This is a genomic window from Roseovarius sp. YIN77, from assembly GCF_057219155.1.
This window is the reverse complement of record NZ_JBXVVI010000004.1, coordinates 57420-114498: the sequence shown is the minus strand read 5'-3', so window position 1 is coordinate 114498 and position 57079 is coordinate 57420. Positions and strand designations below refer to the sequence as shown.

56 protein-coding genes (1 of these 56 running past the window's edge) are annotated in these 57079 nt (G+C 55.9%); 30 read left to right on the top strand and 26 right to left on the bottom strand.

All coding sequences use genetic code 11. The features are described from left to right. Nucleotides 1-1030 carry the beginning of a methylmalonyl-CoA mutase gene (gene scpA, locus AC2D8P_RS06680; protein ID WP_484701497.1) on the bottom strand. Its footprint begins 1103 nt before the window's first position, so only the first 1030 of its 2133 coding nucleotides appear in the window; its start codon is at nt 1028-1030; the stop codon falls past the left edge of the window. Between the two features lie 120 nt (nt 1031-1150). Between scpA and AC2D8P_RS06675 the strand changes: the two genes are divergently transcribed. Continuing rightward, entirely contained in the window at nt 1151-1579 is a 429-nt protein-coding gene (locus AC2D8P_RS06675) for a DUF4174 domain-containing protein (protein ID WP_484701496.1), read from the top strand. 28 nt (nt 1580-1607) lie between these two features. Here the strand turns inward: AC2D8P_RS06675 and AC2D8P_RS06670 are convergent, their stop codons facing one another. From AC2D8P_RS06670 to AC2D8P_RS06645, 6 genes are all read right to left on the bottom strand, one after another. Then, the gene (locus AC2D8P_RS06670; RefSeq protein WP_484701495.1) at nt 1608-3608 is read right to left on the bottom strand and encodes an acetyl-CoA carboxylase biotin carboxylase subunit; all 2001 of its coding nucleotides are present in this window, start codon (nt 3606-3608) and stop codon (nt 1608-1610) included. A 230-nt stretch (nt 3609-3838) separates the two neighbouring features. Further along, nucleotides 3839-4039: a hypothetical protein gene (locus AC2D8P_RS06665; RefSeq protein ID WP_484701494.1), complete on the bottom strand. Its 201-nt coding sequence runs from the start codon at nt 4037-4039 to the stop codon at nt 3839-3841. Nucleotides 4040-4372: 333 nt separating this feature from the next. Further along, nucleotides 4373-4720 carry a hypothetical protein gene (locus AC2D8P_RS06660; RefSeq protein ID WP_484701493.1) on the bottom strand — a complete coding sequence of 116 codons (348 nt, stop codon included), beginning with the start codon at nt 4718-4720 and terminating at the stop codon, nt 4373-4375. Between the two features lie 123 nt (nt 4721-4843). Further along, complete coding sequence (locus AC2D8P_RS06655; protein WP_484701492.1) at nt 4844-4972, bottom strand: hypothetical protein; 129 nt, start codon at nt 4970-4972, stop codon at nt 4844-4846. A gap of 199 nt (nt 4973-5171) precedes the next feature. Then, entirely contained in the window at nt 5172-5618 is a 447-nt protein-coding gene (locus tag AC2D8P_RS06650) for a DUF6497 family protein (protein ID WP_484701491.1), read from the bottom strand. Between the two features lie 7 nt (nt 5619-5625). Beyond that, nucleotides 5626-7158: an acyl-CoA carboxylase subunit beta gene (locus tag AC2D8P_RS06645; RefSeq protein ID WP_484701490.1), complete on the bottom strand. Its 1533-nt coding sequence runs from the start codon at nt 7156-7158 to the stop codon at nt 5626-5628. A gap of 172 nt (nt 7159-7330) precedes the next feature. Here AC2D8P_RS06645 and AC2D8P_RS06640 point away from each other — a divergent pair, with 172 nt between their 5' ends. Both AC2D8P_RS06640 and AC2D8P_RS06635 read left to right on the top strand, forming a co-directional pair. Beyond that, the gene (locus AC2D8P_RS06640; protein ID WP_484701489.1) at nt 7331-8548 is read left to right on the top strand and encodes a multidrug effflux MFS transporter; all 1218 of its coding nucleotides are present in this window, start codon (nt 7331-7333) and stop codon (nt 8546-8548) included. A gap of 72 nt (nt 8549-8620) precedes the next feature. Further along, nucleotides 8621-10021 carry a helix-turn-helix domain-containing protein gene (locus AC2D8P_RS06635; RefSeq protein ID WP_484701488.1) on the top strand — a complete coding sequence of 467 codons (1401 nt, stop codon included), beginning with the start codon at nt 8621-8623 and terminating at the stop codon, nt 10019-10021. A gap of 4 nt (nt 10022-10025) precedes the next feature. Here AC2D8P_RS06635 and AC2D8P_RS06630 read toward each other — a convergent pair whose 3' ends face one another. The 3 genes from AC2D8P_RS06630 to AC2D8P_RS06620 all read right to left on the bottom strand — a co-directional run bounded on the left by AC2D8P_RS06630 (nt 10026) and on the right by AC2D8P_RS06620 (nt 12937). After that, nucleotides 10026-10265, bottom strand: coding sequence for an HP1242/YdcH family protein (locus AC2D8P_RS06630; RefSeq protein ID WP_484701487.1), 240 nt, complete (start codon nt 10263-10265; stop codon nt 10026-10028). A 98-nt stretch (nt 10266-10363) separates the two neighbouring features. Next, nucleotides 10364-11872: a choline-sulfatase gene (gene betC / locus AC2D8P_RS06625; RefSeq protein ID WP_484701486.1), complete on the bottom strand. Its 1509-nt coding sequence runs from the start codon at nt 11870-11872 to the stop codon at nt 10364-10366. 294 nt (nt 11873-12166) lie between these two features. Then, entirely contained in the window at nt 12167-12937 is a 771-nt protein-coding gene (locus tag AC2D8P_RS06620) for an alpha/beta fold hydrolase (RefSeq protein ID WP_484701485.1), read from the bottom strand. A 250-nt stretch (nt 12938-13187) separates the two neighbouring features. Here AC2D8P_RS06620 and AC2D8P_RS06615 point away from each other — a divergent pair, with 250 nt between their 5' ends. Beyond that, nucleotides 13188-14126 carry a DMT family transporter gene (locus AC2D8P_RS06615; protein ID WP_484701484.1) on the top strand — a complete coding sequence of 313 codons (939 nt, stop codon included), beginning with the start codon at nt 13188-13190 and terminating at the stop codon, nt 14124-14126. A 29-nt stretch (nt 14127-14155) separates the two neighbouring features. Here the strand turns inward: AC2D8P_RS06615 and AC2D8P_RS06610 are convergent, their stop codons facing one another. Further along, nucleotides 14156-16165: a hydantoinase/oxoprolinase N-terminal domain-containing protein gene (locus AC2D8P_RS06610; protein WP_484701483.1), complete on the bottom strand. Its 2010-nt coding sequence runs from the start codon at nt 16163-16165 to the stop codon at nt 14156-14158. Nucleotides 16166-16258: 93 nt separating this feature from the next. Further along, the gene (locus AC2D8P_RS06605) at nt 16259-17179 is read right to left on the bottom strand and encodes a LysR family transcriptional regulator (RefSeq protein ID WP_484701482.1); all 921 of its coding nucleotides are present in this window, start codon (nt 17177-17179) and stop codon (nt 16259-16261) included. Between the two features lie 159 nt (nt 17180-17338). Here AC2D8P_RS06605 and AC2D8P_RS06600 point away from each other — a divergent pair, with 159 nt between their 5' ends. The 4 genes from AC2D8P_RS06600 to AC2D8P_RS06585 are packed head-to-tail and all read left to right on the top strand — an operon-like array spanning nt 17339 to nt 20892. Beyond that, entirely contained in the window at nt 17339-18355 is a 1017-nt protein-coding gene (locus tag AC2D8P_RS06600; protein ID WP_484701481.1) for a TRAP transporter substrate-binding protein, read from the top strand. Between the two features lie 60 nt (nt 18356-18415). Continuing rightward, nucleotides 18416-19039, top strand: a complete 624-nt coding sequence (locus AC2D8P_RS06595) for a TRAP transporter small permease (RefSeq protein WP_484701480.1) — start codon at nt 18416-18418, stop codon at nt 19037-19039. Continuing rightward, nucleotides 19039-20379: a TRAP transporter large permease gene (locus AC2D8P_RS06590; protein ID WP_484701479.1), complete on the top strand. Its 1341-nt coding sequence runs from the start codon at nt 19039-19041 to the stop codon at nt 20377-20379. Before AC2D8P_RS06595 ends, AC2D8P_RS06590 begins: the two co-directional genes overlap by 1 nt. A 24-nt stretch (nt 20380-20403) precedes the next feature. After that, complete coding sequence (locus tag AC2D8P_RS06585; RefSeq protein ID WP_484701478.1) at nt 20404-20892, top strand: universal stress protein; 489 nt, start codon at nt 20404-20406, stop codon at nt 20890-20892. A gap of 129 nt (nt 20893-21021) precedes the next feature. Here the strand turns inward: AC2D8P_RS06585 and AC2D8P_RS06580 are convergent, their stop codons facing one another. Then, nucleotides 21022-21435, bottom strand: a complete 414-nt coding sequence (locus tag AC2D8P_RS06580) for a nuclear transport factor 2 family protein (protein WP_484701477.1) — start codon at nt 21433-21435, stop codon at nt 21022-21024. Between the two features lie 281 nt (nt 21436-21716). Between AC2D8P_RS06580 and AC2D8P_RS06575 the strand changes: the two genes are divergently transcribed. Next, the gene (locus tag AC2D8P_RS06575) at nt 21717-22613 is read left to right on the top strand and encodes a DMT family transporter (protein WP_484701476.1); all 897 of its coding nucleotides are present in this window, start codon (nt 21717-21719) and stop codon (nt 22611-22613) included. 127 nt (nt 22614-22740) lie between these two features. Here the strand turns inward: AC2D8P_RS06575 and AC2D8P_RS06570 are convergent, their stop codons facing one another. Both AC2D8P_RS06570 and AC2D8P_RS06565 read right to left on the bottom strand, forming a co-directional pair. Further along, nucleotides 22741-23730, bottom strand: a complete 990-nt coding sequence (locus tag AC2D8P_RS06570; protein ID WP_484701475.1) for an NAD(P)H-quinone oxidoreductase — start codon at nt 23728-23730, stop codon at nt 22741-22743. Then, a complete protein-coding gene (locus AC2D8P_RS06565) occupies nt 23727-24440 on the bottom strand; it encodes a COQ9 family protein (protein ID WP_484701474.1) in 714 nt (237 codons plus the stop codon). Before AC2D8P_RS06565 ends, AC2D8P_RS06570 begins: the two co-directional genes overlap by 4 nt. A gap of 104 nt (nt 24441-24544) precedes the next feature. On the opposite strand from AC2D8P_RS06565, the gene rpsU reads away from it, so the two are divergent. From rpsU to AC2D8P_RS06550, 3 genes are all read left to right on the top strand, one after another. After that, nucleotides 24545-24751: a 30S ribosomal protein S21 gene (gene rpsU / locus AC2D8P_RS06560; RefSeq protein ID WP_484701473.1), complete on the top strand. Its 207-nt coding sequence runs from the start codon at nt 24545-24547 to the stop codon at nt 24749-24751. A gap of 385 nt (nt 24752-25136) precedes the next feature. Continuing rightward, nucleotides 25137-25316 carry a hypothetical protein gene (locus AC2D8P_RS06555; protein WP_484701472.1) on the top strand — a complete coding sequence of 60 codons (180 nt, stop codon included), beginning with the start codon at nt 25137-25139 and terminating at the stop codon, nt 25314-25316. A 353-nt stretch (nt 25317-25669) separates the two neighbouring features. Beyond that, nucleotides 25670-25870, top strand: coding sequence for a hypothetical protein (locus AC2D8P_RS06550; protein ID WP_484701471.1), 201 nt, complete (start codon nt 25670-25672; stop codon nt 25868-25870). A 106-nt stretch (nt 25871-25976) separates the two neighbouring features. Here AC2D8P_RS06550 and AC2D8P_RS06545 read toward each other — a convergent pair whose 3' ends face one another. Together AC2D8P_RS06545 and AC2D8P_RS06540 are read right to left on the bottom strand one after the other, a co-directional pair. Further along, nucleotides 25977-26318 carry a tetratricopeptide repeat protein gene (locus AC2D8P_RS06545; RefSeq protein WP_484701470.1) on the bottom strand — a complete coding sequence of 114 codons (342 nt, stop codon included), beginning with the start codon at nt 26316-26318 and terminating at the stop codon, nt 25977-25979. 237 nt (nt 26319-26555) lie between these two features. Next, nucleotides 26556-27023, bottom strand: coding sequence for an Lrp/AsnC family transcriptional regulator (locus AC2D8P_RS06540; RefSeq protein ID WP_484701469.1), 468 nt, complete (start codon nt 27021-27023; stop codon nt 26556-26558). A 127-nt stretch (nt 27024-27150) separates the two neighbouring features. Here AC2D8P_RS06540 and putA point away from each other — a divergent pair, with 127 nt between their 5' ends. From putA to AC2D8P_RS06525, 3 genes are read left to right on the top strand one after another with little or no spacing between them, the layout of a single operon-like run. Continuing rightward, on the top strand, nt 27151-30612 hold the full coding sequence (gene putA / locus AC2D8P_RS06535) for a bifunctional proline dehydrogenase/L-glutamate gamma-semialdehyde dehydrogenase PutA (protein WP_484701468.1): 3462 nt from the start codon (nt 27151-27153) through the stop codon (nt 30610-30612). Nucleotides 30613-30651: 39 nt separating this feature from the next. Beyond that, entirely contained in the window at nt 30652-31398 is a 747-nt protein-coding gene (locus AC2D8P_RS06530) for a rhomboid family intramembrane serine protease (RefSeq protein ID WP_484701467.1), read from the top strand. Beyond that, complete coding sequence (locus tag AC2D8P_RS06525; protein WP_484701466.1) at nt 31395-31754, top strand: GFA family protein; 360 nt, start codon at nt 31395-31397, stop codon at nt 31752-31754. Before AC2D8P_RS06530 ends, AC2D8P_RS06525 begins: the two co-directional genes overlap by 4 nt. On the opposite strand, the gene AC2D8P_RS06520 is transcribed toward AC2D8P_RS06525, so the two are convergent. Further along, nucleotides 31755-32543 carry an inositol monophosphatase family protein gene (locus AC2D8P_RS06520; RefSeq protein ID WP_484701465.1) on the bottom strand — a complete coding sequence of 263 codons (789 nt, stop codon included), beginning with the start codon at nt 32541-32543 and terminating at the stop codon, nt 31755-31757. Nucleotides 32544-32678: 135 nt separating this feature from the next. Here AC2D8P_RS06520 and AC2D8P_RS06515 point away from each other — a divergent pair, with 135 nt between their 5' ends. Then, entirely contained in the window at nt 32679-33833 is a 1155-nt protein-coding gene (locus AC2D8P_RS06515) for an amidohydrolase/deacetylase family metallohydrolase (protein ID WP_484701464.1), read from the top strand. Then, the gene (locus AC2D8P_RS06510) at nt 33830-34690 is read left to right on the top strand and encodes a D-amino acid aminotransferase (protein ID WP_484701463.1); all 861 of its coding nucleotides are present in this window, start codon (nt 33830-33832) and stop codon (nt 34688-34690) included. The genes AC2D8P_RS06515 and AC2D8P_RS06510 overlap by 4 nt, the downstream gene beginning before the upstream one ends. Here AC2D8P_RS06510 and AC2D8P_RS06505 read toward each other — a convergent pair. After that, nucleotides 34687-35598: a LysR family transcriptional regulator gene (locus AC2D8P_RS06505; RefSeq protein ID WP_484701462.1), complete on the bottom strand. Its 912-nt coding sequence runs from the start codon at nt 35596-35598 to the stop codon at nt 34687-34689. The two genes, AC2D8P_RS06510 and AC2D8P_RS06505, sit on opposite strands and share 4 nt — an antisense overlap. A 98-nt stretch (nt 35599-35696) precedes the next feature. Here AC2D8P_RS06505 and metF point away from each other — a divergent pair, with 98 nt between their 5' ends. Next, a complete protein-coding gene (gene metF, locus AC2D8P_RS06500) occupies nt 35697-36563 on the top strand; it encodes a methylenetetrahydrofolate reductase [NAD(P)H] (protein ID WP_484701461.1) in 867 nt (288 codons plus the stop codon). A 15-nt stretch (nt 36564-36578) separates the two neighbouring features. Here the strand turns inward: metF and AC2D8P_RS06495 are convergent, their stop codons facing one another. Continuing rightward, nucleotides 36579-37685 carry a DUF2235 domain-containing protein gene (locus AC2D8P_RS06495; RefSeq protein ID WP_484701460.1) on the bottom strand — a complete coding sequence of 369 codons (1107 nt, stop codon included), beginning with the start codon at nt 37683-37685 and terminating at the stop codon, nt 36579-36581. Nucleotides 37686-37920: 235 nt separating this feature from the next. Here AC2D8P_RS06495 and AC2D8P_RS06490 point away from each other — a divergent pair, with 235 nt between their 5' ends. The 10 genes from AC2D8P_RS06490 (at nt 37921) to AC2D8P_RS06445 (ending at nt 46463) form a co-directional block, all read left to right on the top strand. After that, on the top strand, nt 37921-38481 hold the full coding sequence (locus tag AC2D8P_RS06490) for a NifU family protein (RefSeq protein ID WP_484701459.1): 561 nt from the start codon (nt 37921-37923) through the stop codon (nt 38479-38481). Next, the gene (tsaB, locus tag AC2D8P_RS06485) at nt 38471-39127 is read left to right on the top strand and encodes a tRNA (adenosine(37)-N6)-threonylcarbamoyltransferase complex dimerization subunit type 1 TsaB (RefSeq protein WP_484701458.1); all 657 of its coding nucleotides are present in this window, start codon (nt 38471-38473) and stop codon (nt 39125-39127) included. The genes AC2D8P_RS06490 and tsaB overlap by 11 nt, the downstream gene beginning before the upstream one ends. A gap of 4 nt (nt 39128-39131) precedes the next feature. Beyond that, nucleotides 39132-39548, top strand: coding sequence for a ribosomal protein S18-alanine N-acetyltransferase (rimI, locus tag AC2D8P_RS06480; RefSeq protein WP_484701457.1), 417 nt, complete (start codon nt 39132-39134; stop codon nt 39546-39548). Between the two features lie 141 nt (nt 39549-39689). Continuing rightward, complete coding sequence (locus AC2D8P_RS06475) at nt 39690-40685, top strand: BMP family lipoprotein (RefSeq protein WP_484701456.1); 996 nt, start codon at nt 39690-39692, stop codon at nt 40683-40685. Nucleotides 40686-40713: 28 nt separating this feature from the next. Continuing rightward, a complete protein-coding gene (locus AC2D8P_RS06470; protein ID WP_484701455.1) occupies nt 40714-41076 on the top strand; it encodes a nuclear transport factor 2 family protein in 363 nt (120 codons plus the stop codon). Next, on the top strand, nt 41073-42608 hold the full coding sequence (locus tag AC2D8P_RS06465; protein WP_484701454.1) for an ABC transporter ATP-binding protein: 1536 nt from the start codon (nt 41073-41075) through the stop codon (nt 42606-42608). Before AC2D8P_RS06470 ends, AC2D8P_RS06465 begins: the two co-directional genes overlap by 4 nt. Next, complete coding sequence (locus AC2D8P_RS06460; protein ID WP_484701453.1) at nt 42608-43702, top strand: ABC transporter permease; 1095 nt, start codon at nt 42608-42610, stop codon at nt 43700-43702. Before AC2D8P_RS06465 ends, AC2D8P_RS06460 begins: the two co-directional genes overlap by 1 nt. Beyond that, nucleotides 43702-44667 carry an ABC transporter permease gene (locus tag AC2D8P_RS06455; RefSeq protein ID WP_484701452.1) on the top strand — a complete coding sequence of 322 codons (966 nt, stop codon included), beginning with the start codon at nt 43702-43704 and terminating at the stop codon, nt 44665-44667. The genes AC2D8P_RS06460 and AC2D8P_RS06455 overlap by 1 nt, the downstream gene beginning before the upstream one ends. Nucleotides 44668-44775: 108 nt before the next feature. Further along, on the top strand, nt 44776-45693 hold the full coding sequence (locus AC2D8P_RS06450) for a sulfite exporter TauE/SafE family protein (protein ID WP_484701451.1): 918 nt from the start codon (nt 44776-44778) through the stop codon (nt 45691-45693). Continuing rightward, nucleotides 45693-46463 carry a TIGR02186 family protein gene (locus tag AC2D8P_RS06445; protein ID WP_484701450.1) on the top strand — a complete coding sequence of 257 codons (771 nt, stop codon included), beginning with the start codon at nt 45693-45695 and terminating at the stop codon, nt 46461-46463. Before AC2D8P_RS06450 ends, AC2D8P_RS06445 begins: the two co-directional genes overlap by 1 nt. Here the strand turns inward: AC2D8P_RS06445 and AC2D8P_RS06440 are convergent. From AC2D8P_RS06440 to AC2D8P_RS06420, 5 genes are all read right to left on the bottom strand, one after another. Continuing rightward, nucleotides 46453-47091 (bottom strand): YrbL family protein, encoded by a 639-nt coding sequence (locus tag AC2D8P_RS06440; RefSeq protein ID WP_484701449.1) that lies wholly within the window; start codon nt 47089-47091, stop codon nt 46453-46455. The genes AC2D8P_RS06445 and AC2D8P_RS06440 overlap by 11 nt on opposite strands. Nucleotides 47092-47162: 71 nt before the next feature. Then, a complete protein-coding gene (locus tag AC2D8P_RS06435; protein WP_484701448.1) occupies nt 47163-47897 on the bottom strand; it encodes an SDR family oxidoreductase in 735 nt (244 codons plus the stop codon). Beyond that, nucleotides 47894-49417 (bottom strand): ATP-dependent DNA helicase, encoded by a 1524-nt coding sequence (locus AC2D8P_RS06430; protein ID WP_484701447.1) that lies wholly within the window; start codon nt 49415-49417, stop codon nt 47894-47896. The genes AC2D8P_RS06435 and AC2D8P_RS06430 overlap by 4 nt, the downstream gene beginning before the upstream one ends. 173 nt (nt 49418-49590) lie before the next feature. Next, a complete protein-coding gene (ccrA, locus tag AC2D8P_RS06425) occupies nt 49591-50883 on the bottom strand; it encodes a crotonyl-CoA carboxylase/reductase (RefSeq protein WP_484701446.1) in 1293 nt (430 codons plus the stop codon). Nucleotides 50884-51017: 134 nt separating this feature from the next. Then, the gene (locus tag AC2D8P_RS06420; protein ID WP_484701445.1) at nt 51018-52436 is read right to left on the bottom strand and encodes a 1-acyl-sn-glycerol-3-phosphate acyltransferase; all 1419 of its coding nucleotides are present in this window, start codon (nt 52434-52436) and stop codon (nt 51018-51020) included. A 95-nt stretch (nt 52437-52531) separates the two neighbouring features. Here AC2D8P_RS06420 and AC2D8P_RS06415 point away from each other — a divergent pair, with 95 nt between their 5' ends. Beyond that, nucleotides 52532-54499: a protein meaA gene (locus tag AC2D8P_RS06415; RefSeq protein ID WP_484701444.1), complete on the top strand. Its 1968-nt coding sequence runs from the start codon at nt 52532-52534 to the stop codon at nt 54497-54499. On the opposite strand, the gene AC2D8P_RS06410 is transcribed toward AC2D8P_RS06415, so the two are convergent. Then, nucleotides 54500-56179 (bottom strand): hypothetical protein, encoded by a 1680-nt coding sequence (locus tag AC2D8P_RS06410; RefSeq protein ID WP_484701443.1) that lies wholly within the window; start codon nt 56177-56179, stop codon nt 54500-54502. Between the two features lie 169 nt (nt 56180-56348). On the opposite strand from AC2D8P_RS06410, the gene deoD reads away from it, so the two are divergent. Then, a complete protein-coding gene (gene deoD, locus AC2D8P_RS06405; RefSeq protein WP_484701442.1) occupies nt 56349-57053 on the top strand; it encodes a purine-nucleoside phosphorylase in 705 nt (234 codons plus the stop codon). Nucleotides 57054-57079: the final 26 nt, after the last annotated feature.

The window sequence follows — 57079 nt, the reverse complement described above, 5'->3', positions numbered from 1 at the left end:
CCGCGCTCATCGCCTCATAGGCCGTGCGGATCACGTTGTTGTAAGGGTCCTGTTCCTGCAATGAAACGCCCGAGGTCTGGCAGTGGGTGCGCAACATGGAGGAGCGCGGGTTCTTCGGTTCAAACTCGCTCATCACCCGGTGCCACAACAGACGCGCGGCGCGCAGCTTAGCGGCCTCCATGAAGAAATTCATGCCGATAGCGAAAAAGAAGCTCAGGCGGCCTGCGAATTTATCCACATCCATACCCCGCGCCAGCGCCGAACGTACATATTCGCGCCCATCGGCCAGCGTATAGGCCAGCTCCTGCACCAGGTTCGCGCCCGCCTCTTGCATGTGATAGCCAGATATTGAGATGGAGTTGAACTTCGGCATCTCATTGGCCGTGTATTCGATGATATCGGCCACGATCCGCATCGAAGGTTCAGGCGGATAGACATAAGTGTTGCGGACCATGAACTCTTTCAAAATGTCGTTCTGAATGGTGCCCGACAGCAGACCGCGATCAACGCCCTGCTCTTCGCCCGCCACAATGAAACTGGCCAGGACCGGGATCACCGCGCCGTTCATGGTCATCGACACCGACACCTTATCCAACGGGATACCGTCAAAGAGGATTTTCATATCCTCGACGCTATCAATCGCCACACCGGCCTTGCCCACATCACCCACCACACGCGGATGGTCGCTGTCATACCCCCGATGCGTGGCCAGATCGAAGGCGACAGATACGCCCTGCTGCCCGGCAGCGAGGTTCTTGCGGTAAAAGTTGTTGGATTCCTCAGCTGTCGAGAACCCCGCATACTGGCGGATGGTCCAGGGACGGCCCGCATACATCGTGGCCTTCACCCCACGGGTAAAGGGCGCCTGTCCCGGCACACCGCCCATATGCGGCAGATCGGCGGCATCTTCTGCCGTGTATAGCGGCTTGACCTTGATGCCTTCCAGCGTGTCCCAGGTCAGGTCTGCAAGTTCGCGGTTACGCAATTCCTTTTCGGCGATTGCCGCCCAGGTTTCATTGGTCTTGGTCATCCCATCATCCTTTGATCGTCGCGGGCAAACCTGTCCTTTGACGGGTCTGCACTGAATATTTTCCCAAACCCCGTAGAACCGCGTGAAAAACAGCTTATATTCCATAGGATAGGAGGTCCGATGACTCGCATCATTTCGACGCTAGCCCTTATATTTCTGGGGTTCGGGGCATGGGCCACTGAACCGCCTGTTCTGGATATCCGTCCGGCGGAGGACGCCACGACAGATGATTTTCTGTGGCAATCCCGGCTGATCATCGTGTTTGCCGATTCCGACAACGATCCCCGGTTCATTGAACAGATCGACCTGTTGATTGATCGCCCGGATGAGCTGATCGAACGCGATGTCATCGTCCTGACCGATACCGACCCAAAGGCCCGCACCGACATCCGGCAAGAGTTTCGCCCGCGCGGGTTCATGATGGTGCTGGTCGGAAAAGACGGATCAATCCTGCTGCGCAAACCCTTCCCGTGGCACGCCCGCGAAATCACACGCTCCATCGACAAAACGCCGCTCAGACAGCAGGAACTGTCATCGGGGGGGGGATGATCCCGCCCTTGATATGTGGGCTTGTGGCTCACTCGAACTCCATGATCACTTCGTCAACGGCCAGATTGTCACCGGCGGCCGCGTTGATTTTGGCAACGACGCCAGTTCTTTCGGCGCGCAGGATGTTTTCCATCTTCATCGCCTCGACCGTGCACAGCGCCTGACCTTCCTGCACTTCATCACCCTCTTCGACGTTGAGTTTCACAATCAGGCCCGGCATCGGGCAGAGCAGCATTTTAGAGGTATCGGGCGCGACTTTTTCCAACATATGGCCGGCCAGTTCGACCTGACGCGGGGTACGCACTTGAACTCGCAGATCAGCGCCACGGGACCGCATCCGGAAACCACCGGTGACTTTACCGACCTTCAAGACCAATGGCGCCCCGTCCACCAACAATGCGGCCAGTTGGTCGCCCGGCGTCCAATTTGATGTCACACGATGGGTGCGGCCATCATCGAAATAGACAGTCGATCCATCATGATCGGCCTCGACCGTGACGGCAAAGTTTTCGCCCTGCAGGCTGACGACCCAATCATCGCCAACCTTGCGTTCGTGATTGTCCATCCGGCCCGACACACGAGTGCGTCGGATTTCTGCCACCCGGTGCATGGCCGCGGCAGAGGCCGCAATCCGTTGCAACGCATCCCGGTCCAGTTCGACACCGTTGAATCCTTCGGGATATTCCTCTTCGATAAAGGCTGTGGTCATGTCGCCCGAACAGAACTTTGGATGATCCATTACGGCGGACAGGAAAGGCAGGTTGTGACCGATGCCTTCCACCTCGAACCCGTCCAGCGCGTTGCGCATGCCCTCAATCGCGTCTGCGCGGGTCGGGGCCCAGGTACACAGCTTGGCGATCATCGGGTCGTAATACATGCTGATCTCGCCGCCCTCAAAAACACCGGTGTCGTTGCGCACGACGGAAGTGTCCATCGCCACCTCTGCCGGGGGGCGATAACGGGTCAAGCGCCCGATAGAGGGCAAGAAGTTGCGATAGGGATCTTCGGCGTAAAGGCGGCTTTCCATCGCCCAGCCGTTCAGGGTCACGTCATCCTGCGCGATGGTCAGTTTTTCGCCATTCGCAACCCGGATCATCTGTTCGACCAGATCGACGCCGGTGATCAGTTCCGTCACAGGGTGTTCCACCTGCAGGCGGGTGTTCATTTCCAGGAAATAGAAGTTTTTGTCGCCATCGACGATGAATTCCACTGTTCCGGCGCTGGAATAATCCACCGCCTGCGCCAGCGCGACAGCCTGTTCGCCCATCGCCTTGCGGGTGGCCTCATCCAGAAACGGGCTGGGGGCCTCTTCGATTACCTTTTGGTTTCGGCGCTGGATCGAGCATTCCCGTTCACCCAGATAGATCGCATTGCCGTGCTGGTCGGCCAAAACCTGAATTTCAATATGGCGTGGCTGAGTCACAAATTTTTCGATGAAGATACGGTCATCACCAAAGGAACTGGCGGCCTCGTTCTTTGACGATTGAAACCCTTCGCGTGCCTCATCGTCGTTCCAGGCGATGCGCATCCCTTTGCCGCCACCGCCGGCAGAGGCCTTGATCATCACCGGATAGCCGATCTCGTTGGAAATCTTCACCGCCTCTTCGGCATCCTCGATCAGGCCCATGTAGCCGGGCACGGTCGAGACATCAGCCTCCTGTGCGATTTTCTTTGACGTGATCTTGTCGCCCATCGCCTCAATAGCAGAGGCTGACGGGCCGATAAACGCAACGCCCTCTTTGGCCAACGCCTCAGCAAAGAGCTTGTTTTCACTTAGAAAGCCATATCCGGGATGCACGGCCTCGGCCCCGGTTTCGCGGATCGCCGTCATCACGTTTTCAATGACGATATAGCTTTGATTGGCAGGGGGCGGGCCGACATGCACAGCCTCATCAGCCATTTTCACATGCAGTGCATTGCGGTCTGCATCAGAATAGATGGCCACCGTCTGAATGCCCATCTTGCGCGCCGACTTGATGACCCGGCATGCGATTTCCCCGCGGTTGGCGATCAGGATTTTCTTGAACATCTTTTTTCCTCGATATGCAGGATCAGGCGAGCTGACCAAATTGTGGGCTGGCAGAAAACATGCGGAAACGGCGGGTCAGACATTTGTCTGCACCGTTATGCCGGAAACCGGTCTCTGTTTTTGGGATTAGGGGATTGCGGCTCGGTTTCAGGGCAAACCTAGGCGCAGGATAGCCAAGGCACAACATGACGCGCCCTGGCTTACAAGTATAGGTGTTTAGGCCGCGATAATTATTCGCAGACGCCCGCGTCGTCGCACAGGACGCCCGCTGCACCACCGACAATGGCGCCGGTAAGAACGCTGCCACCGGTAACATCGGCAACGACCGCGCCCGCTGCAGCACCCGCCGCGCCGCGTTCCAAGTCGTTGTCCAGACAGGCCGAGAGCGACATGGTCGCGGCGGCAAGAATGGCGATTGTTCTGATCTGCATGATAAAAATCCCTCAATGTTCAGGTGTGTATGCCCGTTGTTCAAGGATAGCGCACCACACGGCAAAAGGGAATCAGCATCCCGACCAGATCGGCACAGCTTTGCCGATGGGCCGGAACCAAGATATTCCGGTTCAGCGGCAAAGCCACCGAACCGGCAGTGAGGGGAAGGAATAGGGTAACGTGTCTGACGTTTCTCGGCGACTTGTTGTATCGTCGCCCTGATACCAACTTGGTGATTATGGGGCGGGTAAACAATAGGCTGCATCACAGCGCGGGGCTCCCCGGCTGTTTTCTGCCCATTCCCTTGAAAGATGGGCAAAATTTTGCCGACCTCAGTCATTTAACAGCTCCGGGAAGGTGCGTTGGATGCATTCCAGATCCAGCTGCAGCAATGCCTCATAACTTTGTGGATCAAACGGATCTTCGGCGGCCACAACCTCGCGGCCGAAAAACCAGGACAACCGCCCGGCATCCAGATTGCCACGCTCAAAAGGTTGATCGCCGAAGTAATCAATCAGGCAGTCCAGAAACCCCACATCGGCACGGCGATCTGCCGGGCGGCGATCGGCATAGCGTTCACGTGCGGTCAGCGGAACGGCCCCGGATTTGTTCGGTCTACGAATTGTAAATTGATAGTCTGTTCCGGGCAGACGGCCGGGAAATCCTCGATGCTTCAACATGACAGAGCCCCTTTATGATAAGGGCTTTCAAAGCATTCAACGATGTCGGAGGGATGACTTAGGCGCCAATTCTGAAAAAGGCGGAGTATCGGGACGGACCAAGCCCGCCCCGATGAGTACTGATTAGTACTTTGTGCTCGGCTCTTCAACCATAACCGGCTCTTCAACCATGACTGGCTCTTCTTGTTGTGCGCATGCGGCAACCAGAACAACCAGACCCAGTGCAACAACTGCTTTGATGCTGTTAGACATGTATAGCTCCTACTTCTACTGTCGCGAGGACTGAACCCCTTACGTTCCATAAAATCGGCTGCGTTTCCGCAACCTATAGCAAAGATAACGAGTTTTTTTGGGAATGAACACACTTCTTGTGCAGAATCAGCAAATTGCGGCCTGCGTGGCATTGCCACAACAGAAAATGCTTTTGTTTCAGCACCAAAACACGCAGGCATCAGAACATCTCCCACTGGCAGGTGCCGTCATCGACCGTGTAGGCCTCGAAATACTGGATGACTTCCGGTTCGGTCGCACCATAGGCCATGGGCCGATCCGATAATGAAACCACGATCTGCGATGGCTTTGGACCCAGCGATGAAATTCGCGGGACAGCGTATGTTTCACACAAATGTTTCATATCACCTTCAACATCTTCAAACTTCAGCGCCTTATCACTTGCCCCAATCGCCGGGGCCACAAACCTGAACCGTACCGTCAAACCGTCGACCCCTTGTTGTCCGTGGATGACGTCCAACAATGTGATCACCTGCCCCGAAGGAACGGCAAGCACTTCATCGCCAACCTCGCCTTCCGCTTCGGGTCCCCCGCCAAACTGCAGGGCCACCAACAAAGCTGCCATCAATCCAATCACCCCAGATAGGTAAAGCCATCTTTGGCGCATTCAGACCTCACAGCGGGATGTTATCGTGCTTCTTCCACGGGTTTTTCAGGCTCTTGTTTCTGAGCGAGGCAAAGGCCCGCGCCACCCGACGGCGGGTGGATTGCGGCATGATCACCTCGTCAATAAATCCCTTCTCGGCAGCAACAAACGGATTGGCAAAGCGATCCTCGTAGTCCTTCGTGCGCTGCGCGATCTTGTCCGGATCGCCCAGTTCAGAACGATACAGAATTTCTGTCGCCCCCTTGGCCCCCATCACAGCAATTTCCGCTGTTGGCCAGGCATAGTTGAAATCACCGCGCAGATGCTTGGACGCCATCACGTCATAGGCACCACCATAGGCCTTGCGGGTGATGACCGTGACCTTGGGCACCGTCGCCTCGCCATAGGCAAACAAAAGCTTCGCGCCATGTTTGATCACGCCGCCATATTCCTGGCTGGTACCGGGCAGGAAACCGGGCACATCAACAAAGGTCAGAATCGGAATTTCAAATGCATCGCAGAAGCGCACGAACCGTGCGGCCTTGCGGCTGCTATCAATATCCAGACAGCCCGCCAGCACCATCGGCTGGTTGGTCACCACACCCACGGTGCGCCCTTCCAGACGGATGAACCCGGTGATGATGTTTTTGGCGTAATCTTCCTGAATTTCGTAAAAATCACCCTCATCCGCGACCTTCAGGATCAACTCCTTCATGTCATAGGGCGTGTTCGGGTTGTCGGGGATCAACGTGTCCAGGCTGCTTTCCACCCGTGCCGGATCATCAAAGAACGGGCGCGTGGGCACCTTGTCGCGGTTGTTCAGGGGCAGGAAATCAACCAGACGACGCACCTCTGCCAAGGCTTCGACATCGTTTTCAAACGCACCATCCGCCACAGAGGATTTCTTGGTATGGGTTGACGCCCCACCCAATTCCTCTGCCGTGACGACCTCATTGGTCACGGTTTTCACCACATCGGGGCCGGTGACAAACATGTAAGAGCTGTCTTTGACCATGAAGATAAAATCGGTCATCGCAGGCGAATAGACCGCCCCACCTGCGCAGGGGCCCATGATCACGCTGATCTGTGGGACAACACCAGAGGCCATGATGTTGCGCTGGAACACTTCCGCATATCCCGCCAGCGATGCGACCCCTTCCTGAATGCGCGCGCCACCGGAATCGTTGATCCCAATGACCGGCGCGCCATTCTTCATGGCCATGTCCATGATCTTGCAAATCTTTTCGGCGTGGGTTTCGCTAAGCGACCCGCCAAAGACAGTAAAATCCTGGCTGAACACATAAACCATCCGGCCGTTGATGGTGCCCCAACCGGTGACAACCCCATCCCCCGCCGGGCGGTCCTGCTGCATCGCGAATTCGGTGCAGCGATGCGCGACGAACATGTCAAATTCTTCAAAGGACCCTTCGTCCAACAGCAATTCAATCCGCTCGCGCGCTGTCAGCTTGCCCTTGCCGTGCTGGGCATCAATCCGACGTTGACCACCGCCCATGCGGGCGATTTTGCGGCGGGTTTCCAGTTCCTCGGTAATCGTAGTCATAAACGTCCCCTGCGTGATTGTCTGGCGTCATAGCAATCAAAGTGCCCTGTGACCAGCAAAGTTGCGAATATTTGCAAACTGTTAGCAACAAACAATCTGCGAATTGTAAATCTGCAAATACTAGCCATTGTTTTCACTGGCGCAGGCCAAAACAAGCCGCTACAGGTTGACCATGACAACCAAACCCACGGCAAAGCTGCTCGATTCCTCAACACCGCCACATATTCTAACGCTGATCTTGTTGGCGGGGATGGGGGCCTTGTCCATGAATATGTTCCTGCCCTCCTTGCCGGGCATGACCGCCTATTTCCAAACCGACTATCGATTAATGCAGCTGTCGGTGGCGCTGTATCTTGGCCTGAATGCCGTCCTGCAACTGTTCATCGGTCCATTGTCAGATCGTTACGGGCGCAGGCCTATTATTTTATGGGGCAATTCCCTGTTCATTTTGGCAACGCTGGGCTGCATCTATTCCCCCACCGCCGAGGTTTTTTTGCTGTTTCGCATGGGACAGGCCGTGATCGTGACGGGAATGGTTCTTAGCCGCGCCATCGTGCGCGACATGGTGCCTGATGAACAGGCGGCCTCCATGATCGGCTATGTCACCATGGGCATGGCGCTGGTTCCGATGGTGGCCCCCGCTGTGGGTGGGGTTCTGGATGGTATGTGGGGGTGGAAATCCGTGTTCTGGACATTCATCCTGTGCGGCGTGCTGTTGCAATGGCTGTGCTGGCGGGATGTCGGTGAAACGGCCCCGGTGAAAACTGGTGGGTTTGCACAGCAGTTTCACGAGATTCCACAGCTGCTACGCTCCCCTCGGTTCTGGGGATATTCGGCCACGGCGGCTTTTGCCTCCGGGTCTTTCTTTGCCTACCTGGGTGGCGGGCCTTTTGTCGGCGCCGAAGTGTTTCAGCTGTCCCCCGAATGGGTCGGTTTTTTGTTTGGCGCCCCGGCGATCGGTTATCTGGTCGGCAATTTCCTGTCTGGCCGGTTTTCGCGCGTATTTGGCATCAACCGGATGGTTCTGCTCGGTGCCATCATGAACATGTCAGGCATCGCGATATCCCTGATTATCTTCTTGGTCGGCGCCGGAAATGTCTGGAGCTTTTTCGGTTTCATGATTTTCGTGGGCCTGGGCAACGGTATGGTTATTCCCAACGCCACGGCGGGCGCTTTGTCCGTCCGCCCACATCTTGCCGGAACCGCCTCTGGCCTGTCGGGTGCGATCATGATCGGGGGTGGCGCGGCACTGTCAGCCATTGCCGGTGCCATGCTGACCGTCGAAACAGGGACCTTTCCGCTGCTGTGGATCATGCTTTTAACCGCCTTTATGGGCCTTGTTTCCATCCTTATGGTGATCCGACGAGAGACACGTCTGGCCAGCGCCTGATCGCATAGCCCTTGCGCCATGGCGGTAAGTTTGCAAACCTTACCCAGATAACCAGCAAAGTCGCAAACACCGATGGCCACACAGAAACTCTATGCAGGCGCAAAATTGCGCGAAGTGCGCACCCGACTGGAGCTGACGCAAAAGGCGTTTGCCGAAAAGCTGGGGGTCAGCCTGCCCTATCTGAACCAGATGGAAAACAATAATCGCCCGGTTTCGACCGCTGTGGTTTTAGCCCTGGCGCAGGAATTTGGCTTTGACGTGACAGAATTGTCCACCGGGGACACCGAACGCCTGGTCAGCGATATGCGCGAGGCATTGGCCGATCCGGCCATCACGGAAACCCCGCCACTGGCCGATCTGCGGCTGGCCGCGTCAAACGCGCCAACGCTGGCGCGGGCCTTTTTGGAATTACACCGATCTTACCGTCAGGTTCATGAACGCCTTGCCTCTCTGGACGAGGCTCTGGGGCGCAGCGATAGCTTGTCCAGTGTCAGCCCGTGGGAAGAGGTGCGTGATTTCTTTCACTATTGCGACAATTACATTGATGCCGTGGATCACGCCGCTGAACATTTTGCCTCTGACACAAGCTCTGTCGAGGCGCTAGAACGAAAAGCGATCGAACGGCTAGAGGCAAGCGGCATCACCTGCAACATTGCCGATCTGCCCGATCTGCGCGGGTTTGACCCGGACCAGAAACGTCTGACACTGTCCTCACGGGCACCGGGACCAACCCGACGCTTTCAGCTTTTGCACCATCTGGCCCTGATCACACAGAATGATCTGCTGGAGGCCACGTTGGATTTCGCCCGCTTTCAGACCGACAGCGCCCGCGCCATTGCCAAGGTCGGACTGGCCAATTACTTCGCCGGATCCGCCCTGTTGCCCTATGGCAAGTTTCTGGCGGCCGCAAACGAGGAACGCCATGATCTGGAACGCCTGTCAGATCGGTTCGGTGCCTCGATCGAACAGATCGCCCATCGCCTGTCGACCCTGCAGCGGCCCGGGGCCAAAGGCGTCCCCTTCTTTTTTGTCCGGGTGGATCAGGCCGGCACCATCACCAAACGCCATTCGGCCACGCGGCTGCAATTTGCCCGTTTTGGCGGGGCTTGTCCGCTGTGGAACGTCCACCGTGCCTTTGAAACGCCGGGGCATTTCCTGCGCCAACTGGCTGAAACACCCGACGGGGTACGCTATTTCTGCCTGGCCCGTGACGTGTCGAAATCCGGCCGGTCGTTCAAATCCCCGGTCCAGCGCTTTGCCATCGGGTTGGGATGCGAGGTCAAACACGCGGGATCCTTGGTTTATGCCGACGACATGGATGTTGGCAACAGTTCGGCCTATGAACCGATCGGGATTTCCTGCCGTATCTGCGAACGCCCCAACTGCCATCAACGATCGGTGCCACCGCTGGAACGGCGACTGACGATAGACCCCAACAGCCGGGGCACCCTGCCCTACAGCGTGGTTGAATAGCGCCCTAGGCTGCAGCCAGAATCCGCGCCAGTTCATCCTTCAGATGCAGCCGCAGCTTGCGCATCTCCATCATGTGTAAATCATCGGTCGGCTCAATATCCGTTTCGGCCCGATGCACCGCCCTGTTAATCTCGTGATACTCGTCAAACAAGCGCACAAAATGTGCGTCCTTTTGCTTTAACACGCTGATTTTCTGCGCATATTCTGGAAATTCTTCTGCCAATTCGTGGGGAGTGTGTGACATGATCTGCCTTTCTGATTAATCTCAGCCCAAGGCTATTGGCAAAGCGGATTGCCCACCTTGACACGTATCAAATCAGATCACTTCTTTTGCGGCAGAATTTACTCTCCCCGCGGGAAACGCTGATTGTCCTCGACCACATTCAAATCCATATGGTTGCGCATGTATCGTTCCGATGCCTTTTGCAGGGGCTGATAATCCCACGGGTAATAATCGCCATTGCGCAGCGCCTCATAAACCACCCAACGCCGCGCCTGGCTTTCGCGCACTTCAGCATCGTAACGATCCAAATCCCAGCGCGTTTCGGCCTTTGCCCGCAGGCTGTTCAGCGTACCTTGATGGGCCGGATCATCCGCCAGATTGGTCAGCTCATGCGGGTCATCCTCCAGATCGAACAACTGATCTGGATCCAGCGCACAGCGATTGTATTTCCACCTGCCGTAGCGCAGCGACACCAACGGCGCATAGGACGCCTCTGCCGCATATTCCATGGCCACAGGCGCAGTACGTTCCGCCCCCTGCGCTGTAGGAAGCAGACTTTCGCCATCGGTCCAGGGCATCACCTCTTCTATCGAAATCCCCGCCAAATCACAAAGCGTGGGCGTCACATCCACTGTCGATACCGACGCATCGATGCGGCCTGCGGGCAGATCAGGGGCAGCGATCATCAGGGGTACACGGGCGGAGCCGTCATAGAAGTTCATCTTGAACCAAAGCCCCCGTTCCCCCAACATATCGCCGTGGTCCGACACGAACAGGATCACCGCCTCCTGCCGTGTCGCCTCCAACGCCTCCATCACCTCGCCGATCTTGTCATCAAGGTAAGAGATATTGGCGAAATAGGCGCGGCGTGATTTGCGGATGTCGTCCTCAGAAATGTCGAATTTCCGCCAGTCATTGGCATCGAAAATCCGCTGCGCATGGGGATCGTGATCGGCGTAGGCCATGGCCGGAACCTCCGGCAACAGATGTTCGCAATCGGCGTACAGATCCCAGTATTTCTTGCGCGCCACATAGGGGTCATGGGGGTGGGTAAAACTGACAGTCAGGCACCACGGGCGATCATCCTTGCCGCGCGCCAGATCATAAACCTTGCGGGTGGCGTGATAGGCGACCTCGTCATCATATTCCATCTGGTTAGAGATTTCCGCGACCCCTGCCCCAGTGACCGACCCCATATTGTGATACCACCAATCAATGCGTTCGCCGGGCTTGCGGTAATCGGGCGTCCAGCCAAAATCGGCAGGGTAAATGTCGGTGGTCAGACGCTCCTCAAACCCGTGCATCTGGTCGGGGCCAACAAAATGCATCTTGCCCGACAGGCAGGTCTGATAGCCCGCCCGGCGCAAGTGGTGCGCGTAGGTCGGAATGTCCGACGCGAACTCCGCCGCATTGTCATAGACCCGGGTCCGGCGCGGCAACTGCCCAGACATGAAACTGGCCCGCCCCGGCGCACACAGAGGCGAGGCCGTATAGGTATTGGTAAAACGGGTGGAGCGTGCGGCAAGCCGCTTCAGGTTGGGCACATGCAGCCAATCCGCCGGCCCATCGGGGAAAAGCGTTCCGTTCAACTGGTCCACCATGAAGATCAGAATGTTTGGTTTGCTCATATCTGTGCCTTTGCCGTCAGAACAGGGCTTGGTGTCATCATTATCAGGATACTTCTGCTGCATTATTGAAAACCGTCAAAATACGAACCAGATTAGTCGGTTACGTCCAGAACGCACCGCGCGTATATCCGATGATATGTGCGCTGCTTATCATTGGTTGACTGATCAATCAATCGACATTGATAACCCTATAGCCCACACCCGTTTGGTTCAGAAAGCTGCGCCTATTGCACTGTGATGCGGGAGCATGGCAATTGGAAATTTCAAGCCAGCTTTGCGGGACGGAGCGGCCATTCACCTACGCGCGTTGAGTGATCGCTTTTCGATGGAACTCAAGGCCAGTGCTATTTTGTCAGCGAGCATGTCGGGCTGATCGACACTCGCCCAATGGGTGGCGTTTTCGAGAACGATCCGATCCATCGGGTTTTCACTAAGCCATTCGAGAGTGGTTTTCGGGCAGTTTTCGGGATTGTAGAGATAGATCACCTTTGCTGCATTTTGCAAAACCATTCCGGGCAAATGTTTTGCGGAGAACCCTCGCGCATCTGCTCCAAGCTGCCAGAGTGCCACCGGATCAGCTTCCGATACAGCCTGTCGATATCGTGTTATGATCGGTGCTGTCGTAGACATTTCGTCCAGCCGGTCGAGAAATGCTCTTCGAAATGAAGCTGGGTCATCATAGTCGGCCGCTGTCCCTGAGAAATATGCGTCTTCAGCCGTTATATTCCCTTCCAAGGAAAGGATTGACGTGATGGAGCAGCCGGGTTTCTCAGCCGCGAGCGATGCGATGATCGAAGCCACCGAATGAGCTAGGACGATTTCAGCCCCACATTCGTTCGCCCGATCCGCAACAAACTGGGCAAGAGCATTGAGGGTGGTTTTACCTGATAACGGTGGCGCTCCAAATCCCGGAAGATTGAAGGGCAGCAATCGATAGTTTTTGGCGATGCGGGTTTCAGCCAAACCTTCGAACATGCTCGCATTGTCGCCGAAGCCTCCAATGCAGAGAATTACAGGGCATTTGCCCACAGTGTGCTCAGGTCGTTCCGATGCTGTTTCAACCATCCAGCTCTCCTAGCGTCCCATTTAGCGAACTTTAGTGCTAGGCCGCAACGTCATGCAACTTGGGCACACGCTTTCGATTGGCTGTTAGTTGTTAAGTGAACAAAAACTGCTATCGAACCCATGTCAGCTTCGAAATTCTACCTTTTTAAGCCGTTGTCGTGTTTTCCAACCCTATCCGCATGAAACGGGTCGCCCGACCTGGATCAATCTGGGTATCTGAAAGTATCGACAAAGTGACCGAGATACTTGGATGCCCCTTACCCCCACACCAAGCCTGGATATCAAATCCACCATCATGCTGCTGATGCTGGCAGCCGTTTGGGGCGGATCGTTCTTTTTCGGCGAAGTGGCTTTGCAAGAGGTTCCACCACTGACAATTACCTTGCACCGGGTCATCTGGGCCGTGCCGATATTGGCGGTGATTGTCATATCACAAGGAATTGCCATTCCTCGATCGGTTCGAATTTGGCGGGCATACATTGTGATGGGGGCGCTTAACAACGCCATCCCCTTTTCGCTGATTTTTTGGGGGCAGACACAGATCGAAAGCGGGCTTGCCTCCATCCTGAACGGAACAACTGCCATGTTCGGGGCGGTGGTTGCTGGCCTATTGTTGCCTGATGAGCCGTTGACCATAAAAAAGATGCTCGGCGCCGCGCTGGGTGTTTCCGGCGTGGCCTTCATCATGGGGCCTAGTGCGTTGACCGACTTTAATCCCACCAACTTGGCCCAAATCGCTATCCTTGGAGCAACACTGTCTTACGCTTTTGCCAGTGTTTGGGGCAAAACGGCACTGACGGGACAGCCGCCGCTTGTGAACGCATTGGGCATGTTAACAGGCAGTACGGTGCTGATGATCCCAATGGTGCTTTTCTTTGACAGCCCACCACAACTGTCGCTTTCCATTGGCGTATGGGGCGCCTTGATCGGCATGGCCGCGTTATCAACCGCGCTTGCCTATGTTCTCTATTTCGCCATTCTGACGCGCGCGGGTGCCGCAAATCTGATGCTGGTGACTTTGCTGATCCCACCCTTTGCAATCGGGCTTGGCGTGGCGTTTCTGGGCGAAGAGATGGGGATCACCGCTTGGATCGGTTTTGCCATCATCGCCTTGGGGTTTGCTGTGACGGACGGGCGGCTGTTTTCACGCTATTCCCCAAGACCTACATCAAAGGCCGAACGTGGCTGAATAACGGGCAGATCGCGATTTCGCAGTCCTCACTCCGCCGCGATCCTTGGCCTACCCGATACGGTCACCACAAATTCGCCCTCTAGGAAGTCATCCTCCCCGCCCTCGCCCGTGCGTTTTATGTCGCGTGATATGCTGGTGCGCAGGTTTTCGGCACCGGCGTCGCGGGCGGCCTCGGTGGCGGCGTCTGTCAAGATCGCCTCCACGGCGGCCGTCGCCTGAGCCTCCGACGTGAAATCCTGAACGGTACCCGGCAAATGCGCGCGGTACAGCCCTGGGGATGGCAGAGTTATTGTCGCCTGCCGTGACATGGAGATCTGCCCGACCACCGCGCCCAGCGCATTGGCGATCTCGGCATGTTCTGGCACATTCATCGGGCAGCGCAGCCGGTCGCCCACTGCCGGGTAATAGGCATGGGCAGAGGCCCCCAACCCGACCACCGGCACGTTCAGCCGGATATCAGCGGCAATCAGCCCCGCATGCCGTTCCAACCCACGCAACATCAATTCGTGCCGGGACAGATTTGTGGGATCACCGGCAAAACCCGGATCCTCGTCAAAGGCGGCCTCCAGCAGCACCATCGCAGTTTGTTCGGTCAATTGGTCCAGCACCTGCTGCGCCAATACCTCTGGCGCTTGGGCCACGCGGTCCCCGGTGCCGATCCGGCGGCGGATAAACAACATCATAGCCTTTTCCGCAGCAGCCCGATCCCACATATCGGCGACGCCCAAAACGTGGCTCGCATCTGACGGGGTCAATGCCGACATCAAAACCAACCCGCGCTCTACCAATCGGTTCAGCGCGGCCAGTTCCATCCGGGTTTTCAATAGGCCGGTCAATGGATGGGCGTCTTCGCCAATCCGGGCAAACAGGGCCGCCTCGCGTTCATTCAGCCCGGCCAGCGCGGCGGCATCCCGGCGCACCGGCACCACGAACCGACCATCGGTTTCCAGATTGGTGGTGGCGTTCAACTGCGCGTCCAGCGTCTTGTGCACCAGCTCTGGCCAGTCCGTGGCCAACAAGGATACCGGGACCACCCGGCGCGGGCCCAGATGCAGACCACCGTGCAGGCCTTCGTCCTTCAGATGAACCTCTGAATCACCACCCAGCCCGGTGGTGCGCATAGCGACGGCCTCTACCATGGTGCGATGCCCGCCCACACGCGCGCCCGCCGGGTCAATCATCGGCTTGCCATCGCGCAAAAGCGCCACATCTGTGGTGGTGCCGCCAATGTCAGAGACCAGCGCCTCTGCCTCCCCGGTCAGCCAACTGGCCCCGACGATTGACGCCGCAGGCCCCGACAGGATGGTTTCAATCGGCTTTTGCCGGGCCATGGCGGCGGAAATCAGGGCCCCGTCGCCCCGCACCACCATCAATGGCGCGTCAATTCCATGCCGCGTCATCAACCCCTCCGCCGCCGTGATCAGGCTACCGATCATGCCAATCAAGCGCGCGTTCAGCACCGCGGTCATGGCGCGTTTGGGGCCATTCAGCTTGGCCGACAGATCGTGAGAACACGACACCGGCTTGCCCGTCGCCTCTGCAATCAGCTCTTGCGCGGCGATCTCATGCGCCGGATTGCGGGTGGCAAAGGCCCCGGCCACGGCAAAGCCGCTGATCCCGCCACCGTAATGGCCCAGCCAGTCACGCAATGCGGCGGCGTCAAACTGCGTCACCTCACCGCCCGCGTGATTGTGCCCGCCGTTGATGCGCACCACCGGGTCACCCTTCAGGGCCTCCGCTAGGCCCTGGCGTTCCAGATCTCGTTCTTCAAACCCCAAAGAGACCAGCGCCACGCGCCCGCCCTGCCCCTCAACCAGAGCGTTGGTGGCCAGCGTGGTCGACAGCGACACCATCACCACGTCGCCCGCATCGGCCCCGCTATCGGCAAGCACCTTGGCGATGACATTACCGACCCCGATCGACAGATCATGCCGCGTGGTCAGGGACTTCGCCTTGGCGATGACCTCTTTTTCATCCTTCAGCAGCACCGCATCCGTGTAGGTGCCCCCGGTATCGATCCCCAGCATCAAAGACATTGCGCGCGTCCTTCTCCCGTTACCCCGCCATTAACGAGATGGCCGAATTTCGCAAGAGGGAAGTGAGGTCAAATGCGCTGATACCGACGATGATCAGCTATGCGCGGAAATCAAACAGTCCAGAAACGCCGTTATTCGCCGGCCGGTAGAGGTGCTTTTGCGCACGATCGCGGCCATGGTGGACGTATAAGTGGCCGAGGTATTCTTCAGCTCACACATCAATCCGGCCTCGACAAACTGGCGCGCGGAATGGGTTGGCAAGAACCCAAGGTAACGCCCCGATAAAATAAGCAGGGCCAGCGCCTCTTCGTTTTGGACAAATGCCGATCTTTGCAAGCGCAGCTTTTGATGAACGGCCATGTTTGGTGAATTGAAATTCAGACCGGCATAGGCATAGGACCTCAGCTCGCTCAACTTGTACGACGCTCCGGCCTCGTCGAACAATTCATGTTCCCGCCCGCAATACAGTCGCATATCCTCTGTATAAAGTTCGCTGTAGTTCAGCATCGGTGATCGCCGGTGCAACGGCACGATCCCCAAATTGAACTTGCCATTGATAACGCCCTCTTCGATGACATTTGGCGGCTCCATCGAAATATCCAGGGTCACCCCCGGCGCCACATCCCGAAACATGCGTATGGCCTCGAATACCTTGGCGGATGCATTGGTGGACGAATGGTCCAGACAGGCAAGGCGCAGTTTGCCGGTCAAATCCTTGTGTGCGTCATCCAGTTTTTCCTGAAATTGATCAATGGCAAAAAACAGGTCCTCTGCGGCTTCCAGCACATATTCCCCGTCAGATGTCAGCGAAAACCCCGCAGGGCCGCGATGGCACAGCTTCATCCCAACGCGCGTTTCCAGATCAGAAATGTGTTTGCTAATCGTCGAACGACCAATGTTCAGTTCAAACTCGGCGGCGGTAAATCCCCCACAGGCCACCACGGTTTTAAAGACATCAAGCAATCGGATATCCACATCACTGACACGGCGCTTGATTTTTTTGGTTTTTGCCAACAGTATGTTTCCTAGTTGTCGAACTTTACGTTGCTAAGTTTGTATTAACTGCAAGGTAATCGCAATCTATAAGCACGCCATTGGCCGGAATTTTTAGCTGATCTATTCACTGTAAATGCCGGTTGGTGATCAAAAATTAACAAATAGGGAGAAGCTTTCATGAAGATGTTCAAGAAGCTTTCTGCAGCCACAGCCGTTGCAACCGTCGCAGCCATGTCGCTTGCGGCGCCGGCATATGCCAAAAACTTCAAAATCGCAGTTGGTGACAGCGGCGGGTCCAGCCAGGAGGCAACCGGTCTGGCCTTTGTTGAGCAACTGGAAGAATTGTCCGGCGGCAAGCACACAGCAACCTTGTTCCTGAACGGTCAGCTGGGGTCGGAACAAGACACGGTCAACGATGCTGCAATCGGCACGCTGGACATGTCACTTCTGGCAATCAACAACGTGACACCGTTTTCGCCCAGCGTTGGTGTCTTTACACTGCCTTACGTCATCCTCAGCCTGGAAGATGCCGAAACCCTGACCCAGGGACCAATCGGCCAGGAACTGACTGAAAACACCATCAACGACGCTGGTGTGCGTATCATCGCCTGGACTTATACCGGTTTCCGTCGTCTGACGAACTCCAAACATCCGGTGCGTTCGGTTGCTGATCTGCAGGGCCTCGTGATCCGCGTTCCCAAAAACGAGATCATGATCGATACTTACCAATCATGGGGCATCAGCCCAACCCCGATGGCTTGGTCCGAAACCTTCGCTGGTCTGCAAACCAAAGTTGTTGACGGTCAGGACAACCCCTACACCACCATCAACGCGATGAAGTTCTACGAAGTGCAGAAATATGTAACCAACATCCGTTACATCTTCTCGATCGAACCGCTGATCATCTCTGAACAGATCTTCCAGGATCTGTCCGCCGAAGATCAGGCCATCGTGCTGGAAGCGGGCAAAGCCGCAACCGCTGCATCAGCTCAGTTCCTGCGTGACAAAGAAGCAGAGATCAAACAGATCCTGCTCGATGAAGGCATGGAAATCGTTGATCCGGAAAATGACGAGAAAGAGTTCATCGATCTGGCAACTGCTGCCGTTTGGCCAAAGTTCTACGAGAGCATTGGTGGCATCGAAAAGATGAACGAAGTTCTGGCCGCAATCGGCCGCGACCCAGTCTCTGAATAATCTGGCACATGAATAAGAAGGCGCCCACCGGGCGCCTTCTGATCGCTTCGGGAGGGACGCATGAAAACCTTTTGGTCAATCGCTAACAATATAGAAAGCTACCTGTGCCGCACCTTGCTGGCGGTGTTCGTATGCTTGCTGTTCTTGCAAGTCATCGTAAGAACGCTCTTCAACTTTTCATTTTCCTGGATTGAAGAACTATCCGTCTACATGTTTGTTTGGTTCGTTTTCTTTGGCGCAAGTTACGCCGCGAAAATGGGTGCCCACAATCGGGTGACGTTTCAGTTCAAGTTTCTTCCGCCACGCGCCATCAAATATATCGAGGCCTTCGCGGATCTGTTCTGGATCTTCTTCAACGTCTATTTCGTCTATCTTGCGATTGACTTCATCTTCAATCGGATGAACCGTTTCCAATCCTCCCAAACTCTGGGCTTCCATCTCAGCTGGGTCTACATCGTGTTGCCCATCGCCTTTACCCTGATGACAATTCGCGTTTTGCAGGTGAACTATAAAAAGATCATCCTGGACGAGGATCTGCGTGATCCGGACAAGATCGATCTCGAAGAGGTGCGGGCAGAGACTGAGGCCGGCGAACAGATGCACAAAGAGGCCATTCGCGTCGAAATGGATGAAATCCACACCGATGCCGATACCACAGAAGAAACACGCCCGGAGGATAAATAATGGGTACTGAAATCATCTTTATCCTCTTCGGAGGCTTTCTATTCCTGCTCTTCATCGGTGCACCGATCACGGTTGCATTGGGGGTCTCGACCCTCATCTCCTTCCTCTATCTGGGTGAAAACCCGATCAAGTTCGTGCAGATCGCCTTTACCTCTGTGGGGTCCTTCCCGCTGATGGCGCTTCCGGCATTTATTCTTGCAGGCGCCTTGATGGAGGCCTCAGGCCTATCGCGAAGGCTGATCAATGTTGCCGAAAGTTTCGCCGGACCATTTACTGGCGGCATGTCCGCAGCTGCGGTATTCGCCTGCCTGTTTTTCGGCGCGATCTCTGGGTCGGGTCCGGCCACTACGGCCGCTGTCGGGATGTTGATGATCCCGGCCATGATCGATCGGGGCTACAGCCGTAGCTATGCCTCTGCCATCACCGCATCATCCGGTGGATTGGGCATTGTTATCCCACCCTCCATCCCGCTGATCATCTTTGGTATCGCAGCCTTGGGTATGCCGGCCCCACCCGAAGCGGTGGCCGAGCACGGTGCCTTCCAGACCGTATCGATCCCGAAACTCTTTATCGCGGGCTTCATGCCGGCCTTCCTGATCGCGGGCAGCCTTTTGATCATGAACTATATCCTGGCCAAAAAGCACGGCTACAAAGGCTCCAGCGAAGGTTGGTCCGCCCGCCAAATCTGGTGCGAGCTGTATCGCGGATTCTGGGCGCTGATGGCCCCTGTTGTAATCCTGGGCGGAATTTATTCCGGCTTCTTCACACCGACAGAGGCCGCAATTGTGGCGATCTTCTACACCTTGATCGTCGGGACATTCATCTATCGCGAACTGTCCTGGCAAAAGCTGTTTACCTCGCTCGAAACCACCACATGGCTGACCGGTCGGGTGCTGTTGATCATGTTCACCGCCACCGTGTTTGGCCGACTTCTTGTGGAAAACCAGATCCCTGCCGTCATTGCAGAGGGCATGCTGTCCGTCACCGACAATATCTATGTGATCTGGACACTGGTGATTTTCTTCCTGCTCTTTGTGGGCATGTTCATGGAAACGCTGGCCACGATCCTGATCCTGGTTCCGGTGATGCTGCCAGTGGCCTATAGCATGGGCATTGATCCGATCCATTTCGGTGTGGTCATGGTCTGTACACTTGGTGTCGGCTTTCAAACACCACCGCTGGGGGAAAACCTGTTTATCGCCTCGGGTATCTCGAACATCTCGATCGAACGTATCTCTGTGGCGGCCCTGCCCTTTGCGGCCATCAATACCGTGGCAATCTTTATCATCGCGTTCTTCCCAGAGATCGCTTTGTGGCTGCCAAGGGTGTTTGGCTATTGACCCTGCGAACGAAAGGAAACTGATATGCTACCTCAAGTCACTGATATCCTGTTCGCAACGGATATGTCCCAAAACGCCGACAACGCCTTGCGTCATGCTCTGAGCATGGCGCAAGCCCACAACGCCAAGGTTCATGTCCTGCATGTGACAGAGCCTCTATCGCAAGATGCGATCGTGACTCTGAACATGTTCATGCAGGATGATGCCTCGCGTAAAAAGGCGATCAACGATCGGCACAACTCGGTCAAGAAAATGCTGAAATCCAACCAATCAGCGTTTCTGAAAACCCTGTCGGCAGAGGAAAAAGACGCCTACAAAGCGGTCAGCAGTGTTGAGCTGATCGATGGGCACCCGGCAGAGGCGATCATGCAAAGGGCCAAGGAATTGGGCTGCGGGCTGATCGTCATGGGCACCCATGAACAAGGCACGGCGCACACTTTCATCGGAACCGTCGTCAAGCGCGTCTTGCGCCGGTCCTCTATTCCGACATTGGTCGTCCCTCATACCGCATAACAATAATCCTCCCATGTAATAAACTGGCGGCTCCGGCCGCCATTTTTTTGGGGGCCGCACATGAATAGGCGCGGCCCCAACGTCTCTTTGGCACCGATCCTGATCCCGTCGATCTGTCGTCGCGCGCTGTTACTTCGGGGTGATTTTCGCTGCGGTGGTCAGCAAGACGATCTCGTCATCCTCGACCACATATGTATCCACGCCGAATTCATATACCGCCTTGGGGCTTTCTGCCGACCAAGTCAGCATCACAACATTGCCATCAGCGGCCATACCGTGCGTATCGTTGGAAATGCCGGGTTGTGAAAACTCTGCAATCAGCGCTTCCATAAACTCGTGAATTTCGGCCTTGCCGCTATACACCCGGTCAATCGAAACAACCCTCGCATCATCCGCAAAAGGCGCCGTCATGGCATCCGCATCAAGCGCCCCATAGCCACGCAGATGTTGCATCACCACATCCCGCGCCCCGTCGGCCGCTGCCGGGATTGCAGAGATGGCGGTTAAAACTACGGATAAACTGATGGTTTTCAGATCAAACATCAAACTGTCCCCCTAGGTTTTAATGGCCAAACTGTAACACAGGGGCTTTCAAACCATGAACAGATTCCCCTTTACTCTCTGAATTGTGAAACTCTCGGGCCTTTCTATAAGCCCTCCACAATGCCGGGGTTTTTCGGGTTTCAGCTTTCAAACATGGCCAATTGACCAGTGCCCCAATCCCAAATTCCAAGGCCCGGCCCATCAAAGAACTGCTTTCATTTTCATCACCTGCGCAGTACACGCGGAATGACCTTTAACACCTGAAAATTTGGCTATCTTTCATGTCACTCTCCACACCGGGATATCGCACCGGGCGCGCCATTGCTGCCATTGTCGTTGCGGTCTTCGCGCTGTCGCTGGGGGATACCTTGATCAAAGCGGCGGGCCTGTCGCTGCCGATCTGGCAGATGTTTGCCTTGCGGTCTTTGATTGCAGTGCCCGTGATGTGGTGGATTGCCCAGCGGCACGGCCCGATTACACCGCAGGGGTTCCATTGGGTGGCGCTGCGCAGCATCTTCATGGTGACAATGTGGGTGGTCTATTATGTCTCCCTGTCACTGATCCCGCTGTCTGTGGCTGCGGCGGCCTATTACACCGGGCCCCTCTTCATCGTGGCTCTTGCTGCTGTGGTCGAACGGCGCTGGCCAAGACCCCGGGCGTTGATCGCCATTCTGGCAGGCTTCGTTGGCGTCCTGTTGGTGATCCGGCCCGACGCGTCCGGGTTTCATATCGCCGCATTGCTGCCGCTGATTTCTGCGGTTCTTTATGCCTGCGCCATGGTTCTGACCTTTGCAAAATGCCGGGCGGAAAACCCCTATGTCCTGGCGCTTGGGTTAAACATCGCCTTTGCCGCCGCCGGATTGCTGATGGGCTTGTTTTCCGGGCAAGAGGGCTCTGTTCTGTTTGGGCCCTGGCAACCAATCACTGCAAACACGTTGATGACAATCCTGGCGCTGGCTGTCATCATTTTGATCGCCAGCGCAGGCGCAGCAATCGCCTATCAGGACGGTCCGCCTGCAACCATCGCCGCCTTTGACTATGGCTATCTGGTTTTCGCGATCCTTTGGGGGGTGGTGATTTTCGACGAACTTCTGGGGCCAGTGACGTTGATCGGTAGCCTCTTGATCCTCGGCGCAGGATTATTGGCCCTGCCATCCCGCAGACGCAGATCAGTGTGATCCCAATTCATCCACCTGTGTCGCCGCCTTCGCGTGCCACGGCGTGATATTGCGCACAACCTGTGTACAATCCGCACCGTCGCAATACAGACGTAATACCGACGTCGCACCGACAGCCGATTTTGGCTCAAATCACCTTTAGAACGATCTTGCCAATATGGCCGGAACTTTCCATCCGGGCATGGGCCTTGGCTGCGTCTTCCAGATCAAATTCGGAATCAATCACCGGCGCGATACGGCCTGATGACAACAGCGGCCAAACTTGTTCACGCAACTCGCGGGCCATCCCGGCCTTGGCCAGATCGGACTGCGGACGCAGGGTGGATCCCGTCACGGTCAGGCGGCGCAGCATGATCTGGGCAAAGTTCAGCTCGACCTTGGGGCCCGACAGAAAGGCGATCTGCACCAGTCGCCCTTCATCGGCCATTGCCTTGATATTGCGGGGAATATAATCGCCGCCAACCATATCCAGGATCAGGTTCGCGCCGCCCTCGGCCTTCAGAATGGGGACGAAATCCTCGTTCTTGTAATTGATTGCGCGCTCGGCCCCGAGCGCCACACAGGCCGCGCATTTCTCATCCGATCCGGCGGTCGTGAACACCCGTGCGCCCAAGGCGGAGGCCAGTTGGATCGCTGTGGTGCCGATACCGGATGAGCCGCCATGAACCAAAAACCGCTCACCCGCCTTCAACCCGCCGCGCTGAAAGACGTTGGACCAGACCGTGAAAAACGTCTCTGGCAAGCACGCCGCCTGCCGCAAATCCATCCCCGCCGGCACCGGCAAAACATGCACCGCCGGCACCACCACATATTCGGCATACCCCCCGCCCGGCAGCAAGGCACAGACCTGATCGCCAAGTTGAATATTGGACACGCCCGCACCCAGATCCACCACTTCACCAGCGCCTTCCAGGCCAGGCAAGTCACTAGCGGTGGGCGGCGCCTTATACAGACCCGCGCGTTGCAGGGCATCCGGGCGATTGATCCCCACCCAATGCAGACGGATCAAAATCTCCCCGGGTCCCGGGTTGGGCAGTGACCGTTTGGCGGGGACCAACACCTCTGGCCCGCCGGGTTGAGAAATTTCGACCACACGCATCTGATCTGGTAACGTCATGCTTTGCCTGCCTTTTTATCTGTCTCATCTTGCGGTGTGTTCTGCCATGTCCCCGGAACATCCCGCAACGGAGTGGCCTTTGGGCGGCGGATAGACGATTGCAGATGATCGAGCGCCGCCCCGAGCATCGGGATTTTTCGGGCGCTTGCCTTCAGCTTTTCAAACTGCATGACATTGTCGATACGCCGATCCAGAAAGGCCCAGCTGTCGGCCTGCCCAGTGCTGTCATCTCCTAACCAGAACAACACGGTTGAACCATAGACCGCAGACAACGTGGCGCGTTTACTGTACCAGTTGGCATCATCAGATGTATCCCCCAGCGCCGTCCAGATCGCATCTGCGGTTCCCCAAATCAGTTGCGCCCCATCGCCGGTGTTCTGCGGAAGCGCAAATAGGACAGATCCGCGCCGGACCAGTTCCTTATCTGCCCCCTCCAACCGCAGGCGCACAGCCAGCGTGACCCGGTCGCGAAACCGCATCTCGCCAAGATTGCGCTCTGCTAACGCCGCCACCATCGCCTGATCGCCATGACGGTGATAATCACAGGCCAGATCTATCGCACCACGCGGACAGCATGCCATGCCTTGTTCGGCTGATAATCCGATATCCTGACAGGCAGCGGAAAAGGCCTCTGCCCCCCAGCCATCAAAGGCGACATGGGGGATCATAGCCTCTAGCAGGCGCGCGCGCATATTATCGGATCGAGTCATTAAGGTTCCTTCTTGCATGGTTCTAGACAAAGCTTGGACGCTTTGCTATAGGCCAGCTTCCTGCAATTTTTGCAAATCTAACTTAGGAAGGTGGTGACAACCACATGCAGGTTAGCGTACGTGATAACAATGTCGATCAGGCGCTTCGTGCTCTGAAGAAAAAGCTTCAGCGCGAAGGTGTTTTTCGTGAAATGAAGCTTCGTCAGGCTTACGAAAAACCGTCTGAGAAGAAAGCACGTGAGAAGGCCGAAGCGATTCGTCGCTCGCGCAAGCTCGCCCGTAAAAAGGCCCAGCGCGAAGGTCAGCTGTAATCGCCCAGCGACACAGCTAAACTGATATTCAACCCAGGCATCATGTGCCTGGGTTTTTCTTTTCTTATGTCTCGCATCAACAGACTAGACGCAGTCGCCCAAAAGAGCAGGGAATCGGTTGCGTGGTCCTTGTGTCCAAACGACGCCAATTGTTGCCAAATTAAATTCAATAGATATTTGCAGCCATAATTGTTGCCCAATACCGGCAGAATCCCGGCTCCCGAATCAGCGATTCATGCGCAGGCGTTCAAATCAATAATTCTTTAACCCGTTGTTTTAAAGTTGAATTTCCGAATCCGAACGCCAGACCTGTACGAAAAGACTAGTTCGGGGATTTCGTTCCTCACCGCAACCTGAGGCTGTTCGTACAAGATGGAGCAAAGCCATGCGGAAGATTACCATCGGCCCAGAGGCCCACAGCCTGCAAGGAACATATCGCCTAACTGCTGGTGATCTGGTGCTTGCTTTGACGGCCACAACCTTGCTGATGATCGCCGCGACTGTGCTTTTGACCGGATTGTTGGATGACCGTACTGCGCAGGACATTTTGGCCGCCGCTGGTTGAATGCCCTTCGTTGAACCCGTTCTGTTTCGGACATTTTTTAACGCGGTTGAAAGAATCCGCATCACATTGTGTGTGAGTTTCGAGTTCGCCCAATAGGGCATGTTAACGTGGTGCACCCCTGTCGAACGTGTTTCATCATTGATCGGCAGGGGATTTTATGATCCGCAATATCGCCGAAATTGCCTTCGAAACCGCCAGTTTTCGGAGAAACGAGAAGGAAATATCGAAGTAACTAAAGGACAGGTTGTCCGTGTTTGGAACCAATGTGATGATAACACTACCATAAACATATCATTGCACACTCCAATTGTTGCCACATTCAGCTGCCAACTCTGCGGCAAAGGAGTTTTAAAATGTCTGCTAAGAAATTGGATGATTTCAGCCCGCTGCCCGGAGTACTTCCTGCTGGTCGCTTGGTTTTGTCGGGTGTTCGTACAGAAACTGCATTTGTTGACGCACTACGCGAAGAGTTTGATTACTTGATAAAAGAAAAAGAAGACTTGAATGCAGCGTCAACATCAGAAGTGCCGGAGTTTCACTTCGATCGGCATTAATGGCGCTGACGCGACCCTGAAATGACCGAAACCAATTGATGCGCCCAACCTCATTGGACGGGCGCCTTTTTTTTGTGGCTGGCACGGTTTCAATGTAGGGCCGCCGCTATAGCTCTTGGCCTAGCGGCTCAACCAGATATCTGCGTTCCGGCAACCAGGGGTTCATATCCAGCGCGGTGCGCAGCTCGCTCTGTGCCAGTTCAGGCCGCCCCATTCCGACCAGAGTCAGAAACCGGCCTGATCGGGCCGCAGTATGGCCCGGGGATAACGCGATTGCCTGGTCCAAATCGGGAAGCGCACTGGCAAAATCATTTTGCAGATAATAGGCAAAGGCCCGTTGGTTGTATCCTTCTGCATAGTCCGGGCAGTAGGCCACAAGCTCGTTCAATATTTCGATCGCACCAGCATAGTCAGCCACGCGGATTCGGCTGACCCCAATATCCAGCATGTCTTGCGCCTTCGCATCTGGGGCATCTTTCCAAAGACTCCAAAGCGCGCCCATCAATGGGCGGGCGGATAGCTCATTTTTGGCTTGTCTGAGCTGATCGTAAATATGATCCTGCAGCTCACGATGATCCGGCGCGGGCGGGCATTTAGCCCACACAGGCCCACAACCAAAAGCCAATACCACCAATGTCAATATACTGTGTCGCATACCCCATGGTGGGACAGCAAAGCCCTCAGGTCAATTCACGTTCTCAATACCGCCCTCTTTCACGGCCTGCATGGCCACAAAGGTTGATGTGCCCGAAACATAAGGCAGGGTTGATATCTTTTCGGCCAGCACCGCCCGATAGCTGCGCATGTCTTGCGCCCGTACTTTCAGCAGATAATCAAAATTCGCCGCCAACATGTGGCATTCCTCGACCTCGGGGATTTGCACGACCGCAGCGTTAAATTTGGCCAATGCCGCTTCTCGGGTGTCGTTCAGGCGCACCTCGACAAAGGCCACATGATCCCGCCCCATTTTGATGTTATCGACAATGGCCTGATAGCCTTTGATGACACCGCTATCTTCCAACCGGCGCAGACGGGCCTGTGTTGGCGATTTTGAAAGGCCGATAATCTGCGCCAGATCGGTCACGCTGATCCGTCCGTCAACGGCCAATGCGGCCAGAATTGCGTGATCAAACCTATCCAATTCCATATCCATTTTTCCCGGCTGATCGACATACAAAAGTCGATTTCACTGCATTTTAATTACAATAAGAGATTTTTCCCTTCTCACAAATGTTATTCTGGTCGAAAGGCCCCCCAAAACTTCCCCATGAGGACGCAAGATGACTGCCGACCAACTGCGTGACCTGCACGACAAGCTCGACCTAAACACATACGCCGACGAAGGTGCGGTGCTGACCGAATTGCTACAGCAATCCGGTCTGTCACCCGAGGATCGGACCCGCATATCTGCCAGCGCCGCTGATCTGGTGCGCCAGATTCGCAGTTCCTCCAATCCCGGTTTGATGGAGGTATTCCTGGCCGAATACGGTCTGTCCACCGACGAAGGCGTCGCGCTAATGTGTTTGGCAGAGGCATTGCTGCGCGTTCCAGACGAAGACACGATCGATGCACTGATCGAAGACAAGATCGCGCCCTCTGATTGGGGCAAACATTTGGGCCATTCGACCTCTTCACTGGTCAACGCCTCCACCTGGGCGCTGATGCTGACCGGCAAGGTTCTGGACGAACAGGAACCCGGCATTGTCGGCACCCTGCGGGGGGCCATCAAACGGCTGGGGGAACCGGTGATCCGCACCGCTGTTGGCCGCGCGATGAAAGAGATGGGGCGCCAGTTTGTTCTGGGCGAAAACATCCAATCCGCGATGAAACGCGCCAAGGGGATGGAAGCCAAAGGTTACACCTATTCCTATGACATGCTTGGGGAGGCCGCACGCACAGAGGCCGACGCCAAACGCTATCACCTTTCATATTCCCGCGCGATTTCAGCAATTTCCGAGGCCTGCACGTCAAAAGACACCCGGCAAAACCCGGGCATCTCGGTCAAGCTGTCTGCCCTGCATCCGCGCTATGAAATCGCACAACGCGACCGGGTGATGGCCGAACTGGTGCCGCGAGTGCGGTCCTTGGCGCTGCTGGCGAAATCTGCAGGCATGGGTTTTAACATCGACGCCGAAGAGGCGGATCGCCTGTCGCTGTCTCTGAATGTGATCGAGGCTGTTTTGGCCGATGGCGCCCTGAAGGGCTGGGATGGTTTTGGTGTGGTTGTGCAGGCATTTGGGCAACGCGCAGGCACCGCCATCGATTGGCTTTATGCGTTGGCGGAAAAGCTGGATCAACGCTTCATGGTGCGGCTGGTCAAAGGCGCCTATTGGGACACCGAAGTCAAACGCGCGCAGGAAAAGGGCATCGATGGCTTCCCGGTCTTTACGCGCAAGGCGTCAACCGATGTCAGCTATCTGGCCAATGCCCGCAAGCTGTTGGGCATGACCGATCGCATTTATCCCCAGTTCGCCACCCATAACGCACACACCGTTGCCGCCATTCTGGATATGGCGGGTGACAAAGAAGCCTTTGAATTTCAGCGCCTGCATGGCATGGGCGAACGTCTGCATGACATTGTCCTGTCAGAAAACCAGACCCGCTGCCGCATCTATGCCCCGGTCGGGGAGCATCGCGACCTCTTGGCCTATCTTGTGCGTCGCTTGTTGGAAAACGGGGCGAACAGCTCTTTCGTGAACCAGATTGTCGACGAAAGCGTCACCCCGGAAGAGGTCGCCTCTGATCCGATTGCCGAGGTCGAGTCATATATCGACACCCCGTTGAGCCCGGCATTAAAAACCGGCCCGGCCCTTTTTGGTAGCGCTCGTGTAAACTCCCGCGGGTGGGACATTCAGGATGTCCCAGCGATTGCAGAAATCGAAGAGGCGCGTGGTGTGTTCAAGGGTCAAAGCTTTGCCGCCGCTCCTCTGATCGCTGTGGAAGCGAAGCAGGGCAAAACTATTCCGGTGTTCAGCCCTACCAATCCTGACGACCATGTAGGAACAGTCGAAGAAGCCAGCGCGGAACAGATCGAAGCTGCTCTTTCGGCTGCCAGACCATGGCAAACCGATGCGAAAACGCGTGCAGATGTGTTACGCAAAGCGGCTGATCTTTATGAAGCCAACTTTGGCAAACTGTTTGCACTTCTCAGCCGCGAAGCCGGGAAAATCCAGCTCGATTGCGTGGGTGAACTGCGCGAGGCCGTCGATTTTCTGCGCTATTACGCGTCAGAGGCGGAAACCCAAACCAATCCGGCGGCAGGCGTCTTTACCTGCATTTCGCCCTGGAACTTCCCATTGGCGATTTTCAGCGGGCAAATCTCGGCCGCTCTTGCGGCTGGCAACGCTGTTCTTGCAAAACCAGCCGGTCAAACCGCACTGATTGCCCATGCCGCAGTAAGCCTGATGCACGAGGCCGGCGTCCCCCGCGACGCTCTGCAGCTTCTGCCCGGCGATGGCGTAACCGTAGGGGCTGCTTTGACATCAGACGCGCGGATATCCGGCGTGGCCTTCACCGGGTCCACGGCCACTGCGCTGCGCATTCGACGTGCGATGGCTGAACACATGTCTCCTTCGGCGCCACTGATCGCAGAAACCGGCGGGTTGAATGCGATGATTGTGGATTCCACCGCCCTGCCCGAACAAGCGGTTCAAGCGATCGTGGAATCAGCCTTCCAATCTGCCGGGCAACGCTGTTCGGCCCTGCGCTGTCTCTACGTGCAAGAGGATATCGCAGACCATCTGCAAGAGATGCTGTTTGGCGCGATGGATGAGTTGGAGATCGGCGATCCGTGGAGCTTTGCAACCGATGTTGGGCCCGTGATTGATGATTTGGCGCATGGACAGATCAGCGCCTATGTCGACGCCGCCCGCGCCGAAGGCCGGGTATTGAAAGAACTTACCTGTCCTGAAACCGGGCATTTCGTCGCCCCAGTCGCGATCAAAGTGGACAGCATCGCCCAGATGGAGCGGGAGGTTTTTGGCCCTGTTCTGCATATCGCCACGTTCAAATCGGACGAAATCGACGACGTGATCGCCAAGATCAACGCCACAGGTTATGGCCTGACTTTCGGTCTGCACACGCGGATTGACGACCGGGTGCAGCATGTGGTCGAGCGCCTGCATGCAGGCAACATATATGTGAACCGTAACCAGATCGGCGCGATTGTCGGCAGCCAACCCTTTGGCGGCGAAGGGCTGTCCGGTACCGGACCAAAGGCGGGCGGTCCGAACTATCTGCCGCGTTTCACGCTGAACCGGACCACACCAAGTGATGCCGCAAATAGAAGTGCCGCCAATGCACAATCTGTTCAGGCCGAACTCAACGCATCGCAGCCGTCGGTCAATTCAAGCCGCACGCTGGTGATGCCTGGGCCGACTGGGGAATCCAACACCTTGACCCTGATCCCGCGCGCGCCGCTTTTGTGTGCTGGACCAGGGACAGAGGCGGTGAATGCACAGCTTCAGGCCATCCAATCTGCGGGCGGTCTGGGCGTTGCCGCTGACGGCCTGTCCGCAGATGACCTGAAGACCTTAGCAGGTCATTCCGGTGTCGTGTTCTGGGGCTCTGAATCTGACGCGCGGTCTTACGCGCAGGCACTGGCCCAGCGCGACGGCGCTATCCTGCCTGTCATTGGTGGTGTGCCGGATACGGGTCACCTGATGCAGGAACGCCATGTCTGTGTCGACACGACCGCAGCGGGCGGCAACGCCGCGCTGCTGGCCGAGGTCAGTGACGGTTAAGCGGTTGACCAAGGTCGCGGATTGGGCGAGCCTCGGCGCATGATCCCAATTCGCGACCACAACCCATCTTCCACCCGCCCTTATGTCACCTGGGCGTTGATGGTGCTGAATATCGTCATCTTTATCAGCTATGTTCATTTGTTTCAGAGCGAGCGCGCGATCACCCTCTATTTCCGGGACTGGGCGTTAATTCCGGCCTTTATCTCTCACGGTGAACATCTGCATGGATTGGTAACTTCATTATTCTTGCATGGCGGCTGGCTGCACCTCGCAGGCAACATGCTGTTTTTGTGGATTTTTGGCGACAATATGGAAGATGAGCTCGGCCATCTGGGGTTCTTGGGCTTCTACCTTGCCGCGGGCATCGTTGCAGGCTTCACCCAATATCTGGCCGCGCCAATGTCTTTTGTGCCTGTGGTTGGCGCCTCCGGCGCAATCGCTGGTGTAATGGGCGGCTATCTGCTGCTATTTCCAAAGGCCCGGATCGACATCTTTTTCTTTTTCATCATCTTCTACAAAATCATCCCGTTGCCGGCATGGCTGATGCTGGGATTTTGGTTTGCTGCGCAGCTTTTCAATGGCGTATTGGCAGATGCAGGTGGGCCCGGCGTGGCCTATCTGGCCCATGCAGGCGGGTTCATCGTCGGTTTGGTTTTGATGTATCCCGGATGGAAACGACGCGGCGGTCGGGCCTTTTGGGACAAAACAGACGGTCGCCCACCCTATCCCGAGGCGCGCTATCGCATGGTGCGCACGTCCATTCCAACAGTTCGGAGACGTAAATGAAACTAACCTGTCACTGCGGCGCGGTGGAGCTTGATGTCACCCTCGCCGACGGGCTCAACACCGCCCGGCGCTGTGATTGTTCCTTTTGCCGTAGACGAGGCGCGATCGCTGTCACCGCACCGTTGAACGGAGTGAAAATCGTGCGCGGGGCCGACAAATTATCCCTGTATCAATGGGGAACCAAGACCGCCAAACACTATTTTTGCTCGGTTTGCGGGAACTACACGCACCACCAGCGCCGATCGAACCCAAATGAATATGGGATAAACGCTGGCGCGTTAGAGGGCGTCAATCCAGCCGAGATCAAAGATGTTCCCTGGGATGACGGGGTAAACCACCCCTCTGATCGCAACTGATCAGCGCGCGCGCACAACCTTGGCAAACTGATCGAAAATCGGTTCATTGGCGGCAACCACATTGCCGTTTTCCATCGGGGTTTGCCCCTCACGGATCGATCCGACCAGTCCGCCTGCCTCTGCCACCAGCAGCAGGCCTGCCGCAATATCCCAGGCATTCAGCTCGCGTTCCCAGTACCCGTCATAGCGGCCAGCCGCCACATAGGCCAAATCCAACGCCGCAGATCCAAAACGCCGAACGCCGGCGCATAGTGGCATGATCCGCCCCAGGTCCTGCAACGTTGCGGGCAATGTTTTCTTTCCGGCAAAAGGAATACCCGTGGCAAAGATTGACTCGATCATCCGGTTGCGACCAGAGACGCGCAAGCGGCTTTCGTTCATCCAGGCGCCAGCGCCCTTTTCGGCGAAGAACAGTTCATCCTTGGCAGGATCATAGACCACAGCAGACACGATCTGGCCCTTGTGTTCCAATGCGATGGAGACGGCAAAATGCGGCAGGCCGTGCAAAAAGTTGGTGGTCCCGTCCAGCGGGTCGACAATCCAGCGACGTGTCGGGTCTTTGCCCAGCTCTTCTCCGCTTTCTTCGGCCAGCCAGCCATAGGTGGGGCGGGCCTCCATCAAATCATCACGGATAATCTTCTCTGCCGCAAGATCAGCCCTGCTGACAAAGTCACCGGCACCCTTCATAGACACCTGCAGGTTTTCCACTTCGCGGAAATCCTTGAGCAACGAACGCCCCGCCTTACGCGCGGCTTTGATCATGATGTTAAGATTTGCACTGCCCTGCATGTCCGGCTCCTGTATCCAGAGCGCGCATATACGCCTGACCGCTGGCTTTGCCAAGGGCAAAGCCGCTATGTGCATGGCGGGACAACTCACAAAATCACAATATTCTTGCTCAGCCGCTGAATCTGGTTTTCAGTCGTGAAACGAACCGTTGGGGGCACGATGGAACATTTTGACCTGATCTTGCGCGGTGGCCGCGTGATTGACCCGGCCCAAGGCATAGACGCGTTATATGATGTTGCATTCGCTGATGGGAAGATTGCCCTCCTCGCCCCCCAAATCACCGCCACCGCCAATCGCATTCGGGATGTTTCTGGCTGTATTGTCACCCCCGGTTTGATCGACCTGCACACCCATGTCTATTGGGGCGGAACGTCCATCGGCGTAGAGGCCGACCGCTACGCCAGATCATCGGCTGTGACCACTTTGGTTGACACCGGATCAGTCGGTCCGGGGAATTTCGCGGGGTTTCGCCATCATGTCATGAACGTGTCGCAGGCCCGAATATTGGCATTCCTGCATATTTCTCATGCCGGAATATTCGCTTTTTCCAAACGCATCATGGTCGGAGAAAGCGAAGAAATGCGCCTTATGGACCCTTTGACCGCGATCGAGGTCGTGAACGCAAATCGTGATGTCATTGTAGGGATCAAGGTTCGCTTGGGCAGGTGGACCTCTGGCATTCATGGCATGGCCCCGTTCGAATATGCCCTACAGGTCGCCGAAGAGGTCGGCCTGCCCCTGATGGTTCACATAGATGATCCGCCTCCCAGCTATGACGAGGTCGTAATGCGACTGCGCAAGGGGGACATTCTGACACATTGCTTCCGCCCGTTTCCCAACACCCCCCTGACCAGCAATGGCAAAGTCCGCCCCGCCGTGCTAGAGGCCCGCAACCGCGGCGTCATCTTTGATATCGGTCATGGAATGGCATCGTTTTCGGTTAAGGTCGCGCGTCAGATGCTGGAAAACGGGTTTCCACCTGATACAATTTCATCCGATGTACACTCTTTATGCATCGACGGTCCGGCATTTGATCAATTGACAACGCTCTCCAAGTTCCTCTGCCTCGGCATGCCGATCAACGACGTCATTCGCGCCTCTACCGAAAACGCGGCATTTGCCTTGGCCCGCGAAAGCCTTGGCAGCTTGGCACCCGGCACAACAGGTGATGCTTCCGTTTTGCGGATTGAAGACGGCACGTTTGAATATGAAGATGGCGATCAGCAGAAATTTATCGGCACCCAAAGATTATCGGCAGAAGCCACGATTATTGGAGGAACAATTTGGTGAACCATCTGGATCAAATCGTCTATTTGAATGGTGAATTTATCTTAGGTCGTGATGCGAAAATATCAATCTTTGATCGTGGCCTGCTCTTTTCGGATGCAGTGTACGAGGGGCTGGGCGTTCTGGATGGACACGTGATTGATCTGGATATGCATCTAGGCCGCCTGGGATCTTCTCTCGAAAAACTAAACTTCCCAATTCCGTGTTCCGACACTGAGTATCGATCCGTCTTCAATCAGCTTATCGCCCAAAACAATTTGAAAGAAGGTTTCTTATATCTTCACATCACCCGTGGCGAAGCAGATCGAGACTATGTTTATTCCGCTGACGCCAAACCAAACATCTTTGCCTTTGTTCAGCACAATGCCATTCCCGATGCCGATGCCACGCCCAAAGGTATGTCGATGCGGTCCCATCCTGATTTGCGCTGGAAACGGCGCGACATCAAAACCTCAAACCTTTTGGGTCAAGTCATCGCCAAAACTGCTGCCGCCGCAACCGGCGATTATGAGGCGTTGATGATTGATGATGCGGGATTTGTGACCGAAGGTGGCGCCACCAGCTTTTTCATCGTGAAAAATCAAACCATCTTTGCCCGCCCCGTCAGCAACGACATTTTGCACGGGATCACCCGCCAAACAATGCTGCGCGTCGCAGCCGAATTGGGCTATGCGATTAAACTTGAACGGATAACGTTGCAGGACGCATTAAATGCGGATGAGGCATATCTGACGGGCGCCTCCAGCTATGTGCAACCTGTAACGATGATAGACGATCAAGTAATCGGAAATGGCGCACCCGGTCGGTTCACGTTGTCTTTGCGGGCGGCTTATCTGGCCGCCGTCCGATCCAAAGACTAATCCCTTCCCCGCTGCATTTTCACCGGGATAGTGCGGGCCAGCCTGATCAGATGCGCGACAAAGGATTTCTGGGCATCCTCCTCTCGCGTGGCGGCATATAGCCTGCGGGTCAATCCACCCTTTGTGACCGGACGCGTGACATAGTCAGAGCTATATCGCACTTCACGCACCACCCAATCGGGCAACACCGCAACACCACGGTTGGACGCGACCAACAATAGGATGACAGCCGTCAACTCTACCTGACGGACGGCGCGTGGTTCGACTTTGGCTGGGGTCAGAAGCTGAGTGAACACATCAAGGCGCGCCCGTTCTACAGGATAGGTGATCAACAGTTCATCCCGGAAATCTGCGGCCTCGACATATTTCTTTTGCGCCAACGGATGCTGGGATGATGCGACAAAAACCGGTTCATAGTCAAAAAGCGGTGAAAACGTCACCTCAGGCAGTTGTTCTGGATCTGACGAAATGACAACATCAACCTCCTCTCGCCGCAGGGCAGGCAACGCGTCAAAGGCCAGTCCGGGGCGGATATCCACATCAACATCAGGCCAGGCTTTGCGGAACTCTTCCAGCACCGGAAACAGCCATTCGAAACAGGCATGGCATTCAATGGCGATGTGCAGCCTACCGGTTTTACCCGTTTGCAGATTTTTGAACTCTTCCTCCAGCGCTTCCAGTTCTGGCAGGATACGCTCGGCCAATCGCAACAGCCGCTGCCCCGCGGCCGACAGACGCAGAGGTTTTGATCGCCGGGCGAACAGTTCCACGCCGGCCTGGTCTTCCAACCCCTTGATCTGATGGCTCAATGCAGATTGGGTAATGTTCAGGATGTCAGCAGCCTTTGCCAGCCCGCCAGCATCATGGATCGCCTTAATCGCGCGCAGATGTCTGAACTCGATATGCAATTCAAACAATCCTCATATTAAAGATGAATATTATGAATTTGATTCATTAATACATTCGTGTGAGAGGAGGATCAAGCACTGACACAAGGACGCCCGCTATGAACCCGCCTCGCATATCATTTGAATTCTTCCCGCCCCAATCGTTGGAGGCTTCGTTCCGGTTATGGGAAACAGTAAATGTGCTGTCGCCTTTGAACCCGGAATTTGTCTCCGTCACCTATGGCGCGGGTGGCACGACCCGTGAATTGACACACGAGGCGGTGGATACGATCGGGTCAAATTACGGGCTGAACGTGGCGGCGCATCTGACATGTGTCGAGGCAACCCGCGAGGAAACACTGGAAATCGCAAATCAATACGCCCGGGCCGGGGTTCGCGATTTGGTGGCGTTGCGCGGTGATTGCCCAAATCAAGATGGTCAGTTCAAGGCCCACCCAGACGGGTTTGCCGACAGTTGCGAACTGATCGAGGCTTTGGCGCAAACCGGTAAGTTCAACATCCGCGTCGGTGCGTATCCCGAATCTCACCCAGATGCCGTGAGTTCGCAACAAAACATCGACTGGTTGAAGCGCAAGGTCGATGCCGGTGCCAGCTCTGCGATCACGCAGTTCTTTTTCGAGGCTGAAACCTACTTCCGGTTCCGCGACGCCTGCGACAAGGCTAGTATCAATGTGCCGATCATTCCTGGAATTCTCCCAGTGCAAAGCTGGTCAGGTGTGCAGAAATTTGCACGTCGTTGCGGCACGACCATCCCCCAAGATGTCGCGCGGACATTTGAAAAAGCCATTCGGGATGACCGCGAGGAGCTGCTCGCGCTGGCCTTCTGCACGGAACAGTGCACCACGCTGATCGAAGGTGGTGTTGAGGATCTGCATTTCTATACGCTGAACCGCCCCGAACTGACCCGTGATGTCTGCCGTGCCTTGGGTATTGAGCCCAAAGCGGTGCTGAAGAAAGTTGCCTAATCACCAATCACGTCTTTATGGCTGGACCGGCTTCGATCCACGCAGACGCGGCCTGTCCTGCCATTCAAACAAATCATCCCGCATGACTTTTGCCTTTGGATGGCATTCCGAAGCGCTTTCGTGAATCCGTTCAGACGCATCCGCACCAATCAGACGTTTGCGGCGGGCCAAAAACAGCTTGCCCCAACCCCGGTTCATCCCAAATGCAGGGGCGTCGGGATCGGTTGGGAACTTGTCTCGCCACCCTTCAGGCAAAGCCAGCCCCAATCCCTCTGCTTTTTCCAAAATCCAGACCAGCGGAATATTTGATAGCGGGCGGGCGGCGCTGAACTCTCCGACTTGTCCCCCCACATCGGCATGAGCCCCGCGAAACCACATCTGTTCGACATAGCTTTGACAATCCGGGCCGCATTCCCACAAGACCGGGCTGTATGCTTCCCGGGTCTCGTCCATGGCAAGGGCATGAAACCCGTTTCGGGTGGTCGCCCCCAAATGCGTGTTGTGGAAGGCGTGGCGCCCCTCATAGAGCATCCAGAGGAGCGGCGCCCGCAAACCCAGCGCCTTGACCGTATCCCACACCCCGATCATTTCAATTTCAACCTGATCGTGACAATAGAGTTCTGAAAATTCACGGGCGATATCGCTGTCATGGCCGGACTCATAATGTCGATATGCAGTCCGGATATTGCGTTCTGTCGCCTGATCCGGCCTCAACAATCCAATGGTATCGATCACCCCGGCCAGAGACCGGATCGCATAGGCCCCACGAGAGTAACCAAACAGGAAAATCCGATCGCCCGGGCGATATCGCGATGCTAAAAACCCATAGGCGCGCCGGATTTGACGGTTAATCCCTGCCCCCTGAATAACATCCATCGTATGACGCCACTGGCGCCACTGAACCCCAGCCTCGTACCGGATGGATTGCCGGGCCGAACTTGGGTTTTCAGAAAGCAACTTATAGGTCAAACCGGCATTGGTTTCGCACCCATCCATCAATGATGACATGGTGCCGTCCAGAATGACCACATGATCGACTTGTCCTCTCTCCACCGTCGGCGCCGACTGGCTGGCCCCCGGAGACAACCGCAACCACTGGCCTATGCGTTTTAACAGGCGCATGGGCTGACCTTTGGAATATCGGTTACACAAGCAATCATAAGATCAATATTGGTCCTAAGTATGACACAAACCATGAAATTTCGTGTGAAGAAATGTAAGAAGACTGTAACAAACCGCACGTTGGACAATTTACACCCAAAATTTCGGCATGTTTGGGACAATCTTAGAACTATTCTAAACCTTGACAGCCTGTGTCCTCGGGCGCATATCAATATTCCAGAACCGGAGGCCAAAGATGTTCATCCAAACCGAATCCACACCAAACCCCGCAACACTGAAATTCCTGCCTGGCCAAACAGTGCTGAGCGCCGGAACAGCGGATTTCCCGACACCCGATACAGCGGGCCAATCCCCGCTTGCTCAGCGTATTTTTGCGCATGAGGGTGTGACAGGTGTGTTTCTGGGCGGTGACTTCATTACGGTGACCAAGTCTGAACAGATTGACTGGGATCATATCAAGCCTGCCATTCTGGGCGCGATCATGGAACATTTCCAATCCGGCCAACCTGCAGTCACCGATGGGTCTGATACCGGGGGACATGCCGAACATAGTGGGCCGGATGCGGACATCGTGAACCAGATCAAAGAACTTCTGGATACACGCGTGCGCCCGGCCGTGGCGCAGGACGGCGGGGATATCACCTTCCACGGATTTGATCGCGGTGTCGTTTATCTGCACATGCAGGGCGCCTGCGCAGGTTGCCCATCCTCAACGCTGACCTTGAAAATGGGGATCGAGAACCTGTTGCGGCACTACATTCCAGAGGTTGTAGAGGTTCGCCCCGTTGCCGCATGACCCGCTAATTCTGGGATTTGACACATCGGCTGCGCATTGCGCAGCCGCTTTGCTTTGTGGCAACAATGTCGTCGCTGAGCGCATAGTCCCGATGAAGAAGGGGCAGGCCGAACATCTGATGCCCATGCTTGAGACCCTGTTGGCAGAGAGCAACGTCAACTGGCCCGATCTCACCGCCATCGGTGTTGGCATCGGCCCCGGTAATTTCACCGGAATTCGCATCTCCGTCGCCGCTGCGCGCGGCTTGGCACTGTCCTTGGGGATCCCGGCCATTGGGGTCAGTAGTTTTGAGGCCCTGAGGTCTGGCACCGATGGTGTTGTGGTTGTTACGCTCCCCGCACCGCGCGACAGTTTTTATCTGCATATCTTGGGCGGTGGTGAAGTTTCCTCCCCCATGCAATGCGATCTTCAGTCGATGCCCCCACTACCGGCACGGGCCGAACCAACGGTGATCGGTCATTTGGCTGTCGAAATCGCACAGACCTGCGGCGGCCATGTTGCAGAGCCCAAAAACACGTTGCCTGTTGGCATTGCCAGGGTCGCTTATGCCCACAGGCATAATAACGCCCCCCGGCCTGCCCCACTTTATGTTCGGGCCGCTGATGCCGCGCCGCCCCGCGATCCGGCCCCAGTGATTCTGGATTGATCCCATGCTTTTGGCATCTGATCTGTCGACCCTGCACGCGCGATGCTTCACCAGCCCACGCCCGTGGTCAGAAACGGAGTTTGCGTCGCTTTTGGATGATTGTCATGTCTTTGTCCTGGGATCGTCTGACGGCTTCGTCCTCGGCCGGGTCATCGTTGACGAGGCGGAGCTTTTGACCATTGCTGTAGATCCGGACCGCCGCGGACAGGGATTAGGGGCACAATTGCTGACAGAATACGAAACTCTGGCCCGTTCCAGAGGCGCCGAAACCTCGTTTCTGGAAGTCGCCGCCGACAATATCGCCGCAAATACCCTGTACTCGCGACATGGATATGTGCAATCGGGCCGGCGGATCGGGTACTACAAAACACCTGATCAGCACCGTATCGACGCGTTGGTTATGTCCAAATCCCTTGCGTAACTTTACGACCATTTGGTCAAAAAGCTATTGACGCCCCCGGTCTGCTACGGCCTAATCCTCGGATGATCCAAGGCGATCAGCCTGACCAACCGGCCACGCAACGATACAGTCGCGGGCTGATGACATAACCGGGAGAGAGACATGACTCTGATGCGTACCCTTCTTGGCGCGGCAGCAACGCTGGCGCTGACTGCAACCGTTTCGGTTGCCGACCCCGCTCTGATCTTTGATCTGGGGGGCAAGTTTGACAAATCCTTTAATGAGGCTGCCTACACAGGTGCCGAACGCTGGGCACAGGAAACCGGCGGTTCTTACGGCGAGGTTGAAATTCAGTCAGAGGCCCAGCGTGAACAGGCCCTGCGCCGCTTTGCAGAACGCGGATTTAGCCCGATTGTCGTAACCGGATTTGGATACGCCTCGGCGTTAGAAACCGTTGCTCCCGAATTCCCCGACAGCAAGTTCGCCATCATCGATGTGGACTGGCTGGGTGATCTGCCCAATGTGCGTCAAGTCGCATTTACTGAACACGAGGGGTCCTATCTGGTCGGCGTCGCTGCGGCGATGGCCTCGAATTCCGGCACTGTTGGATTTGTCGGTGGCATGGACATTCCGCTGATTTCAAAATTCGCCTGTGGCTATGTTCAGGGCGTGAAATCGGTCAATCCTGACGCGACGGTTATTCAAAACATGACCGGAACCACACCCGCCGCTTGGAATGATCCGGTGAAGGGTGGCGAACTGACCCGCGCGCAAATCAGCCAAGGTGCGGATGTTATTTATGCCGCCGCGGGCGGAACCGGTATTGGCGTTCTACAAACCGCAACGGATGAGGGTGTTCTGTCCATCGGTGTGGACAGCAACCAAAACCACCTACATCCCGGCTCTGTCCTAACATCAATGCTGAAACGCGTGGATGTGGCTGTTTATAACGCCTTCAGCGCTGGTGATGATCTAGAGGCGGGCGTCGTCGTTTTGGATCTGGAAAAAGAGGGCGTCGGCTACGCACTTGATGAAAGCAACGCCGAAATCTTCACTGCAGAAATCAAAGCCGCCGTTGATGCCGCAAAATCTGCAATTATTGACGGGTCTGTCTCGGTCCATGACTACACCACCGACAGCAGCTGCCCGGTAATGTAAGAAACATCCAACCTGCAGGAGCGTTCAGATGACGGATACAACCGCGATTTCTGAATTTTTTGCGGGTTGGGGTGAAGCAACTGCCAAAGGCCGGGAAAAAGCGATTGTTCCGGCCTTGGGTGCAACATTTCACTATGCTGACCCCCACACACCCGAGCCGGTCACATCCGTTGACGGGTTTCTGAAATTCGTCGCGGGATTTGCCGCGAATGCCCCCGGGGCCACCGTCACCGTTCTGGACCCGGTCGATACCCATAATGGCCATTTCCGCTGTTCAGTACGCTTTGACATGGGGGCGGAGATGTCGATGATCGGACAGTATTTTGGTGATCTGGATGCAGCGGGCAAAATCACCCGCATGATCGGCTTTGTTGGTAAAGGCGCAGAATGAATACAAGTCCCGCCATAGAACTTCGCGGCATTTCCAAGGCCTTTGGCCCGGTGCAGGCGAACAAGGATATTTCCATCTCTGTCTCCCCCGGCACCATCCACGGTATTGTCGGGGAAAACGGAGCGGGGAAATCAACCCTGATGTCGATCCTTTATGGGTTCTACAAGGCCGACGCGGGCGAGGTATTCATCAAGGGCCAGAAAACCGACATTCCCGACAGCCAGGCCGCCATTCGTGCCGGCATTGGCATGGTCCACCAGCATTTCAAGCTGGTGCAAAACTTCTCGGTCCTGGAAAATGTCGTGTTGGGCGCAGAGGATGGCCCATGGCTGCGCCCGTCGCTGGCCAAAGCCCGCCAACAGCTGACCGATCTTGCACGTGAATACGAATTGAACGTCGACCCTGATGCTCTGGTGGAAAACCTGTCGGTAGGCCATCAGCAGCGGGTCGAAATCCTAAAGGCGTTGTATCGTCAAGCCGAGATTTTGATTTTGGACGAACCCACCGGCGTTTTAACCCCGTCAGAGGCCGATCACCTGTTCCGCATCCTGCGCAATCTGAAGGCCGAGGGAAAAACCATCATCCTGATCACCCACAAACTGCGCGAGATCATGGATGTCACCGACACCGTCAGCGTCATGCGTCGGGGAGAGATGAAGGGCACGATCAAAACTGCAGACACCTCACCAGAGGATCTGGCGGAACGTATGGTTGGTCGCAAGGTATTGCTGCGGGTTGACAAAAAACCGGCCCAGCCCGGTGACCCGGTTCTGAACATCGAAAATCTGAAAGTTATCGACAGCGACGGCGTGGAACGCCTGCGCGGGATCAACCTGAATATTCGCGCTGGCGAAATCCTTGGTATTGCCGGGGTGGCTGGAAATGGTCAGTCCGAGTTGTTGAAGGTTTTGGGCGGTTATCAGGTGGCCTCCGGCTCTGTTGAGCTCAAAGGTCAGTCAATTGACTTGACAGGTGTGCATTCCGATGGCCAGTCCCGCCGCGAAAACGGCATTGCTCATGTGCCAGAAGATCGGCATGCCGAGGGTCTGATCCTGCAATTTGCCGCCTGGGAAAATATGGCCTTCGGCTACCATAACGACCCGAAATTCAACAAGAATTCCGTTCTGATGGACAATGCCGCCATTCGCGCAGACACCGAAGAGCAGATGGAACGCTATGACGTGCGCCCCCCCAATCCACGCCTGAAGGCGATGAACTTTTCCGGTGGCAACCAGCAGAAAATCGTGCTGGCACGAGAGATAGAGCGAGACCCTGATCTACTGTTGATCGGTCAACCCACACGCGGCGTCGACATTGGCGCGATTGAATTCATTCACCAGCAGATCGTCGCCCTGCGCGATCAGGGCAAGGCGATCCTACTGGTGTCCGTCGAACTCGACGAGATCATGTCACTCTCGGACCGGATCGCGGTGATGTTTGATGGTCAGATCATGGGCGAACGCTTGCCTGATCAGACCAATGAAAAGGAACTGGGTCTTTTGATGGCCGGGATGAACGAGGAAGCCGCCTGATGCAAAAGATACCTCGCTGGGCCGATCTGGTCCTGATCCCATTAATCAACCTAACGCTGGCCTTCCTGATTTCCGGTCTGGTGATCCTCGCCATCGGCAAGGACCCGATTGTCGCGATCAAGACCATGATCGATGGTGCCTTTGGCAGCTCCAACGGCTGGGGCTACACGCTCTACTACACCACCAACTTTATCTTTACCGGTCTGGCCGTGGCTATCGCCTTTCACGCCCGCATGTTTAATATCGGGGGCGAAGGACAGGCCACATTGGGGGGGTTGGGTGTGGCCCTGGTCTGTCTGTCGATCAACTGGCCGCATTGGTTGGTTGCCCTGCCCTTTGCCATCATTGGCGGTGCGGTGTTCGGTGCGGCATGGGCGGCGATCCCCGCCTATCTGCAAGCCAAACGGGGCAGCCACATCGTGATCACCACGATCATGTTCAACTTCATCTCGGCCGCACTACTGGGTTACCTTCTGGTCAACTCCCTGAAAGAGCCCGGCAATATGGCGGCGGAAACCGCAAAGTTTCCCGAAGGCACCCACCTGCCCACGTTCCATGAAATGCTGGCCCCCTTCGGGATTGAGTTCAGCAAACACGCCCCGGCCAATGTCAGCTTTCTGATCGCACTTTTGTGTTGTTTCCTGTTTTGGGTGCTGATCTGGCACACGCGTCTGGGCTTTGCCATCCGATCCTATGGGCAAAGCGAAAATGCCGCCCGCTATGCCGGCATCTCCCCCGTGAAAATCATCATGGTCTCCATGCTCTTGTCCGGCGGTCTGGCCGGGCTCATGGCCATCAACAATGTCATGGGCGAAAGCGAGCGGTTGATCATGAACGCGGTCGAAGGTGCCGGATTTATCGGCATCGCTGTTGCCCTGATGGGGCGTTCGCACCCGGTGGGGATCATATTGGCAGCACTTCTTTTTGGGTTCCTCTATCAGGGCGGTGCTGAACTGTCGTTGTGGGAAAACATCCCACGTGAACTGGTCGTGGTCATTCAGGCGCTGGTGATCCTCTTTACCGGAGCGCTGGACAATATGGTCCGCGCCCCGATCGAGGCGCTGTTTCTGCGATCCGGGAAAGGAGGCGCATGATGGATTTTCAAACGATCATTCAGATTTTGGACTCCTCTGTCCGGCTCGCGACCCCGTTGTTGCTGGCCTGTCTTGCTGGCCTGTTTTCAGAACGCTCCGGCATTTTCGATATCGGGTTAGAGGGCAAGATGCTGGCCGCTGCCTTCCTCTCCGCTGCCGTCGCGGCCGCCACCGGATCGGCATGGCTGGGCATGTTTGCCGGGATTTTTGTGTCTTTGTTGTTGGCCCTGCTGCACGGTGTCGCCTCGATCACCTTTAGGGGCGATCAGTTGATCTCTGGTGTGGCCATAAATTTCCTCGCGGCGGGTCTGACTGTAATTGTCGGTCAAAGCTGGTTTGGCCTGGGCGGGCGCACGCCATCCTTAACCGGTGACGGACGGTTTGAACCATGGGATTGGCCCCTTGCCGGTGTTCTGGAAAACGTGCCCGTTGCAGGCCCGATCTATTCCGAACTGATCTCGGGCCATACCCTGCTGGTCTATGTGGCGATCATTGCTGTCCCGCTCAGCTGGTATGTGCTGTTTCGGACCCGCTTTGGTCTACGCCTGCGGGCTGTTGGTGAAAATCCGGGTGCCGTGGATACTGCTGGGATTTCCGTCACCCGCTTGCGTTATTCTGGCGTTCTGATCTGCGGATTGTTGTGCGGTCTAGCTGGTGCTTATTTGGCAACGGGTCTGGCCGCGGGGTTCGTTAAGGACATGACCGCCGGGCGTGGCTTTATCGCATTGGCCGCCCTGATCTTCGCCAAATGGCGGCCGTGGCACGCGCTTGGGGCTTGTCTGCTCTTTGGCTTGCTGGAGGCGATTGGCAACAGATATCAGAGCATCGAACTGGCCGGGATTGTTCTGCCTGTTCAGCTGATGCAGGCCCTGCCTTACATCCTGACCGTGGTGATTCTTGCCGGTTTTGTTGGCAAAGCCATCCCACCGCGTGCCGGGGGCGAGCCCTACGTGAAAGAACGATAGCGCCAGATCAGCTCACCTGTCAGTCCAGTTGATATTTTTTTCCTAGCAAACAGGGAAATGGTCCTTGCACCGGTTGCATTTTCCACAGCACCGGCGCTAGGAAGGGCCATGCAAATCTACCTGCCCATCGCCGAAGTCTCCGTCAACGCTTTCCTGCTCCTTGGTCTGGGCGGGATGGTCGGTATTTTGTCCGGTATGTTCGGGGTCGGTGGTGGTTTTCTTATGACCCCACTGTTGTTTTTCATCGGCATCCCTCCGGCTGTTGCGGTCGCGACGGAGGCCAATCAAATCGTCGCCTCTTCATTCTCTGGCGTACTGGCCCATCTGAAGCGAAAGACCGTCGATTTCCGAATGGGCACGGTGCTATTGATCGGCGGGCTGGCGGGCTCTGCGCTCGGGGTGCAGATCTTTAACACGCTCAAAAGCATGGGACAGGTCGATCTGCTGGTCAAACTTTGTTATGTGCTGTTTTTGGGCATTATTGGCGGCTTGATGTTCATCGAAAGCCTACGCGCCATCCGGCGCAGCGGCAAACCAGGCGTGGCCCCAAAACGCAAGAAACACAACTGGGTGCACAACTTACCCTTTAAGGTCAAGTTCCGCACATCAGGGCTTTATATCTCTGTTTTCCCGCCACTTCTTGTCGGGGTTTTCGTGGGTATTCTGGCCGCGATCATGGGCGTTGGCGGCGGTTTCGTCATGGTACCCGCGATGATCTATCTGCTAGGGATGCCAACCAAAGTGGTTGTCGGAACTTCACTCTTCCAGATCATCTTTGTCACAGCCTTCACCACATTGCTCCATGCCACAACCAACCACACGGTGGATATGGCATTGGCTGTTTTATTGTTGATCGGCGGCGTCATCGGTGCCCAGATTGGCACCCGGATCGGCACCTATTTGAAAGCAGAACAGTTGCGCATCCTGTTGGCCATGATGGTTCTTTTGGTCTGTTTCAAACTGGCGCTTGATTTGCTGATCCAACCGACAGAGCTCTACTCCATTGATACAGGCGGAGGTCACTGATGTTCCTGCGCCTGCTCATTGTTTTGATGGTCCTGATCCTACCTGCCTCCGCCCAGCAGGTGGAGGAACAGGTCATCGCCAATATGAGCACCAATCGCGTGGCCATTACTGCCAATTTTGATGGTTCTGAAATTCTAATCTTTGGCGCCGTGAAACGCGAGGCGCCCGCGCCGGATACCGGCCCACTGGAAGTTATCATCGCAATTTCCGGCCCCCCCGAAGATGTCACCATCCGCCAAAAATCACGTGAGTTTGGTATTTGGGTGAACACGGATTCCTTCGATGTCGTGCAAGTTCCCAGCTACTACGCCGTGGCAAGTTCCAATCCGGTGCCACATATATTGGACGTAACCGAAGATCTTGAGCACGGGATCTCGATCCAAAACGCCGTTCGCACTGTTGATGAATCTGCGGCAACACGCAAAGCCTATGAATTTACCAATGCCTTAATTCGCATTCGACAAAACAATGGCCTGTATTCGCTCCACGAAGGCACTGTCGAGATCGGTGAGGAAACCCTGTTCAACACCTCCGTCTCTTTGCCATCCAATCTGACCGAGGGCATCTATATCGCGCGCATCTTCCTGACACGAGATATGCAAGTGATCAGCGAATACAAAACCCTTCTCTACGTTCAGAAAGAGGGTTTGGAGCGTTGGATTTTCAACCTGGCCCAAGAACAACCCCTGATCTACGGCCTGTTGTCACTGTTCATCGCCATCGCCGCTGGGTGGATGGCCTCTGCGGTGTTCCGGTTCATCAAGTCCTGACGGATTTGCGCAGATCGTCAATGCGATGCATTTCAACGATCAGCTCTGTGCGCTTTTTTGCGATCCATCTGTGATAAATAAATGGAACATGGGTTTTGGCTCTGAACAGAGTATTTTCCGAAATCCCGTCCACCAAGACCAATTGGCGTTTTCCGACGGCGTTTTCGCCCACGACAATGTTTCGAGGCGTAAGATCATATGCGACGATACGAGCAAGTTCTAACTCGTCAATCAATGCATGCGTTTCTGCAATCAACTCATCGCTTAAGCCATATCTCAATATATAGTTGTGCTGGGTTGCGGCAATCTCACCATTTGCGCCCGTGATTTTTTCGACGATCATACCTATCCCAAGATTTGTATCAACAAAACCCCAGAAAGCTGGCAAATAGATTGGCAGATGGTTCAATCGAGACAGGGCGGCAATGTATTCCTCGTATTCTTTATAGGCGGTCTTCAGGAAAGAAAACCGACGTTTGATAGGCCGCAGCCAAACAAATTTGCTTTTACTCCTACGGGGCTTGAAGACTTTGATTAGTGCATCTGGACGATCCGGATGCATAAAGACTTGGCGCCCTGTGCCTTGCGCAATCACTTTATCGGGATCAAGCTCAATATATCGTTCCATCGGCTCGCTTTGTACTCTCTGTTAGGTTCCTTTGGCGTGTTTCAGCCAACACAAATGACCACAATAGGCTGCTACCCCCGCCCAATGTAAGGCATCTTGGTGGCCATCACAGTCATGAACTGAACATTCGCCTCTGGTGGCATTTCAGCCATGTGTAACACTGATCGTGCGGCATCCTCGACACGCATCATCGGCATCAACTCAGCGGCCGGATTATCCGCCAGAATGCGGGCGTTCAGATCATCAACCAATTCTGTCTGCGCATTGCCGATGTCAATTTGCCCACAGGCAATATCATAAGGTCGACCATCCAGGGACAAGCTACGCGTCATTCCGGTAATCGCATGTTTTGACGTTGTATAACAAACCGACCCCGGACGCGGGTTGTGTGCCGATAGCGATCCATTGTTGATGATCCGCCCGCCCTGTGGCGACTGTGCTCTCATCTGGGCAAAGGCCAGTTGCGCCGCAATGAACATGCCGCGAATGTTGGTTGCAAGAACGTGGTCGAATGCATCCAATTCGATCTCATCAATCGGTCCAGACGGGCCAAACTGCCCGGCATTGTTGAACAGAACATCCAATCTGCCCACGTCGGCTACAAATTCAGCAAAGCGTTCTTTCATTGCCGCAGCATCCGTCACATCCGCAGACAGGGCGACAGCGTTGGAATACTCTGCCTCTATCTCCCTCAACATCTCTTCTCGGCGCGCGATCAGACCAACCCGCCACCCGGCTGACAAAAACAGCAGGGCAGTGGCCTTTCCGATGCCCGAACTCGCGCCTGATACAATGATGGATTTCATTCCTGAACCTCCAATTCAAAGGGGGCTGACGGGGTTTTCAGATCGTCAACGCGCAACCCCCCTGCGGGTCGGGCCAACCGGTTGCGCACCACCCAGATCAACCGATGCTGCGCCCGCGTGATCGCCACATAGGCCAGACGCTTCCACAGCGGCTGCCCAGCCTCGCTGCGCCCCATACGGGCGGCCACCCATAGATCCGGGGCAAAAACCTGCACCGTATCCCACTGGCTGCCCTGCGCCTTGTGGATTGTCACCGCCGCCCCGTGCAGAAACGCCGCTCCCATTCGGGCCGCAAAGGGGATAAAGGGTTCTTCTTCATCGGGAAACTCAATCTTCACAATCGAGGCCGCGCTGACCTGCGGATCTTCCGCGCCGATCACATGCAGTCGTGAAAAACCCGGTTTGCGCCCCGGCCCCAGATAGATCACCTGTGCGCCCTTGATCAGGCCGCGCGCCTCCAGATCCAGGCGTTTCTTGCGATGTTTCACCGGTAATTCAATACCATCACAAATCAGCGGCTCGCCCGGCAGCAATTCGGTATCTGGCGCGTCAAAGGCCTTGCGAAACGCCTGTATGAGCTTCACACGCGTGGCATTGCGCCAAACCAGAACCGGCGAACGCGCCATCAGATCGCTTTCCACCCGCTGCCCCATCACCACCCGGTCGTCGCGTCGGGCGACCTCTTCGACCATGCGCTCAAAATCTGGAAATTCCAGTGCTGGGTCAGCTAGGGCATGGGCCAGATCAAGGATCGGATTGTCTTCAGATTGCCGATGAATGCGGCTCAGCATGACCTTGCGCCGCTCAGACAGCCCATCAAACACCATCTTGCCAGACTGCCCCACCGGGGCCAACTGCGCCGGATCGCCAAACAGGACCAGCGTCGAAAAAATTTCCTGCAGATCCTCAAACTGCTTTTCATCCAGCATGGAACTTTCATCAACAAAACCGATATCCAGCGGATCTTCGCGCCGCTTCCAGCCGGTGATAAAATCTGATCCACGCAGACCTGCCGCCGCCAAGGCCCCAGGGATAGATTTGTTGACCTGATAAAACGCATACGCCCGGTCCAGCGCTGCGCCAGTCAGCCCCTCAATCTCTGGCCGTTCGCCATTTCCGGCCAACCATTCGGCAATCTTTTCATATTCCGGGTCATAGACCGGGGTGTACAAAATACGGTGAATGGTGGTCGCAGGCACGCCCCGCAGGCGCAAGACACTCGCCGCCTTGTTGGTCGGCGCCAGGATTGCCAAAGTCCGCCTGTCTTTGCGTCTTCGCCCCTCATAGTCGCCCGACACAATATCGACGCCCGCCTCCTCCAGCGCGCGGTAGAGTTCTGCCAAAAGCAACGTTTTGCCAGAACCTGCCTTGCCCACCACGGCCAGAACCTGCGATTTGCCGCTCGCTACAGGGGTCAGAAGGGCATCATCCAGATTTATCCCGGCCGATCGCAACAGCTCTGACACCCGATCATGGGCCTCCGCCTGATCCTCTGAATATGTTATGGCCTGCTCACTCATGGGCAGACCCTAGCTCGCGATTTAACGGGGCGCCACCATGAAGCCGCTTTCCTTTCGCCAAAAATACCTTGGGGTGAATGCGGCATCGCCGCAAAGGGGCAAAGCCCCTGCCCGTTCAAAGAAAAACCCGCGCCAAAGGCGCGGGCAAATTCTCTTTGCTCTGCCTGACCGGCTTACTTCGCCGGTCCCGCGTCCAAAACCTCTTCCAACGTTCTGAGCCCGGTTTTCGGAGCCTGCACCAGCACCGACATATTGCCGGGCTTATGCTCGTTTTTGTACATCTTCATATGCGCATCGGGAATTTCGGCCCAGGGGAAGACTTCCGACATGCACGGATCGAGACGACGCTCGATCATAAGGCGGTTGGCGGCGGCAGCCTGCGCGAGGTTTGCAAAATGTGAACCCTGTAGACGCTTCTGATGCATCCACATGTAGCGCACGTCAAAGGTACAGTTGAAACCCGAGGTGCCGGCACAGATCACGACCATGCCGCCCTTTTTCACAACCAGTGACGACACAGGGAAGGTTGCCTCGCCAGGGTGTTCAAAGACCATGTCAACGTTCACACCTTTGCCGGTGATGTTCCAGATCGCCTTGCCGAATTTGCGCGCCTCTTTCAGCCACTCGTTATATTCGGGGCTGTTGACGGTAGGCAGTTGACCCCAGCAATTGAAATCTTTGCGGTTGATGACGCCCTTGGCCCCTTGGTCCATCACGAACTGGCGCTTACTTTCATCCGAAATCACGCCGATCGCGTTGGCGCCCACGGTGTTGGCCAGTTGGATCGCATACGACCCCAAGCCACCGGAAGCGCCCCAGATCAGAACGTTCTGGCCCGGCTTCAGTTCGTGCGGATGATGGCCAAACAGCATACGGTATGCGGTTGCAAGGGTCAGTGTATAGCAGGCACTTTCCTCCCAGGTCAGATGCTTGGGGCGCGGCATCAGCTGCTGGGCCTGCACATTGGTGAACTGGGCAAATGACCCATCGGGCGTCTCATAGCCCCAAATCCGCTGCGATGGCGAGAACATCGGATCACCACCGTTGCAGTGCTCGTCATCGCCGTCATCCTGATTGCAGTGGATGACAACCTCATCGCCGACCTTCCAACGGGTCACCTTATCCCCTACGGCCCAGACGATGCCCGACGCATCAGACCCGGCGATGTGGAAATCCTGCTTGTGCACGTCGAACATGCTGACCGGCACGCCGAGCCCGGCCCAGATGCCGTTGTAGTTCACGCCAGCAGCCATCACTAGGACAAGCACCTCGTGGCTGTCCAGCTTTGGAACGTCGACCACCTCAACCTGCATGGCCTGCTTGGGCTCGCCTTGACGTTCACGACGGATCGCCCAAGCATACATTTTCTTCGGCACATAGCCCATGGGGGGCATTTCCCCGATCTCATAGAGATCCTTTTCAGGTGCATCATAGCTGGCAATCGCAGTGCGTTCGTCCAATGCCATCGTCATCTCCGTTATCTGACAGTTATGCCGCGTCGCAGAATCAACGCAGCGGTTAATTGGTGGAATAGTATTGACGAAGCAACATTGCAACCACAATTAGTGCATTTTTGTAATTATATGTCGCGGTGAATACGTTATGCCGCAGTTGCATTCAAAACCTGAGCAACAGAGGCGGCGTAAAAGGCGATCGCCTCTGCGTCCTCTGGGTTCACCACGTATCCGTCGTCGGTTTCAACAACCATTCCTCGCAAAGAGAGGATGCGCAATCCCACCTGCGCCGCCTTCACCGCATCACTGTCAGGATAGTGGGCGGGCGCCCCCAGATCATCCAATCTGGTCGCCAGTTCGGTGACAGAACGCTCTAACGTATCGGCATGAACGGGAGACCCAGAGGCGTCCAGGACATGGGCAACCAAAGGCACCGGCAATGCAGGAAGGTTTTGCTGAACTCTGCTCATCAGCTCCTCACCCACAGATTCGAGCCCGCGTTCGTTTTCGGTCAGAAACATCCGTAATGATACAGGCGCCCCAAATCGAACCGCCGCATAGCCAAACTGATGAAATCGGCCGGTCAACTTGAACCGTATCTGGCGCAACACAAAGCCGATCATTGAAAACACGCTAAAACGAAATCTTCGTTGTTGGCGCGTCGCCGCTTCGAGCAGGACACGATCTTCCAACACGCGGTCATAGTTCAATGCGACAGGCACAAACACCACGTCCCGCCCATTTTTCCGGTCGAACCCGTTCAGAACATAACTCAGCAATCCCAGCTTGGGTTCCTCAACCTTGCCGGACAGGCTCAGCCCTCCTTCAGGAAAGACCGCCTGCGCAACCCCATTGGCCGTTGCGATCTGCACATAGCGCGCCAAAATACGGCGGTAGAGCTGATTGCGTGAACTGCGTCGAATAAAATACCCACCCATTGCACGGATCAACCCCCGCAACGGCCAAACATTCGCCCATTCCCCGACCGCATAAGACAGGGCGGACTGATCCGCCGCCAGATAAGTGACCAGCACATAGTCAAGGTTTGAACGGTGATTCATCACATAGATCACCGTTGCATCCGGATCGATCTGCCGCAACGCCTCTTGATCCTGATAACTCAACTGGACCCGGAAAAAGCTTTGCGACACATAGCGGGCCAGCCGGATCGCGATCCCGAAATAGGCCGTCGCACTGAAGGATGGCACGATTTCCCGCGCGTAACGGCGGGCCTCCTGAAAGGCGACGTTTTCGGGGATCTTGGTGTGTCGCGCATGTTTAGCGACCGCCTCCATCACAACCGGATCATAAATCAGACGTTGGATCGTATCGTGGCGCGTGGCCAGCTTGAACGGTTGAATCGGACGCTGAAGCCGCTTGTTCAGCTCTTCCACCACACGTTCCATCCGGCGGCGCAAAAACCAACGCACCGACGGGAACAAGAAATGCGAGGCGAACGTGACCGCCGCAAACAACACTATCAGAATCAAGAGCCACAGCGGCAATTCAACGGTCTGAAACATGAGGGAACAGTGGCAGGAAACGTGATCAAGGTAAATCCACATATGCCGCACCGCAGCACGTTGACATAGACATATAATTCCATTTATCTGCGCCAGTAGCTAATTTTATTGCCCGTAGAGGAATCAAGAGGCCCCAGATGTCGCAAACGCAGAAAACCCGCCCCTGGCTCTTTCGCACCTATGCTGGACACTCGACCGCGAAGGCCTCGAACGAGCTTTACCGCGGCAATCTGGCCAAAGGTCAGACCGGCCTTTCGGTGGCGTTCGACCTGCCGACACAGACCGGCTATGACAGCGATCATGTGCTGGCCCGGGGTGAGGTCGGCAAGGTCGGCGTTCCCGTCAGCCATCTGGGTGACATGCGGGCGCTGTTTGACCAGATCCCCCTGGAACAGATGAACACCTCGATGACCATCAACGCCACGGCCCCGTGGCTCTTGGCGCTCTACACCGCTGCGGCAGAGGAGCAAGGCGCCGATATTTCCAAACTGCAGGGCACCGTCCAGAACGATATCATCAAGGAATATCTCAGCCGCGGCACCTATGTCTGCCCGCCAAAACCCAGCTTGCGGATGATCACTGATGTCGCGGCCTATACCCGCGAACATCTGCCGAAATGGAACCCGATGAACGTGTGTTCCTATCACTTGCAAGAGGCAGGCGCGACGCCTGAAGAGGAGTTGGCCTTTGCGCTGGCCACCGCCATCGCCGTATTGGATGACCTAAAAAATAAAGTCCCCGCCGAGGCATTCCCCGAAATGGTCGGGCGCATTTCCTTCTTCGTCAACGCGGGTATCCGCTTCGTCACCGAAATGTGCAAGATGCGTGCCTTTGTCGAACTGTGGGACGAAATCACGCAAGAGCGTTACGGAGTCGAGGACCCAAAATTCCGCCGCTTCCGTTATGGGGTGCAGGTAAACTCCCTCGGCCTGACCGAACAGCAACCGGAAAACAACGTTTATCGTATCCTCTTGGAAACTCTGGCGGTAACGCTGTCGAAAAACGCCCGTGCCCGTGCAGTGCAGCTACCAGCCTGGAACGAGGCCTTGGGCCTGCCGCGCCCATGGGATCAGCAATGGTCCCTGCGCATGCAACAAATCCTGGCCTATGAAACCGATTTGCTGGAATACGAGGATCTGTTTGACGGCAACCCTGCCGTGGACCGCAAGGTCAATGCGCTAAAAGAGGGTGCACGCGCAGAGCTCGCGCAGATCGACGCCATGGGTGGTGCAGTCGCAGCCATCGAATACATGAAAAATCGTCTGGTCGAGTCAAACTCCGCCCGGATCAACAGGATCGAAGCGGGCGAAACCACCGTTGTTGGTGTCAATCGTTGGACCGAAGCGGCCGAAAGCCCCCTAACCGCTGGTGACGGCGCGATCATGGTGGTGGACGCAGCCGCAGAGGCCGATCAGATAACCCGCCTGAATGCTTGGCGCCAGGCACGCGACGAGCGGGCCGTCGAGACCGCGCTCGCCGCGGTTCGCGCCGCCGCGCAAACGGGCGACAATATCATGCCCTCCTCCATCGCCGCTGCCAAGGCTGGCGCCACCACGGGTGAATGGGGCGATGTTGTCCGCAACGCCTTTGGCCAGTACCGCGCGCCCACGGGCGTCAGCAAAAACCCATCAAACCGGACTGAAGGGTTGGATGATATCCGGGCAGAGGTCGATGCCGTCAGCACCCGTCTGGGCCGGCGCCTGAAGTTTATGGTCGGCAAACCGGGACTGGACGGGCATTCCAACGGCGCCGAACAAATCGCCGCCCGAGCACGGGATTGCGGAATGGACATCACCTATGACGGCATCCGCCTGACGCCCGAAGAAATCGTGAACGCTGCAAAAGAACAGGACGCCCACGTCATCGGCCTGTCCATCTTGTCAGGCTCTCATATCCCTCTGATCGCCGAAGTGATGGAGCGCATTCAGGCGGCTGGCCTCTCGCATATTCCGGTGGTCGCCGGCGGCATCATCCCAGACGAAGACGCCGATCGCCTGCGTGCAATGGGTGTGGCCAAGGTCTACACGCCCAAGGATTTCGAACTGAACCGTATCATGTTTGACATCGTCGCGCTGGTCGATCCAAAGGCGGTCGCGGCGGAGTAGTCACCTCTGCCGCACACGCCCGCGGATCGCGATGCCTATTAGCACCAACAAACTGAACAGAGATACCAAGGCTGCTGGCAGTTCTGAAGGATGGCGCTCCAGCACCATTTCTACCCGGTCGTAGGCTTGCGGAAACTCGACCGACACAACACCGATGTCCAAAGCAGGGGTGACTGGTAGAACCTGTCCATCAGGTGTGAAAACACGAAAAGCCTTATGATAAAGAACCGGTAGCAAGATTACCCCCGCGGGAACATTGTTGATTTCCCAGACACGCGATTTGATCGCGGTGACATCCGCAGGCGGATGTAGGACCCCATCACGCTCAAGCCTTTCAAGATGGTCAGGGATGTCATCAAATGCCTGAGAATCAATAGTTGCATTCAGATAGTCGCGCGCAAATTTTCCTGCGCCTTCCGCAGACAGGTATTCCAACGCACCGTTTACTTTAATGGGATCATTTCGCTCTTCCCAGGCAACCTGATAAGCCATCGTGGAGACCAACCGATGTGGATAGTGAAACAAGGCAATCAAAAACAGCATGACGGCGAACCACACTGTCACCGGGATCTGCAAACCACCGTCCTGCTTGCGCCCCTGTCGCGCACTCTCCATCAGAAAAGCCGCCGCTACCATGACGAAGAAATCGACATAGACCAACAAACGCCATGGAAATTGTACGCTGCTAAACGGGGAATGTTTCCACAGTTCGACGGAGATGCCGCTCATCAATATTATGGCGACAATCGTCGGGGCGATCGACCAGACCCACAGATACCCGCTGCTTGCACCCAGCGCTCTGACACCGACAACCCAACATAGTCCGATAAATAAGCAGGTAAATGTCAGTGTCAGGGTGACAGCAAGATGCCAGTCACTGACCGGCCAGTCACGTCCGCTCCACATCAGCCAATCAACAGGATGGTAATGCTTTAAAAACTCAGCACTCACATCGGTCAGATTTGATAAGGCTGGCCACCAATAGATCGCAGACAACCCAACACCGAGAGCGCAAAGTGCGGCAAGTCTTGCAAAACTAACCACGATTCCTAGTCTGGCAGATATCGCCCATGCCACCCAAATCGCCGCGAACACCGGCAGGGACAACAATGTGGTTGGCAAGTGACAAAGGGCAAGCCCTGCAAACCCCAACGGGAGCACAATGTTCAATCGGCGCTCGTCCAATACCCGCAACATACCCAGCGCCAACAATGGTACAAACATATAGGCCGCAAACTCCCCGATGGCCTGTCGGATCGCCCAGTCAATGCTCAGGTGATAAGGTAAAACCATATAAATGAAGGCACCCGCGACAACGGTCCACCCCCCGACAAGTCGGCGCAGGAAAAGACCAGCCGTGAGCCCGGATCCGATCCAGAAAAATGCGCCTGACACTGCTATGGCCGCATTTGGTGTCAACCCAGGCGCAATAAACTGGGCGATCGCAGAAATATAAAAGGGCAGTGGCGCGTAAAAGTAAAAATCCATACCCCCATGGCCTGCCCATAGTCCCGGCAGATAACGGGGATAGGGATCGCCCAAAGCAAGCGCCTCGTGGAAAGCAACACTCCATGAAACATTATAGTGATAGGAGTCACCATTTGATGCGCCTAGTGCAACAAATCCTGCGACCAACACACCTGCTACAAAAACAACCAATAATCGACTGATGGAACTCATACTCTGCCTCGTTGGTTTTTTTTGATGCCACCATAGGATCAATTCGACCGCGGACAACGCCGTTCAATGCGATCAGTGATATCTGTGGCGAATTGGACATAGCCCCTGACGGAACAGAAATTTCCTGCTACCACCATCTTCACTATTCGATTCAAACCCAGAGGTTCCAATGAGCATCCATATCGGCGCGCAACCCGGCGACATCGCTGAAACCGTTCTTCTACCTGGTGATCCTTACCGGGCAAAATGGGCGGCTGAAAACTTCCTCAAAGATGCCCGGCTGATCAACGAGGTCCGCGGGATGCTGGGTTTTACCGGAACCTACAAGGGTAATCCGGTTACCATCCACGGTTCCGGTATGGGCATGCCCAGCCTTTCGATCTACGCCAATGAGTTAATCCGTGATTTCGATGCCCAGACCCTGATCCGTATCGGATCCTGCGGAGGCATGCAGGAGCATGTCAAAGTGCGCGATGTGATCCTGGCCATGACCACGACCACACTATCCACGCCATCGCGCGGAATTATGCGTGAACTGAACTTTGCGCCTTGTGCCGATTACGGGCTCTTGCGTGCGGCAGCAGACAGCGCCGCCGCCCGGGGTGTACCGACCCATGTGGGCGGCATCTATTCTTCTGATGTTTTCTACGACGAACGTCCTGACCTGAACGAACAAATGGTGCGCCATGGCATTCTCGGAGTCGAGATGGAAGCGGCAGAGCTCTACACCCTCGCGGCCCGCCACAACCGCCGTGCCCTGGCGGTTTTGACCGTCAGCGACCACCTCTTGACGGGGGAAGCACTGCCATCAGAGGACCGAGAAAGAAGTTTTGGCGACATGATTGAAATCGCGTTGGACGCCGTGTTCGCCTGAGCAACGGGAAAAAGGTGCACTCTCAC

Bases quoted from the DNA above. Each gene is read 5' to 3' on its own strand.
- AC2D8P_RS06675 (WP_484701496.1), top strand. From the start codon at position 1,151: ATGACTCGCATCATTTCGACGCTAGCCCTTATATTTCTGGGGTTCGGG.
- AC2D8P_RS06670 (WP_484701495.1), bottom strand. From the start codon at position 3,608: ATGTTCAAGAAAATCCTGATCGCCAACCGCGGGGAAATCGCATGCCGG.
- AC2D8P_RS06665 (WP_484701494.1), bottom strand. From the start codon at position 4,039: ATGCAGATCAGAACAATCGCCATTCTTGCCGCCGCGACCATGTCGCTC.
- AC2D8P_RS06660 (WP_484701493.1), bottom strand. From the start codon at position 4,720: ATGTTGAAGCATCGAGGATTTCCCGGCCGTCTGCCCGGAACAGACTAT.
- AC2D8P_RS06655 (WP_484701492.1), bottom strand. From the start codon at position 4,972: ATGTCTAACAGCATCAAAGCAGTTGTTGCACTGGGTCTGGTTGTTCTG.
- AC2D8P_RS06650 (WP_484701491.1), bottom strand. From the start codon at position 5,618: ATGCGCCAAAGATGGCTTTACCTATCTGGGGTGATTGGATTGATGGCA.
- AC2D8P_RS06645 (WP_484701490.1), bottom strand. From the start codon at position 7,158: ATGACTACGATTACCGAGGAACTGGAAACCCGCCGCAAAATCGCCCGC.
- AC2D8P_RS06640 (WP_484701489.1), top strand. From the start codon at position 7,331: ATGACAACCAAACCCACGGCAAAGCTGCTCGATTCCTCAACACCGCCA.
- AC2D8P_RS06635 (WP_484701488.1), top strand. From the start codon at position 8,621: ATGGCCACACAGAAACTCTATGCAGGCGCAAAATTGCGCGAAGTGCGC.
- AC2D8P_RS06630 (WP_484701487.1), bottom strand. From the start codon at position 10,265: ATGTCACACACTCCCCACGAATTGGCAGAAGAATTTCCAGAATATGCG.
- betC (WP_484701486.1), bottom strand. From the start codon at position 11,872: ATGAGCAAACCAAACATTCTGATCTTCATGGTGGACCAGTTGAACGGA.
- AC2D8P_RS06620 (WP_484701485.1), bottom strand. From the start codon at position 12,937: ATGGTTGAAACAGCATCGGAACGACCTGAGCACACTGTGGGCAAATGC.
- AC2D8P_RS06615 (WP_484701484.1), top strand. From the start codon at position 13,188: ATGCCCCTTACCCCCACACCAAGCCTGGATATCAAATCCACCATCATG.
- AC2D8P_RS06610 (WP_484701483.1), bottom strand. From the start codon at position 16,165: ATGTCTTTGATGCTGGGGATCGATACCGGGGGCACCTACACGGATGCG.
- AC2D8P_RS06600 (WP_484701481.1), top strand. From the start codon at position 17,339: ATGAAGATGTTCAAGAAGCTTTCTGCAGCCACAGCCGTTGCAACCGTC.
- AC2D8P_RS06595 (WP_484701480.1), top strand. From the start codon at position 18,416: ATGAAAACCTTTTGGTCAATCGCTAACAATATAGAAAGCTACCTGTGC.
- AC2D8P_RS06590 (WP_484701479.1), top strand. From the start codon at position 19,039: ATGGGTACTGAAATCATCTTTATCCTCTTCGGAGGCTTTCTATTCCTG.
- AC2D8P_RS06585 (WP_484701478.1), top strand. From the start codon at position 20,404: ATGCTACCTCAAGTCACTGATATCCTGTTCGCAACGGATATGTCCCAA.
- AC2D8P_RS06580 (WP_484701477.1), bottom strand. From the start codon at position 21,435: ATGTTTGATCTGAAAACCATCAGTTTATCCGTAGTTTTAACCGCCATC.
- AC2D8P_RS06575 (WP_484701476.1), top strand. From the start codon at position 21,717: ATGTCACTCTCCACACCGGGATATCGCACCGGGCGCGCCATTGCTGCC.
- AC2D8P_RS06570 (WP_484701475.1), bottom strand. From the start codon at position 23,730: ATGACGTTACCAGATCAGATGCGTGTGGTCGAAATTTCTCAACCCGGC.
- AC2D8P_RS06565 (WP_484701474.1), bottom strand. From the start codon at position 24,440: ATGACTCGATCCGATAATATGCGCGCGCGCCTGCTAGAGGCTATGATC.
- rpsU (WP_484701473.1), top strand. From the start codon at position 24,545: ATGCAGGTTAGCGTACGTGATAACAATGTCGATCAGGCGCTTCGTGCT.
- AC2D8P_RS06555 (WP_484701472.1), top strand. From the start codon at position 25,137: ATGCGGAAGATTACCATCGGCCCAGAGGCCCACAGCCTGCAAGGAACA.
- AC2D8P_RS06550 (WP_484701471.1), top strand. From the start codon at position 25,670: ATGTCTGCTAAGAAATTGGATGATTTCAGCCCGCTGCCCGGAGTACTT.
- AC2D8P_RS06545 (WP_484701470.1), bottom strand. From the start codon at position 26,318: ATGCTGGATATTGGGGTCAGCCGAATCCGCGTGGCTGACTATGCTGGT.
- AC2D8P_RS06540 (WP_484701469.1), bottom strand. From the start codon at position 27,023: ATGGATATGGAATTGGATAGGTTTGATCACGCAATTCTGGCCGCATTG.
- putA (WP_484701468.1), top strand. From the start codon at position 27,151: ATGACTGCCGACCAACTGCGTGACCTGCACGACAAGCTCGACCTAAAC.
- AC2D8P_RS06530 (WP_484701467.1), top strand. From the start codon at position 30,652: ATGATCCCAATTCGCGACCACAACCCATCTTCCACCCGCCCTTATGTC.
- AC2D8P_RS06525 (WP_484701466.1), top strand. From the start codon at position 31,395: ATGAAACTAACCTGTCACTGCGGCGCGGTGGAGCTTGATGTCACCCTC.
- AC2D8P_RS06520 (WP_484701465.1), bottom strand. From the start codon at position 32,543: ATGCAGGGCAGTGCAAATCTTAACATCATGATCAAAGCCGCGCGTAAG.
- metF (WP_484701461.1), top strand. From the start codon at position 35,697: ATGAACCCGCCTCGCATATCATTTGAATTCTTCCCGCCCCAATCGTTG.
- AC2D8P_RS06495 (WP_484701460.1), bottom strand. From the start codon at position 37,685: ATGCGCCTGTTAAAACGCATAGGCCAGTGGTTGCGGTTGTCTCCGGGG.
- AC2D8P_RS06490 (WP_484701459.1), top strand. From the start codon at position 37,921: ATGTTCATCCAAACCGAATCCACACCAAACCCCGCAACACTGAAATTC.
- rimI (WP_484701457.1), top strand. From the start codon at position 39,132: ATGCTTTTGGCATCTGATCTGTCGACCCTGCACGCGCGATGCTTCACC.
- AC2D8P_RS06475 (WP_484701456.1), top strand. From the start codon at position 39,690: ATGACTCTGATGCGTACCCTTCTTGGCGCGGCAGCAACGCTGGCGCTG.
- AC2D8P_RS06470 (WP_484701455.1), top strand. From the start codon at position 40,714: ATGACGGATACAACCGCGATTTCTGAATTTTTTGCGGGTTGGGGTGAA.
- AC2D8P_RS06465 (WP_484701454.1), top strand. From the start codon at position 41,073: ATGAATACAAGTCCCGCCATAGAACTTCGCGGCATTTCCAAGGCCTTT.
- AC2D8P_RS06460 (WP_484701453.1), top strand. From the start codon at position 42,608: ATGCAAAAGATACCTCGCTGGGCCGATCTGGTCCTGATCCCATTAATC.
- AC2D8P_RS06455 (WP_484701452.1), top strand. From the start codon at position 43,702: ATGGATTTTCAAACGATCATTCAGATTTTGGACTCCTCTGTCCGGCTC.
- AC2D8P_RS06450 (WP_484701451.1), top strand. From the start codon at position 44,776: ATGCAAATCTACCTGCCCATCGCCGAAGTCTCCGTCAACGCTTTCCTG.
- AC2D8P_RS06445 (WP_484701450.1), top strand. From the start codon at position 45,693: ATGTTCCTGCGCCTGCTCATTGTTTTGATGGTCCTGATCCTACCTGCC.
- AC2D8P_RS06440 (WP_484701449.1), bottom strand. From the start codon at position 47,091: ATGGAACGATATATTGAGCTTGATCCCGATAAAGTGATTGCGCAAGGC.
- AC2D8P_RS06435 (WP_484701448.1), bottom strand. From the start codon at position 47,897: ATGAAATCCATCATTGTATCAGGCGCGAGTTCGGGCATCGGAAAGGCC.
- AC2D8P_RS06430 (WP_484701447.1), bottom strand. From the start codon at position 49,417: ATGAGTGAGCAGGCCATAACATATTCAGAGGATCAGGCGGAGGCCCAT.
- ccrA (WP_484701446.1), bottom strand. From the start codon at position 50,883: ATGGCATTGGACGAACGCACTGCGATTGCCAGCTATGATGCACCTGAA.
- AC2D8P_RS06420 (WP_484701445.1), bottom strand. From the start codon at position 52,436: ATGTGGATTTACCTTGATCACGTTTCCTGCCACTGTTCCCTCATGTTT.
- AC2D8P_RS06415 (WP_484701444.1), top strand. From the start codon at position 52,532: ATGTCGCAAACGCAGAAAACCCGCCCCTGGCTCTTTCGCACCTATGCT.
- AC2D8P_RS06410 (WP_484701443.1), bottom strand. From the start codon at position 56,179: ATGAGTTCCATCAGTCGATTATTGGTTGTTTTTGTAGCAGGTGTGTTG.
- deoD (WP_484701442.1), top strand. From the start codon at position 56,349: ATGAGCATCCATATCGGCGCGCAACCCGGCGACATCGCTGAAACCGTT.